Annotated in this window: 42 protein-coding genes and 6 pseudogenes (2 of these 48 only partly in view); 7 read left to right on the top strand and 41 right to left on the bottom strand. The window is 54.7% G+C overall.

The window, feature by feature from the left end; all coding sequences use genetic code 11:
* The 32 genes and pseudogenes from AC3ISI_RS07680 to mtnA all read right to left on the bottom strand — a co-directional run.
* A protein-coding gene (locus tag AC3ISI_RS07680) for a glycosyltransferase family 4 protein (protein WP_489337654.1) crosses the window boundary here: on the bottom strand, nucleotides 1–1,051 show its beginning. It extends 2,954 nt beyond the left edge of the window; only the first 1,051 of its 4,005 coding nucleotides appear in the window; its start codon is at nucleotides 1,049–1,051; its stop codon lies off the left edge, out of view.
* 87 nt (nucleotides 1,052–1,138) lie between these two features.
* Nucleotides 1,139–2,005, bottom strand: a pseudogene (locus AC3ISI_RS07675) (class I SAM-dependent methyltransferase); the annotation flags it as partial.
* Nucleotides 2,002–3,219, bottom strand: a complete 1,218-nt coding sequence (locus AC3ISI_RS07670; RefSeq protein ID WP_489336230.1) for an ABC transporter ATP-binding protein — start codon at nucleotides 3,217–3,219, stop codon at nucleotides 2,002–2,004. The pseudogene AC3ISI_RS07675 and the gene AC3ISI_RS07670, both read right to left, overlap by 4 nt.
* Nucleotides 3,216–4,010, bottom strand: a complete 795-nt coding sequence (locus tag AC3ISI_RS07665; RefSeq protein ID WP_489336228.1) for an ABC transporter permease — start codon at nucleotides 4,008–4,010, stop codon at nucleotides 3,216–3,218. The genes AC3ISI_RS07670 and AC3ISI_RS07665 overlap by 4 nt, the downstream gene beginning before the upstream one ends.
* A gap of 155 nt (nucleotides 4,011–4,165) precedes the next feature.
* Nucleotides 4,166–5,108, bottom strand: a pseudogene (locus AC3ISI_RS07660) (sugar phosphate nucleotidyltransferase); the annotation flags it as partial.
* A gap of 7 nt (nucleotides 5,109–5,115) precedes the next feature.
* Nucleotides 5,116–6,483, bottom strand: coding sequence for a phosphohexomutase domain-containing protein (locus AC3ISI_RS07655; protein ID WP_489337652.1), 1,368 nt, complete (start codon nucleotides 6,481–6,483; stop codon nucleotides 5,116–5,118).
* A 128-nt stretch (nucleotides 6,484–6,611) separates the two neighbouring features.
* Nucleotides 6,612–8,054 (bottom strand): mannose-1-phosphate guanylyltransferase/mannose-6-phosphate isomerase, encoded by a 1,443-nt coding sequence (locus tag AC3ISI_RS07650; protein ID WP_489336227.1) that lies wholly within the window; start codon nucleotides 8,052–8,054, stop codon nucleotides 6,612–6,614.
* Nucleotides 8,055–8,484: 430 nt separating this feature from the next.
* A pseudogene (locus AC3ISI_RS07645) lies at nucleotides 8,485–9,043 on the bottom strand (sugar nucleotidyltransferase); the annotation flags it as partial.
* Nucleotides 9,044–9,112: 69 nt separating this feature from the next.
* A pseudogene (locus AC3ISI_RS07640) lies at nucleotides 9,113–9,619 on the bottom strand (GDP-mannose 4,6-dehydratase); the annotation flags it as partial.
* 138 nt (nucleotides 9,620–9,757) lie between these two features.
* Nucleotides 9,758–9,997: a LapA family protein gene (locus tag AC3ISI_RS07635; RefSeq protein WP_489336226.1), complete on the bottom strand. Its 240-nt coding sequence runs from the start codon at nucleotides 9,995–9,997 to the stop codon at nucleotides 9,758–9,760.
* Nucleotides 9,998–10,024: 27 nt separating this feature from the next.
* Nucleotides 10,025–10,321, bottom strand: a complete 297-nt coding sequence (gene ihfB, locus AC3ISI_RS07630; protein ID WP_003369729.1) for an integration host factor subunit beta — start codon at nucleotides 10,319–10,321, stop codon at nucleotides 10,025–10,027.
* 342 nt (nucleotides 10,322–10,663) lie between these two features.
* A complete protein-coding gene (gene tnpC / locus AC3ISI_RS07625; protein WP_489332794.1) occupies nucleotides 10,664–12,217 on the bottom strand; it encodes an IS66 family transposase in 1,554 nt (517 codons plus the stop codon).
* Nucleotides 12,218–12,234: 17 nt separating this feature from the next.
* On the bottom strand, nucleotides 12,235–12,594 hold the full coding sequence (gene tnpB, locus AC3ISI_RS07620) for an IS66 family insertion sequence element accessory protein TnpB (RefSeq protein ID WP_489332793.1): 360 nt from the start codon (nucleotides 12,592–12,594) through the stop codon (nucleotides 12,235–12,237).
* Nucleotides 12,595–12,637: 43 nt separating this feature from the next.
* A complete protein-coding gene (locus AC3ISI_RS07615) occupies nucleotides 12,638–12,811 on the bottom strand; it encodes a hypothetical protein (RefSeq protein WP_489337650.1) in 174 nt (57 codons plus the stop codon).
* A gap of 332 nt (nucleotides 12,812–13,143) precedes the next feature.
* The gene (locus AC3ISI_RS07610; protein WP_489336225.1) at nucleotides 13,144–16,653 is read right to left on the bottom strand and encodes a glycosyltransferase; all 3,510 of its coding nucleotides are present in this window, start codon (nucleotides 16,651–16,653) and stop codon (nucleotides 13,144–13,146) included.
* Nucleotides 16,646–17,998, bottom strand: coding sequence for an ABC transporter ATP-binding protein (locus AC3ISI_RS07605; RefSeq protein ID WP_489336224.1), 1,353 nt, complete (start codon nucleotides 17,996–17,998; stop codon nucleotides 16,646–16,648). Before AC3ISI_RS07605 ends, AC3ISI_RS07610 begins: the two co-directional genes overlap by 8 nt.
* Complete coding sequence (locus AC3ISI_RS07600) at nucleotides 17,988–18,806, bottom strand: ABC transporter permease (RefSeq protein ID WP_489336222.1); 819 nt, start codon at nucleotides 18,804–18,806, stop codon at nucleotides 17,988–17,990. The genes AC3ISI_RS07605 and AC3ISI_RS07600 overlap by 11 nt, the downstream gene beginning before the upstream one ends.
* A 197-nt stretch (nucleotides 18,807–19,003) precedes the next feature.
* Complete coding sequence (locus AC3ISI_RS07595) at nucleotides 19,004–19,927, bottom strand: glycosyltransferase (RefSeq protein ID WP_489336221.1); 924 nt, start codon at nucleotides 19,925–19,927, stop codon at nucleotides 19,004–19,006.
* Between the two features lie 56 nt (nucleotides 19,928–19,983).
* A complete protein-coding gene (rfbA, locus tag AC3ISI_RS07590) occupies nucleotides 19,984–20,874 on the bottom strand; it encodes a glucose-1-phosphate thymidylyltransferase RfbA (RefSeq protein WP_489336220.1) in 891 nt (296 codons plus the stop codon).
* Nucleotides 20,871–21,764 (bottom strand): dTDP-4-dehydrorhamnose reductase, encoded by an 894-nt coding sequence (gene rfbD, locus AC3ISI_RS07585; RefSeq protein ID WP_489336218.1) that lies wholly within the window; start codon nucleotides 21,762–21,764, stop codon nucleotides 20,871–20,873. Before rfbD ends, rfbA begins: the two co-directional genes overlap by 4 nt.
* Nucleotides 21,761–22,837, bottom strand: coding sequence for a dTDP-glucose 4,6-dehydratase (rfbB, locus tag AC3ISI_RS07580; protein ID WP_489336217.1), 1,077 nt, complete (start codon nucleotides 22,835–22,837; stop codon nucleotides 21,761–21,763). The genes rfbD and rfbB overlap by 4 nt, the downstream gene beginning before the upstream one ends.
* 230 nt (nucleotides 22,838–23,067) lie before the next feature.
* Nucleotides 23,068–23,229 (bottom strand): annotated as a pseudogene (locus AC3ISI_RS07575) (DUF1049 domain-containing protein); the annotation flags it as partial.
* Nucleotides 23,228–23,403 (bottom strand): annotated as a pseudogene (locus AC3ISI_RS07570) (HU family DNA-binding protein); the annotation flags it as partial. The pseudogenes AC3ISI_RS07570 and AC3ISI_RS07575, both read right to left, overlap by 2 nt.
* Before the next feature lie 70 nt (nucleotides 23,404–23,473).
* A complete protein-coding gene (locus AC3ISI_RS07565) occupies nucleotides 23,474–23,755 on the bottom strand; it encodes a hypothetical protein (protein WP_489336216.1) in 282 nt (93 codons plus the stop codon).
* Nucleotides 23,756–23,973: 218 nt separating this feature from the next.
* Nucleotides 23,974–25,665 carry a 30S ribosomal protein S1 gene (gene rpsA, locus AC3ISI_RS07560; protein ID WP_046031753.1) on the bottom strand — a complete coding sequence of 564 codons (1,692 nt, stop codon included), beginning with the start codon at nucleotides 25,663–25,665 and terminating at the stop codon, nucleotides 23,974–23,976.
* A gap of 120 nt (nucleotides 25,666–25,785) precedes the next feature.
* On the bottom strand, nucleotides 25,786–26,475 hold the full coding sequence (gene cmk, locus AC3ISI_RS07555; protein WP_489336214.1) for a (d)CMP kinase: 690 nt from the start codon (nucleotides 26,473–26,475) through the stop codon (nucleotides 25,786–25,788).
* Nucleotides 26,472–28,679 (bottom strand): bifunctional prephenate dehydrogenase/3-phosphoshikimate 1-carboxyvinyltransferase, encoded by a 2,208-nt coding sequence (locus AC3ISI_RS07550; RefSeq protein ID WP_489337649.1) that lies wholly within the window; start codon nucleotides 28,677–28,679, stop codon nucleotides 26,472–26,474. The genes cmk and AC3ISI_RS07550 overlap by 4 nt, the downstream gene beginning before the upstream one ends.
* A 28-nt stretch (nucleotides 28,680–28,707) precedes the next feature.
* Nucleotides 28,708–29,820 carry a histidinol-phosphate transaminase gene (hisC, locus tag AC3ISI_RS07545; RefSeq protein WP_489336213.1) on the bottom strand — a complete coding sequence of 371 codons (1,113 nt, stop codon included), beginning with the start codon at nucleotides 29,818–29,820 and terminating at the stop codon, nucleotides 28,708–28,710.
* A 10-nt stretch (nucleotides 29,821–29,830) separates the two neighbouring features.
* Entirely contained in the window at nucleotides 29,831–30,925 is a 1,095-nt protein-coding gene (gene pheA / locus AC3ISI_RS07540; RefSeq protein ID WP_033055815.1) for a prephenate dehydratase, read from the bottom strand.
* Nucleotides 30,925–32,010, bottom strand: coding sequence for a 3-phosphoserine/phosphohydroxythreonine transaminase (gene serC / locus AC3ISI_RS07535; protein ID WP_489336212.1), 1,086 nt, complete (start codon nucleotides 32,008–32,010; stop codon nucleotides 30,925–30,927). The genes pheA and serC overlap by 1 nt, the downstream gene beginning before the upstream one ends.
* Nucleotides 32,011–32,262: 252 nt before the next feature.
* A complete protein-coding gene (gyrA, locus tag AC3ISI_RS07530; RefSeq protein ID WP_007945812.1) occupies nucleotides 32,263–34,917 on the bottom strand; it encodes a DNA gyrase subunit A in 2,655 nt (884 codons plus the stop codon).
* Nucleotides 34,918–35,376: 459 nt separating this feature from the next.
* A complete protein-coding gene (gene mtnA, locus AC3ISI_RS07525) occupies nucleotides 35,377–36,453 on the bottom strand; it encodes an S-methyl-5-thioribose-1-phosphate isomerase (RefSeq protein ID WP_489336211.1) in 1,077 nt (358 codons plus the stop codon).
* 108 nt (nucleotides 36,454–36,561) lie between these two features.
* On the opposite strand from mtnA, the gene AC3ISI_RS07520 reads away from it, so the two are divergent.
* The 5 genes from AC3ISI_RS07520 (at nucleotide 36,562) to AC3ISI_RS07500 (ending at nucleotide 41,474) form a co-directional block, all read left to right on the top strand.
* Complete coding sequence (locus AC3ISI_RS07520; RefSeq protein WP_489336210.1) at nucleotides 36,562–37,896, top strand: TRZ/ATZ family hydrolase; 1,335 nt, start codon at nucleotides 36,562–36,564, stop codon at nucleotides 37,894–37,896.
* A 58-nt stretch (nucleotides 37,897–37,954) separates the two neighbouring features.
* Nucleotides 37,955–38,653 carry a bifunctional 2-polyprenyl-6-hydroxyphenol methylase/3-demethylubiquinol 3-O-methyltransferase UbiG gene (gene ubiG / locus AC3ISI_RS07515; RefSeq protein WP_477792437.1) on the top strand — a complete coding sequence of 233 codons (699 nt, stop codon included), beginning with the start codon at nucleotides 37,955–37,957 and terminating at the stop codon, nucleotides 38,651–38,653.
* A gap of 4 nt (nucleotides 38,654–38,657) precedes the next feature.
* Nucleotides 38,658–39,329 (top strand): N-acetylmuramic acid 6-phosphate phosphatase MupP, encoded by a 672-nt coding sequence (mupP, locus tag AC3ISI_RS07510; RefSeq protein ID WP_489336209.1) that lies wholly within the window; start codon nucleotides 38,658–38,660, stop codon nucleotides 39,327–39,329.
* A gap of 151 nt (nucleotides 39,330–39,480) precedes the next feature.
* On the top strand, nucleotides 39,481–40,221 hold the full coding sequence (locus AC3ISI_RS07505; protein WP_489336208.1) for a YciK family oxidoreductase: 741 nt from the start codon (nucleotides 39,481–39,483) through the stop codon (nucleotides 40,219–40,221).
* A 326-nt stretch (nucleotides 40,222–40,547) separates the two neighbouring features.
* Entirely contained in the window at nucleotides 40,548–41,474 is a 927-nt protein-coding gene (locus AC3ISI_RS07500) for a GGDEF domain-containing protein (RefSeq protein WP_489336207.1), read from the top strand.
* A gap of 139 nt (nucleotides 41,475–41,613) precedes the next feature.
* Here the strand turns inward: AC3ISI_RS07500 and AC3ISI_RS07495 are convergent, their stop codons facing one another.
* A complete protein-coding gene (locus tag AC3ISI_RS07495) occupies nucleotides 41,614–42,375 on the bottom strand; it encodes an iron-containing redox enzyme family protein (protein WP_489336206.1) in 762 nt (253 codons plus the stop codon).
* A gap of 78 nt (nucleotides 42,376–42,453) precedes the next feature.
* Nucleotides 42,454–44,913 (bottom strand): EAL domain-containing protein, encoded by a 2,460-nt coding sequence (locus AC3ISI_RS07490; protein ID WP_489336204.1) that lies wholly within the window; start codon nucleotides 44,911–44,913, stop codon nucleotides 42,454–42,456.
* Nucleotides 44,914–45,092: 179 nt separating this feature from the next.
* Here AC3ISI_RS07490 and AC3ISI_RS07485 point away from each other — a divergent pair, with 179 nt between their 5' ends.
* Entirely contained in the window at nucleotides 45,093–49,784 is a 4,692-nt protein-coding gene (locus AC3ISI_RS07485; RefSeq protein WP_489336203.1) for a hypothetical protein, read from the top strand.
* Nucleotides 49,785–49,797: 13 nt separating this feature from the next.
* On the opposite strand, the gene AC3ISI_RS07480 is transcribed toward AC3ISI_RS07485, so the two are convergent.
* The 5 genes from AC3ISI_RS07480 to AC3ISI_RS07460 form a co-directional block, all read right to left on the bottom strand.
* Nucleotides 49,798–51,615: an ABC transporter ATP-binding protein gene (locus AC3ISI_RS07480; protein ID WP_489336202.1), complete on the bottom strand. Its 1,818-nt coding sequence runs from the start codon at nucleotides 51,613–51,615 to the stop codon at nucleotides 49,798–49,800.
* The gene (locus AC3ISI_RS07475) at nucleotides 51,608–52,246 is read right to left on the bottom strand and encodes a DsbA family protein (protein WP_489336201.1); all 639 of its coding nucleotides are present in this window, start codon (nucleotides 52,244–52,246) and stop codon (nucleotides 51,608–51,610) included. Before AC3ISI_RS07475 ends, AC3ISI_RS07480 begins: the two co-directional genes overlap by 8 nt.
* Nucleotides 52,247–52,249: 3 nt before the next feature.
* Nucleotides 52,250–53,191, bottom strand: a complete 942-nt coding sequence (gene trhO / locus AC3ISI_RS07470; RefSeq protein WP_489336200.1) for an oxygen-dependent tRNA uridine(34) hydroxylase TrhO — start codon at nucleotides 53,189–53,191, stop codon at nucleotides 52,250–52,252.
* 102 nt (nucleotides 53,192–53,293) lie between these two features.
* Nucleotides 53,294–53,593: a BolA family protein gene (locus AC3ISI_RS07465; RefSeq protein WP_489336199.1), complete on the bottom strand. Its 300-nt coding sequence runs from the start codon at nucleotides 53,591–53,593 to the stop codon at nucleotides 53,294–53,296.
* Between the two features lie 12 nt (nucleotides 53,594–53,605).
* Complete coding sequence (locus AC3ISI_RS07460; protein ID WP_489336197.1) at nucleotides 53,606–54,130, bottom strand: DUF2059 domain-containing protein; 525 nt, start codon at nucleotides 54,128–54,130, stop codon at nucleotides 53,606–53,608.
* A gap of 192 nt (nucleotides 54,131–54,322) precedes the next feature.
* On the opposite strand from AC3ISI_RS07460, the gene AC3ISI_RS07455 reads away from it, so the two are divergent.
* Nucleotides 54,323–55,717 carry a class II fumarate hydratase gene (locus AC3ISI_RS07455; RefSeq protein WP_489337648.1) on the top strand — a complete coding sequence of 465 codons (1,395 nt, stop codon included), beginning with the start codon at nucleotides 54,323–54,325 and terminating at the stop codon, nucleotides 55,715–55,717.
* A 112-nt stretch (nucleotides 55,718–55,829) separates the two neighbouring features.
* Here the strand turns inward: AC3ISI_RS07455 and AC3ISI_RS07450 are convergent, their stop codons facing one another.
* Together AC3ISI_RS07450 and AC3ISI_RS07445 are read right to left on the bottom strand one after the other, a co-directional pair.
* Nucleotides 55,830–56,789, bottom strand: coding sequence for a DMT family transporter (locus tag AC3ISI_RS07450; protein WP_489336196.1), 960 nt, complete (start codon nucleotides 56,787–56,789; stop codon nucleotides 55,830–55,832).
* A gap of 302 nt (nucleotides 56,790–57,091) precedes the next feature.
* Nucleotides 57,092–57,671: the 3' end of a thiolase family protein gene (locus AC3ISI_RS07445; protein WP_489336194.1), read on the bottom strand. Its footprint extends 605 nt past the window's final position; 580 of the gene's 1,185 nt are visible here — the last part of the coding sequence; its start codon lies beyond the right edge, outside the window — the gene reads right to left on this strand; the stop codon is at nucleotides 57,092–57,094.

Below are 57,671 nucleotides of genomic sequence, written 5' to 3'. Positions count from 1 at the left end.
TCCAATCGACTAAGCGCTTGGACACTTCCGTTCCGATCGAAAAGCGATGTTTGACACCTGAAAAGGCCCTGTCGTCCTCCTGATGAATCCAGCTTTGCTGCGCTTTGAGCTCATCATTTGCATCAGGGAAGACGTCATTAAACATGTCATAGAAGACCCTGACCGTATGGACAAGGTAAAGAACGTGGTTTGGGTGATTCACGGCATAAGACGGCGCCTTAGTGGAGATCACCAGATCAAACCCACTCAAATCCAGTTCAGCAAAGTCCTGATAACCTTGTTGAATGCCACCAAAGGTAGCCTCATCGACAGGCAGACAAACTAACTCTACGTCACAACCTTGATCTTGCAGCGCCTTGATTAATCCGGAATAAAAGCGCTCGGCGCCGCCAGCTACACCAGAACTGGACACTGGAGCCAAGACAGCTACCTTTTTCCCTGCATAGTATTTATCTGTATCGAATGAAGTTTGCGCGGATTGGTCTTGAGACTCACGAATCAGTGCTGTCGTAATCTGCGGCGACTGTTTTTTTGGTGCATGAAAAAGAGTGCTCGTTGCAGGCGCCATATTCGCCTGAATCAAACCGCGATGGCGAGCAAACTGCACAAGACGAGCGTGCAGTCTTGGATAGCGTTTCAGCCCCGCACTAATGGGGTTGCGCAACACTGGCATGGCCAGCAAACACCGAACCAACAATGCAGCCCCCCTACGGACAACCGCCTTTATCATGCGCACCGCGGGGATCACTATCCGCCGCAGGGCGCGCATGATCACGCGTATCGGCCATGTAATACGCCAAGACGTGCTGCTTAAAATGGCGTTAACTCTCGACTCATGAGCTTTTGCGTTCGTCCACCAGTGATGGGCGCTACCCAAGGCGTCATTCAAACGTGCATTAAGGTCATTAACTTGAGCACTCAAGTCTTGGGCATGGCTAACCGCTGTATTTCGCTCTGCTTCCAGTGCTTTGATATTATCTTCAGCTTGGCTGGCTTTAGAATTATCTGCGTCAAGGTGAGTTTCCAGCAGCTCGTGAATAGAATTGTGCAACTGACTGTTCTGCCGCTCAACCTCTTGAATCTTCTCAGCAATCGTACCTAAATCCTGACTAAGCTCATTCGTACGACTTTCAAGCTGCTCGTGAAAAGAAGCTTGCAGCTGACTATTCTGCCGCTCAACCTCTTGAACCTGCTCAGCAAACGTACCTAAATCCTGACTGAGCTCATTCAGTCGACTTTCAATCTGGCTATTACGAGATTGAGCCTCGGCGTCATATCGGTGAGCCAATACTTCAAGGGGCAGCCCATGGTCTTGTTCAAAGACAGGATCGAAAGACTGCAACTCTTCAGGCAATGCCTCTTTTTGCGCCACAATAGCGTAGTCTGGACTCACACCACCCAGCACACTCATTAGTGCCGTTGAGGATGCGCTCGCAAGCTCTGGAGATTCCTGCAAACGCAGCAGTTTCGATCGGGAGAAACCGCTGTATTCGGTCAGAAAGCTCAATAAAAGGTGAGGAATTGGGCGTTCATGAGTTGGGTCAAGATAGAAATTCTGCGTGCCGACCACAATATTTTCGGCGTTTGGAGTTTCCAGGATCAGCAGCCCGCCAGGCTTGAGGACTCGCAGCGCTTGTGCCACCAACTCTTTCAAATCATCAAAAGGAATATGTTCAGCTATATGAAATCCCGAGACGACAACTTGACTCTCATCCGGCAGGTTTTTAAGGACTTCAAGAGCATCACCCTGGATGGCAGGCAAATTTAGAGACTTGCATCCCTCAAGCATACCCTCATCCAAATCAACCCCCATAGGGGTAAAGCCGTTTTGCAAAAGCACTTGCAACCATTCTCCGCGCCCACACCCAAGGTCCAGCGCCGGACATTCACCGTAGAGCTGTTTCAGGGGGGCAATAAAAGGTAGATAGATATTCAAGCGATCAAGAATCAGCTCACGCGAACCACGATGACGATCTTCAAAAGCACGATAAAAAGGCACTATCATCTTGTGTACTCCACAACAGGGGGTATCCATGCCAATCCCACAAACTCTGATTTCGAAGTATTCACAACATTAAAGACCAATGCCAAATCAACCCATTCAAAGTTCTTCGAAAGGTGGGTTTCCGACGTGTGCAAAGCTACAGCTACGGAGTAGGAGCCCACTCCAAGATTGGCGGGAAAGGAAAAGCTATATTGAAGCTCTTCATTGGCCTGAAGATTTTCCAGCTTGCACCCAAGATAGTGAGTATTTGTACCAAAGACTGGCTGCCCCAGTCGGTCCTTGATGACATAACCAACCACCAATTCCGGAACTTGCGTGTTGATACGCACCTTGATGCGCAGCGAAACCGTGTCTGCTACCGGGACATATTCAATAGACTGTCCTGCAACATTATGTAGGCTGACCGACTCAATACTCGCTTCCCCGGTTCCAGAGCGCGTTTGGGTAGAACCACCTTTCAGCTCACGCACCTTAACCGTTTTGTTTTCTTTTTCTGCGATGAGGGCATTATAGAAATCCATGACTTCTTCAGGATTCCCGTCCTTTATCACCGTGCCGCTTTCCAAGAGTAGCGCACGACTGCATAGCGCCTGAATGGAGGCCCTGTCGTGTGAAACGATCAGCAGCGTGGTGCCCTGCTTTTGAAACTCTCGGATACGGTCGAAGCTTTTATGCTGAAAATAAGTGTCGCCTACAGACAGAGCTTCATCAACGATTAGAATCTCTGGACGAATAGCAGTTGCGACAGAAAACGCAACTCGCATTTGCATACCACTGGAATAGGTTCTGACAGGCTCGTCAAAATATTCGCCAACCTCTGCGAAGGCTTCGACATCTTCAATAACCTGATGCGTCTGCTCAGTAGTAAAACCCATCAATCCGGCTGCATGATAAACATTTTGCCTCCCTGTCAAATCAGGGTTGAATCCCATTCCCAATTCCAGAATGGCGGCAATCCGTCCATTGACCTGAACGCTGCCTTCCGTTGGCTGAAGCGTTCCGGTAATCATTTTAAGCAGAGTCGACTTACCGGCACCATTCTGGCCAACGATGCCAATAGCCTCTCCCGGCCGAATCGAAAAACTAACGTGTTTGATTACCCAGTGCTCTTCACTAGGCTTTGTCGGCAGACCAAACCAGCGACCTACTCGTTGTAACTCTGAAGGGTAAACTCTGTAAGCCTTACCTAAGTTACTTACGGTTAAAAGACTCATAAAACGTCCACCATCTCTGGAGCTGCTCGCCTGAACATAAATAGGCCTAACAGCATTAATGCAACCGCAGCGACTAAAGGTCCTACGAGGCTCTGAAGATCAGGCATCTGCCCGTATACCAAAACGTTATGGTATGCCGTTACAATTGGATACATGGGATTGAAAGCCAGGAGCCCCTTAAACTCTTCAGGAATAATGTTGGCTGGATAAGCGATAGGCGTGAACCAAAACCAAGCTTGAAGGACGATCGGTACCACTTGGCCGATATCACGGACAAAGACGTTCAACACCCCCAAGATCAGCCCCATACCCACGGCCAACGCGGCTACGATGAAGGTTAAAGGTATTACCCAAAGCATTTGCATACTTGGAAGCTGTCCAAGAAGTGCGAAGACGAAAAGTAATGCTCCAAAGAGCAAAACATAGTTGAGCAGGCAGGAGCCCAAAACAATCACGGGCAAGGTGATTCGGGGAAATCGCATTTTTTTCATCAGGTTTCCCTGATCGATAAATAGAGTAAGACAACGCCCGACCACTTCGGAAAACAGGCTCCAAGCCAAGATCCCCGCCATCAAATATAGTGAATAAGCATACTTATTATCAATACCCGACAACTTGGCCGCAAGCACATTGGACAGCACCAGCGCGTAAATCGCGACCTGTGCCAGCGGGTTAATAATCATCCATAGCCCACCCAGGCGACTACGGGAGAAACGGGCAATGAACTCATTACGAATGGACGACCAGACGAAGCCTCGGTACTCCAAAAGGCTTCTAAACAACCCCAACATCGCTGACTCCTGAAAAATGCAGGCTAATGCCTGGTGAAAAAATGCAGGCTAATGCCTGACTTATTGTAACACCTACTCTCGAACTCCAGCCCTTCATGCCAGCGCCTAGACGGTAAGAAGCGCGCCATTTACCTGTTTTGGAAGCGCTACATTACTCAGCCACTGGTCCTACCATAGATATCTTCGAACCGCACAATATCGTCTTCCCCCAGGTAGTCGCCCCCCCCTGCACCTCGATCAGTACCGAGTCGATAACACCCGGGTTTTCCACGCGGCGGGTGTGACCAGCAGGAATGAAGGTCGACTCGCTGGTATTCAGCAGGAGTTTGCGATCATTATCAACCACGCGCGCCGTACCGCTGAGCACGATCCAGTGTACGCTGCGGTGGTGATGCATTTGCAACGAGAGCGAGGCTTGGGGCTTTGGGCTTGACTACAATACGCTTGATCTTGAAGCGCAGGTCTTCCTCCAAGGTAGCATAGGCGCCCCAAGGACGACGTACAGTTGCATGGTCGAGGTGTGCGCCATGACCATTTTTCTTCAATTGAGCAATGATCGTCTTGGTGTCCTGCGCGTGCTCTCTGTGGGCGATCGACAGTGCATCTGGGTATCAACGATGATAAGATTTTCAACACCCACCACCAGACTACGCTGGTAGCGAATATAGTTATTGCTGGAGACATGAAGAATAGCTTCACCTTCGATACGGTTACCTTGTTCATCCGTCGGGAATAACTCGCTCATGGCATTCCAAGAGCCAATATCGCTCCAGCCAATATCGCAAGAAACAGTCGCCACTTTACTCGAACACGCCATCAAAGCGAAGTCGATGGAGATATCTGGGGCCATGGCAAAACTCTCTGATTTCAAGTGCAGGCTACGATGGCTGCGGCTTTTCATCAATCCGAAGCCTTCCAGACACAGATAAACTGTGCTGGAAACATCGGGTGTGCACAGAGCCATTTCTTTTAGTAGTGTGCTGGCCCGGAAGCAGAACATTCCTGAGCTCCAGAAATACTCACCGGACGCCAGTAGCCTTTGGCCGTTTCCAGATCTGGCTTCTCGACGAAAGACTTGACCTCGAAGCCGTTACCCAACGGCTGATCATTGAACAGCATCTATCAGCGTTTCAATCTCCTTCAGTCGCGCAAACATCAATTCACTATCACCTTTAGCTTCAACGTTCAGTCGTAACAAAGGTTCAGTATTGGAACCTCGCAAGTTGAACCGCCATTCGTCGAATGCAACGCTGATACCGTCAGTTAAGTCCAGGGCCGGTGACAGAGGTCTAAAATGAGCCAAGACATATTCAATCGTTTTGGCGACATCGACCACTTTGTAGTTAATCTCACCGGTACAGGGGAAGGAAGCAATACGTTCATCGACTTGCTCGGACAGTGGTTTTCCAGTACTCGAAACCAACGCTGCTACCAACAACCATGGAATCATCCCGCTGTCGCAATACGCAAAATCCCGGAAGTAGTGGTGAGCGCTCATCTCTCCGCCATACACCGCATCTTCCTCGCGCATGCGTTCTTTAATGAACGCGTGCCCAGTCTTGCTCTGAATGGCGATACCGCCCGCCTGCTCAACCTGTTCAATGGTATTCCAGGTCAGACGCGGGTCGTGGATGATCTTGCTGCCGGGGTGTTGTTTGAGCAGCATTTCGGCGAGCAGGCCGACGAGGTAATACCCTTCAATGAACCGCCCGTCGGCATCGAAGAAGAAGCAACGATCAAAGTCACCGTCCCAGGCCAGGCCGATATCGCACTGGTTGATCAGCAGCGCCTGGCGAGTCAGTTCGCGGTTTTCGGGCAGCAGTGGATTAGGTACGCCGTTCGGAAAGTGACCATCAGGCACTTCGTTGATGAATACCCATTGCAGCGGCAGACGCGCAGCCAACGCCTGCAGCACGGGGCCTGCAGCACCGCTGCCCGGGTCCGCTAGAATTTTGAGAGGTTTCAAGGCGCTGACGTCGACGTAAGTGAGCAAATGGTCGATGTAGGCAGTCTTGTCGAACTCTTGGCGAACCGCGCCTTTTTTTGCCGAGAAAGTGCCTAGGTCACCCTGATCGACACGCTGGCGAATGGCGTCGAGGCCAGTGTCGCCGCTGATAGGGCGAGACTCGGCCCTGACGAGTTTCATGCCGTTGTAGCCTTTGGGGTTGTGGCTGGCTGTGATCATCACTCCACCATCAACCTTGTAGTGACTGGTGGCGAAATAGACTTCTTCGGTGCCGCACAACCCAATGTCGATCACATCGGCACCCGCTTCGTTAATGCCCCGCATCAGCGCTGCCGCCAGGGGTGGGCTTTCGAGCCTCATGTCCTGGCCGACCACGAAGATTTTGCCTTGCAGCTCGGCAACGAGCGCACGGCCTATGCGGTAAGCGATTTCTTCGTTGAGTTGAGCGGGGACCTGACCACGAATGTCATAGGCCTTGAAGCATTGAGTCACGATAGGAGGATACATACTACTCACTAACTGATAAGTCCGATGCCGCCCTAAGGCGGCAACGGCAAAAATGGATCGCCAAGGCCTCATGCCCCAGGCGCGTTGCCTCCCTGCAAAGCACGGGGATCGCACCGGGTTCAGTGTAGTTACTTGTCGACGCGACCGTAGATGTCTTCGAAACGCACGATATCATCTTCACCCAGATAGTCACCGCTCTGAACTTCGATTAGCACCAGGTCGATAACACCCGGGTTCATCAAGCGGTGCTGATGACCAGCACGAATAAACGTAGACTCGTTAGTGTTCAACATCAGTTCTTTCTGGTCGTTCACCACAACTGCCATCCCACTGACAACAATCCAGTGCTCACTTCTGTGGTGATGCATTTGCAGGGACAGAGAAGCCTTGGGCTTCACCACGATGCGCTTGATCTTGAAGCGCTCGCCATTTTCCAGCGTTGTATAGGTGCCCCAAGGGCGATGCACTGTACGGTGGAGCAAATGAACAGTATGACTGCAGGCCTTGAGCTGACCGACGATATGTTTTACGTCTTGGGCGTGATCCTTGTGAGCAATCATCACCGCATCCGGGGTGTCGATCACCAGCAAGTTCTCGACTCCCACCAGAGCTGTGAGCCGACCTTCGCTGTTTACGTAGTTGTTGCGAGAGGCATGAGACAGTACCTCTCCTTCAAAGCGGTTACCGTTTTCATCAGGCTCGGTCAGCTCACTGACAGCATTCCATGATCCGATGTCACTCCAGCCGATGTCACATGGAACGGTCGCTACTTTCGAGGAGCGCTCCATCAAAGCGTAGTCGATAGAAATATCTGGCACCTCTGCGAATGCATCAGCATCGAGTGCAAGGCAACGGTAATTGGCAGATGAAGTAAGGCGCGATGCTTCAATCGTCCGGCTGACGGCTTCCACTACGTCTGGAACATGCTGACGAAGTTCTTCGAGGACAGTGCCCACCCGGAAGCAGAACATCCCCGAGTTCCAAAAGTAGTTGCCTGCGGCGACATAACTTTGCGCGGTGTCAAGATTGGGCTTTTCGACAAAGCGCGCCACTTTCAGCCCCCCCTTCAGCGGGGCATCTTTCTGCGCTTCGATGTAGCCAAACCCTGTTTCAGGGTACGTCGGCTGGATACCGAAGGTGACCAACCAGCCTTCGGCGGCAAGCGTCATGGCATTGGTTACGGCTGCGGCAAACGCTTTTTCATCGTTAATCAGATGGTCAGCAGCCAGCACCAGCATTTGGGCGTCGGGACCATGTGTGGTTTCCAGCTGAAGCGCGGCGGCAGCAACGGCTGCTGCGGTATTACGCCCAAAAGGCTCCAGGATAAAGCCCTGAGCGTGTTTAGCTGTATTGACTGCGCCGTATTCGTCTTCGGTCTTGAACAGGAGTTCACGGTTAGTCACCGTAAGAACCTCCACAACACCTTCCAGGCGCGAAGCACGAAGAAAGGTTTTCTGGATCAGATTCTGGCCATCTGGCAGCTCCATGAATGGCTTTGGATGGGCTTCTCGAGAAACGGGCCACAGCCGGCTGCCCACTCCGCCAGACAAAATTACGGGAATCAGTACCATGCGCTAAATCCTTAATCCCCTTCTGGTAGATACATCCAGAAAGTGGGGCTCAGTTATATTGTGGGTCATCCTTACATTGTCAGCGATGCAAATTCATTGCTCGAGGCGATTGCAAGGGTGAGAGCTCGACTTCGATCCAAACCCATCGGCTTTGTGCCTGACGCCTCTCTGATTGACCTGCTCAGATACCAGACTACCTTTTTTTTGGGGTGATATCGACATATGGGAATCGTCCCTGGAAGGGAAATAGGATCAGATGATAAGGCATGCGATGTTGAACGGGATCAGGCAACTCTGCCGGCAATTCTACAGGTAGTGCCGGGGAATTATTAACTCATTCGGAAGGTGGAAGGTAAAAAATCATTTAAAAACAAACGTGCGTTTCAAATGCGAGCTCAAAATAACATCAACCGCAAGCACCGATCAAATCTCAGCAACCAGGAGCTTCCAAGAGCTTCCAAGAGCTTTCCAGATAACGACCATAACCAGTTTTTCCAAGCCGCCCAGCTTGAGCTGGCAGCTCAGCCGCGGCGATCCACCCACCGATTTAGGTGATTTATTCGAGGCAGGCCACGTTCAAGCCTTGTCGCTTCTCGATTGTGTGTACGAAGTGGCTAGCGTCTAGCAGCGAGTCATGAGTGCCAGTGTCCAGCCATGCGAGTCACGGCGTGGTTGGACTTGGACTTCAGCGGTTTCTCTTCGATACTCAGCGCCCGACCAGTGGCATCAAATTCAACCACACCAAAACGCTCCGGATCAGACACGTGATAGCCGAATACGATAGCGCCATGCTGCTGAGCGCTGGCAGAACGTAGGTGCTCCGAGAAGCGCTGACCGTAGAAGATATTGTCGCCCGGGATCAGACAGCAAGAGGCCTTGCCAATGAACTCCTCACCGATAATGAAGGCTTGCGCCAAGCCATCCGGGCTAGACTGCTCGGCATAGTGCAACTTAATGCCGTAAAGACTCCCATCACCCAACAGCCAGCGGGATGGCGATCCTGCGCAATCAACTCACCCAACGGTGCAAGTGAGCGTTGCAACTCCCAACCAACTTGGGGCGCGGGCGTGATCTTCGACGCACAGCCAGTCACGGACCTGATTGCCTTTGCCATAGGCCGGCAGCGGCTTGCTTTCCAGGGCATTGAGGATGATCAACGAAATCAACTTCTCAGGGAAATGGCAAGGGCCATAGTTAGTCGAGCAGTTGGTCACCAAGGTTGGCAGGCCATAGGTACGGCTCCTGGCTCGAACCAGGTGATGGAACTGGCCTTACTGGCGGAGTAAGGCGAGCTTGGCTGATAAGGCGTGAACTCGGTGAGTCGTGAAGTGCATGAAGACATCTGGCTGGTGCTCACACATAAAGCGGCCGATCTGCTCACGATCGCAGATGTCGACGCGCTCAAACACGTAACGCGTGTTCTGGTTAACTTCAGCCAACGACCCAAGGTTACCGGCGTAAGTCAGCTTTTCGACCTTGATGACCAAGTCGGAGGTCTTGGAAATGATGTGACGGATAGCCGCCGAGCTGATAAATCCGGCGCCACTGGTTACTAGAGTTTTCAAACGACCTTTGGCTCGCAGTCAGCGTGACCCAAACCTCCAATACACCCCATTGCAATGAGATACAGTCTCATAACGATTCCACTAATGGATACCGACAGCATAGGTGCAAATTAGACGTATGCCGCGCCTTTAACAGAATCAGGCAAGGTGCTTGCGTGAAACTCTGGACGTACGCCCCAGAAACCATCCCAGAATCGGCCCGATCACCATCCCAATCAACAGCGCAACAACTATGACCAGCGATACTGGCAGTTGCGGTGCCGCCCAACCTAGAAACAGCAGGGAAACCGATTGCTGATTCTCGAGAACGAACGCCAGAATCACCAAAACCAGCAACAGGACGAACAAAGCGAGCAATATGCGCTTGAGATTACGCATGAGCAGCTCCTTGAACAACGGAGGCTGTCAAAGCCCTTCCTCCTCATCCTCGTTGACACGATCGCGCAATTCTTTGCCTGGCTTGAAATGCGGCACGAACTTGCCGTCGAGGCTGACAGACTGACCGGTTTTCGGATTACGCCCTACCCGCGGCGCACGATAGTGCAAGGAAAAGCTACCAAACCCACGGATCTCGATGCGATCACCGGTGGCTAGACATTGGGACATTTGTTCGAGCATGGTCTTGATGGCCAGCTCCACATCTTTGGATGAGAGCAGCCCTTGATGGGTGACAATTCGTTCGATCAACTCCGACTTCGTCATGTTTTTCCCTTCTTTTTCAAGCAGCTAGATCAGCGCTTTAAAGGTTTTAGCACGCCCGGATGAATTTGAACAGTCCGAGTTTTGACATACTCAACCGGCAGTGAGATGCCCGCGTCGAGAGCATCCAAATACTTATCGCGCACACTCATTTACAGATGACCAGCATGGTGTGCGTCAGGTATCGGCGCCTTTTCCAGCGGTCGCTCCCAACCACGCATTTTGAACGCAGCAGTACCGGATGGTTTGGAGCCTGCCCCTGCAAGCAGACTACGGTGACCCCACTCCCATATTTGATACGTATCCGATCCATGAACTACACCTACCGCCAGACTACCGCCTCGTTTACCGTGGCATCTCTGGCGAGCAGTTCCATGGCAATAGTGCTTCGTAGTCGGCCACCGACTGCGCATGCGGCAGTCGTTCCAGTACGTGGCGCAGCCACGTATAGGGCTCTTGGCCGTTGACCTTGGCGGTCTCGACCAGACTGTAGATCTGCGCGCTGGCAGTCGCGCCTTTGGGCGTGTCGCTGAACAGCCAAGCCTTGCGACCGATTACAAATGGTTTTATTGCACGCTCTGCCGGGTTGTTGTCGATGGGTAAAAACCCAGCCTCCACGTAGCGCTCCAGTCGGCTCCAGTTACTGGCAAGATAATTAACGGCCTTGCCCAAAACACTTTGCGGTGTCACCTGCGACTGCGTTTTATCCAGCCAGCTTTTCAACTGCGCCAGGATCGGCAGGCTCTTTTCCTGACGATTCATAAAGCGCTGTTCATCGCTGACGTCCTTGAGTTCACGCTCGATGCCATACAGCTTGTTGATCATCGTCAGCGCGATATCGGCACGTCCCGTCTTGCCCTTGGGCTGCACTTTTTGCGCGTCCACGAACTTGCGTCGCGCATGGGCCATGCACGCCAACCGCTCGACACCGGGCTGCAACGCCAATGCGTTGTAACCCGCGTAGTCGTCGGTCATCACGTAGCCGCGATAACTTTCCAGCAGGCGCAACGGTACTTCCTGCGCACGGCTGGAGGTGTAGTCGAACAGCACGACTTTTCGATCTGGCGGCCCACTGGCTTGCACCCACATCCAGGATTGACTGGTCGGGTCTCGACCTGGCTCTTTGAGTACCTGGACGCGGGTTTCATCGCAGTGGATGACCGGACTTTCCAGCAATCGATCACGCATCAGATTCAGCAACGGTTGCAAGTGCTCGCCGCATTGGATGATCCAGCGCGCCAAGGTTTGACGCGGGATATCGATACCGTGTCGGCTCAGCACCGTTTCAAAACGATGCAGCGGTAATCCGTCGACATACTTGGTGGTTAGCAGCATCGCCAAGACGCTCGGACTGGCCATGCTCTTTTCGATCAACTGGGCGGGTTTGTCAGCAGTGACCGGAGCGGTTTCACAACCACGGCAACCGTAGACTTTACGGATGTGTTTGATCACCCGAATCTGCATCGGCACGATATCCAGCTGCTCACTGGTTTCTTCGCTGATCACATGCTTGCGGCAACCGCAGGCACAGGTCAGTTCGTGCTCAGGCAATTCGTGGATGACTTCGATACGCGGCAGATCAGCAGATAGTGGCTTGCGTTTACCACGGCGTGGAGCTGGAGCAACGACTTCTTCATCGGCATCCTCGACGGCGGGCATCGGTTCACTTTCGGGCTCATTGAACAGCGCCAGTTGCGGCGTGTTGGATTCGACCGTTTGTTCGGACTTACAGCCAAATATACGGTCACGCAGCAACTTGATCTGCTCTTTCAGATCAACGATATGGGTCTGGTAAGCCTCTTTGACTTCCTGATCACGTGCACGCGCTTCGTACGTCTCAAGCAGCATCTGTTTGAGACGCACGGGGTCATCAGGAAGGTTGTCAGGCATGGAAATCATGCCGCGGATTATAACCTTTAGGCGACAAATCTTGGAGTCAAAACCTGATGGGGGCGGTTACGCCACAGATCAAAACCGTCGAGTAACCAGTTCAACTCCTGGACGCTTAACACGATGGCCTCGTCGGTGGCATCGGGCGATGTTTTGAAACGTTCCGACTCCAGGCGCTTGAGCCAAAGGCAGAAGCCGTTGCGCTCCCAGTACAACACTTTGACGCGGTTGCGGTGGCGATTTAGAAAGACGAAAAGCACGGGGTCGAACACCGCAACTTTGATGTCCAGTTCGACCAACGCAGCCAAGCCGTCGATGGACTTTCGAAAATCTACAGGCTTCGGGTAGAGGTACACTTTTTCGACGCTGGCATTTGGACGCATCATGGTGATGGGCTCCTGATGGAAATCGGGAGCACAGCATCAGCCGTCAACTATCAGCTTGGAATGTGGAGTTCATGGAGCGGATACTTTGATACAGCATCGCTAGCTCACTCCAGCGTTCGTGCCCCCCCCAACAAAGTATTTTTACCCGATTACGGTGGTGACTCAGAAAAACGAAAAGCACAGAGTCGAACACAGCGAATTTAATGCTAGCAACCAGGGCCGCCAGACAGTCGATGGATTTTCGGAAGTCAACGGGCCTGAGGTAGAGATAGACTTTTGGGATTTTTCATCGGGACGCATTAGGAGGTGCAGTCTCCGGAAAGGAATCGGGAGTACAGCATCGAGGATCAGGCGGTGATTTTTAATGCGGGGTTTATGGGGCTACAGATCACTCGGAGTCGTTACAATGAATTTAGGAGCGCTAAGCGGGAGAGATAGCAGGTAACACAGGAGCACGAAATAGAGCCCCCTCCCCCGCAAGCTGGCAACATAACAACATCCTCCATTGCGCATCTAACAGTTAGCCAGATGCGCCTTCAATGAAAAATGTTAGCCCTCCCCAAGATTACTGGCTTCTAAACCAATACGCTGTTTAGCGCTTTGAACAGCTATATCATACGCTTCATGCAGTAATGCATGCCGTTCGGCCCGCACATGTGAATCAGACGGTGTACGGAACAATGAGGTTGTTTTTTCGACGTAGCGAAACTTCCCGCCAGACCCATAGCACAACCACAAGTTCCAGTCCTCTAGCTGATCCAGTTCGAGATCAAATCCACCCCAGCGAAGGTACAACTCCTTCTTGAAAATTATAGACTGGATCGGTATGAAGTTATGGCGCTGCATCACCTCATAATCCCAAACCTGGCGAAAAATCGGAGGAGTATAGAACATCTCCTCAACATAAGATGTTTTATCTTCATTGACATGCGTAGTAACCTCAAACGCCAGGCTGTAAGCAGCATCAATGGACGTATCCGCATTCAAGCACTGCATCAACGTTTCCACATGATCAGAAAACAGTAAGTCATCATCATCCAAAAACATATAGTACTCGCCGGAAGCAACAGCCATTGCTGCGTTCCCGACGCCAGAGCGGCCAATTTTTTCATTTTCCAGGAATCGAACCCGGACATTAGACGGCGCAGATTTGGCTAGCGATTCGACCAACTCCGCTTGGGTATTACCACCGTCCTCGGCTACCAAGAGCTCAATATTTGGGTAAGTTTGATTGAAAACACTCGCCATCGCTTGTTTCAGGAACATCCCACGACCGCGGTAGGTTCTCGTAATTACCGTGACCATGGGCAAGAAATCTGGGCGGACGATTGCTTCCGCTTGAAAGAATGCGCCCTCCCTAATTAGTTCGTAGTCGTAACCGCGAAATGGAAATCTTGCAGGAACAGGTCCCTTCCCTTTCAAAAAGTGCGCTAGATTTTTCAAGAGCTTCGGCACATTACGAAGTAGCATTTTTTTCGAACCCGGAAACTGTGACGGGTACACAAAAAGAGCAGCATATAGCACAAAGGCCATAATACGATCGCTAAATGAACCGTAACGAAGACGAATATAGCTATTACCAAGAACACTACCGGCAAACTGAAGAGGTTTGATTTCTCCCGCTTCCTCGTAGGTGTAATGAAGCACTGGAGCGCTAGGCAAATATTTGAGCGAGTACCCGAACGAGCGCAGCCTATAAGAGAACTCGACATCTTCACCATACATGAAAATAGCATGGTCGTAGCCCCCACAGCGCTCGTAGGCTTCCCGCTTGAGCAGCACACAAGCGTGAGATGACCAATTTGTTTCTAGCGTAACGGGGTCATAGTACTTAGGGTGCTCATACGGTAGCTGCCGTAACTCCCAGCTTCCTACAGAGGAATCCTTATCGCTAATTGCTGTGCGAACAGCTGTAACGATGGAATCAGCGAGAAATTCAAGATCAAGGTTCACGATCAGACAGAATTCCGAATGGCCGGCTTTTAGGCCACGATCGTGCCCCGCACCAAAACCTAAATTTTTCTGCTGAATGACTTCCGCGCTGGCAAACTCACCTCCTCGCGCTTTCAGATACTCTTCGAACAGCGCCACCGTATTATCGGTAGAACCGTTATCAACCACTTTAAAATGAATTTTCGACAGCGGGTAATTTTGAACCGCCAAAGACGCAAAAAAATTATTCACCCAACGAGAGCTATTATAGGAAACAGCTGAAATATCAATCTCTGGAAGTTCACTCACTGGCAAATCTACTTGAGCGACAACGGTTTTAGAGAATCGGTTATCAGACAAAGAATTCAAGGAATGAATATTCTCACTTGAGAACGTCTTGTCTTGAATAACCCGCGCCAAACTCATTTTTTTTTGCTGATAAAACGACCAAGCAAATTTCAAAAACGGCACCCTGAGGTATACAGCGCGCGCAAAACTTCTCAGTACCATTTTGTCACCACGAACCAATGCGCGAGAAACATCAAACAATTTAGAGGAAACACGTCGAAACACACGTAAGGGCCGTGTTAATGTCCATGACTTACTTCTAAGAATATCGTCCAGCTGAGTCCGTAGCGTATCCACTTGTGTCTGTAAGGTATCAACCTGAATGTTGAGCGTAGGATTATGCGATTCGAAGCTACTATTTTGCGCGGACAGACTCTGAAGTTTCAAAGAAATTACATCTGCCCAAATTTCGGATCGAACAACATAAGTACGCAGGACACGATCATTGAGGATCATAGACAACGCCGCAAGCGAATCAAGTGGTGAGGCCACATCAGACTGCTCAATATTAAACTCAACATGCAAGCGAGTTACACCGCATGCAAGCGCTGCTCGCCTAACAAAATCATGCCATGATCCATTATTGCCTGCAAAATACGGATCATTAAATTCGCGCACATAACCGGCAGGAATCAGGAGGCGCCAAGAAGCATTTGTCGCCACCGAAGAAAACAATTCGAATTGATTCGGCATATCGCCAGAACTCACGCCCTCTGCGAGTTCAACAACTGAATTTCCACGCGCGCAATCCAATTGCGCAATCAGCGCATCCAATGCGCAACCACACACCTCCTTAGGTATAGTGACAAATGACCAATGGCTAGTGCGCAATGAAGTCTTCACAACGGTCTCAAGAGTTGCCTCACTGTAACGTAAAACACTCCATGAATCCTCGAAATCCCCCTCAATGCGCCCAGGGAGCACCAGATCGATTTGGTCACGGCACTCAAGTGTTGCAAGCCTGGATATCAAACTTGAGACTTGATGCGCAGTGGTCGTTTCCGAAAACACAAGCGAAACGGAAACACCCGTTCGCTGAGGCTGCTGTTTTTTGATTACATCGCCAGGCACATATGCTCGTACAAACTGGTAGACGCTTGCATTCGGATCCAACACCCCCTTTAGCGCCCTGAAATCCTGGCCAATCCCTGTATCCCGATTCAATACCAGGGAAGGACGCTCAAAAAACTGCTCACTGAACTCGAGGTGATAATCATTGACTGCGACTTGTCTCCAACCGTTTTTTTGAGTAACTTCGAGCAAGTTGCTTTCGGTGTACACAACGGTATGGGTTTTATCTAAAATCCCTGTATCGAGATAATCATACGCACCCGCAAGCAGTTTAAGCGCTACATCGGTGTGTGACGAGTTTGGAACAGACAAGATAAGTGCAAGCTGTTGCTCACTAGAGAATGATTCCTTAATTCGACTCAACACACCGCAGTCGTAGTCAAGATGTTCAATGACATCCAACATCGATATCGTAACAACTGGATACCCCTCACACAGCGACTTCAGTTGCGAGATCACTACCGACTCTTGGGTCAGGTCTAGCTCATAGGCTTCGATGCCGTTGATCTTCAAGGCTTCGACGCTTTCACGATTCGCATCGAAGCCGATGTACCTAGCACCACCTTTCTCAATCTGACGAGCGATGGCTGCATAGCCACACCCCAGATCTACGTGTATAGCCCCAGCGCCGGAATACTTCCGTATCAGATCAACGGCGCAGGCATATACACTGACCGGTTCATAAGAGAAATTATATTTTTTATCCATTAGATTGCAACTCGATATCAATCATAGGAATCCCGACCAAACCTGTAGACACACTACTACTATGGGATTTGAAAGCTATTGCGTCGTGCACCCAGCTATGGATAACATGATTATCTTGGGTGCCATTTGCGATCGCGACACCTATTGTATAGTCGCCAGCGGGCATCATTGGCATTCTGAATTTAAACCTCGCGGTAAAATTATTACCACTGTTTATTTTTACCGCTTCATCGACATAGGTAAGGTAAGTATTGTCACCAAACAGGTGCTGACCATTCCTATCTTTAACCAGAAAGCCAACAATAGGCTGATCCAACTGAACTTCGGTGTGGATTTTTACAACCAGCGCGACCAATTCCCCCCCGACAAACCAGGATATCGGCGCACCCGACTCACTCCCCAGATACACGTCGAGAACATGCGCTTTACTCAGACCAAACTTTTCTCCTTCATTAGAAAACCTAAAGACTTCCAAATCATTTCTAATGACAGAAGAGTTAATAAAATCCTGCCGCACATCTCGAAAGTCTTCTACCGCTCGCGCCAACTCTATTTTTGGCTCAGGTACTACCTGAGTCGAGCCAGATGAGGCGTAGTACTCGGCTAGATAAGACTGACAAACCGTTTTCGAGTCGCCGTAAGCTTTTCGATCTCCGGACTGAAGCCAAACGGCACGCTCACAAAGACTCATAACACTATTAGTGTCATGAGTTACAAAAAGGATAGTTCCACGCTTCTTGAATTCCGCCAGAAATCGCATACATTTTTGAGTGAAAAATATATCGCCAACAGCTAGGGCCTCATCAATGACTAATATATCAGCATCAACATTGGCAATGACTGCAAAAGCAAGACGGACATACATACCGCTAGAGTACGTTTTTACCGGCTGCTCGATGAATTCTCCAATTTCGGCAAATTCTAAAATCGCATCATAGCGTGCATCGATCTCGTTTTTACTCAAGCCAAGAATACCGGCATTCATATAGACATTTTCACGACCACTAAACTCAGGATTGAATCCAGAACCCAGTTCCAGCAGTGCTGCGATACGCCCAATAGTTGTCACACTTCCGCTCGTAGGTTGAAGTGTTCCGCAGATCATTTGCAGGAGAGTTGATTTTCCGCTGCCATTGCGGCCAATTATGCCAACAGTTTCACCTTTTCTCACCTCAAATGAAACGTCTTTGAGCGCCCAAAACTCTCGAAAATATTGTTTTGCAGATTGTCCTATAGCTCGCTGAAACGGCGGCATTACAAACTGTTTGAGACGATCACGAGGCTGCTCATATATTTGATAGCACTTGCTAAGATTTTCGACTTTAATAGATATTTCAGAGGACATCAGCAAACCCCTTTCGAGTCTTCTGGAACCAGGCAAAGCCTAACCACGCAACGAACATAGTAACAACCAAGTAAAGCCCGACCATAGCAAAGTCCGGTGCCTTTCCCCAATACAGCACATCCCGCGTCTGCTCGATAACAGGCGTCATCGGATTTAAATACAGTAGACCGCGATATCGTTCAGGTATCGCTGTCACAGGATAGAAAATTGGAGAAAGGAACATTAGGGTGCTGGTAACAATGCCGACAAATTGAGCCGCATCACGCAAGTACACCCCTAACGATGCCAACGCCCAACTCAATCCCATTATAAAAAAAATCAGCGGAAGAAGAATCACAGGCAGATAGAGTGCGGTGAGATGCGGCACACCAAAAAAGACAATATAGGCCAGCATCCATACGAAAAGACTGATGGCCCCATGAAAAAGTGCAGAACCCAGATTCACCCAAGGTAAAATTTCCAGAGGAAAAACTACCTTTTTTACATAATTTGGATTACCCAGAATCAATCCTGGAGCTCGGTTTATACATTCTGCGAACAGACTAAAAACCATTAACCCAGCGAAGAGGATGAGGGCAAACTCGGTTTTTGAGTCCCCCCCCGTCCCCCAACGAGCTTTAAAAATAACACTAAATACAAATGTATATACCACAAGCATAAACAGAGGATTCAGGAAGGACCATAGAATCCCCATAAATGAGCCGCGATATCGACCGAGCACATCCCGTTGCACAAACGACTTTATCAAACTCCGGTGCCGCCAAAGACTTGCAACTAGTTCCCTGGGGGTCGCTGAAAAATTCTGCATCAAGCAAACACCTTAGAAAAAAATATTGCTGAGCAATTCATAAACACTCTCCTTTCGTCATGACTTTCACGCAGCATACCCGAGCAGGCGTGTTGCACCGCGCGCCGCCGCGAAAAATATCTTGCCCTATAACAATCTGAAAATAATTGCCTTACCATTAAATCCACTTGCCCCTGTCACCAGTACTAGCAGCCCGCTCATGAAGCTTCATTTCCTAGCAATGCGGTGGCCCAGCAAATGCAAAAGAAGAACACCTTGTCGCGAATCCGACGCCGACACTTCCAGGCGCTGAATGACAATTTCATTAACTGTCGACGCTGTAATTGCAGCCACATTTTCACGAACGGATCATCGTCCTGCCCCACCAACAACGCAATCATTCGCACTTGGTTGAACCACCATCCATCATGGATTGTCTTGTATCGATTAACCAACGAGCTTAATCCTTTGTTAGCCCCAACCTGATTGCTCTCATGCTGACGATATTCCATGGTTGGCATTGGATCGATATACCAACGATATCCATGGCTACGAGCAAATGCATAGAAGTACCAATCATGCAGACTAACCTTCTGCAGCTGCTGCCAATTGTTGAGCATCGATTTTTTTAGAGACAACGCGAAGCGTTTTCCAAAAACATATGTACAACCTGGCCCCGCTGCCTCGAACAAAAAATCCCATGCAACTTGAGGCTGTGCCTTGTCCAGCAAGTGACTTCTGCCATCAGCCCAAAAGGCCATTACGTTGCTGGAATACGCATCAACCTGCTGGGAGTCAATCGTAGAAGTTGCGCGTAGGAGCTTATCAACACGCCAAATATCATCTTGATCGGAAAAGGCTATGAAGTCGTAGGCTTCAAAATCTACGTCACGAATCAACCGAAAGAAATTGCGCGCTGCACCACCAAATTTTCCTGCATCCGGGAGGACTATGACACGTGGATGCTCAGCCGCGTAAGCTGCGCACCATGCCTGCGTGCCGTCAGTAGAACGGTCGACGCTGATATAAACCATTACGTCGACGTCGCATTGGCAAAGGATCGAGTCGAGCTGTTCCTCGATCCAATGCATTCCGTTGTAGGCAGCCAGCAAAACTGCAACCTTGGGTAAACTAACTGGCATGCCATTCCTGCCTGCACATTTGGAACGTTGATGATTAAAAAAGACAACGTCCGGGTTTAGCGAGCGCTCGATTCCAAGAGTTTTTGCAGATACTGACCATAACCTGTCTTTTTCAAGGCATTGGCCTGGGCACCCAACTGGTCAGCAGTGATCCAACCGTTGTTGTAGGCAATTTCTTCTAGACAAGCCACTTTCAAGCCTTGGCGCTTCTCGATTGTGTGTACGAAGTGGCTAGCCTCTAGCAGCGAGTCATGAGTACCAGTGTCCAGCCATGCGAAACCGCGACCGAGCATTTCAACATTGAGCGTATTCTGCTGAAGATAAGCGCGGTTAACGTCGGTAATTTCCAGCTCGCCACGTTCGGACGGCTTGATACTCTTGGCAATATCAACGACCTGATTGTCGTAGAAGTACAAACCGGTCACGGCGTAATTGGACTTGGGCTTCAGCGGTTTCTCTTCAATGCTCAGCGCCCGACCAGTGGCATCAAATTCAACCACACCAAAACGCTCCGGATCGGACACGTGATAGCCGAATACGGTAGCGCCATGCTGCTGAGCGGTGGCAGAACGCAGGTGTTCCGAGAAGCGCTGACCGTAGAAGATATTGTCGCCCAGGATCAGACAGCAAGGGTCCTTGTCAATGAACTCCTCGCCGATAATGAAGGCTTGCGCCAAGCCATCCGGGCTAGGCTGCTCGGCATAGGTCAACTTGATGCCGTAAAGACTCCCATCACCCAATAGCTTACGAAAACAAGGCAAGTCTTCAGGCGTAGAGATAATCAGAATTTCACGCATGCCCGCGAGCATCAGCACCGACAACGGATAAAAAATCATCGGTTTGTCGTAGATCGGCAACATCTGTTTGGACACACCGAGGGTCAACGGATGCAAGCGCGTGCCCGAGCCGCCAGCGAGGATGATGCCTTTACGATTGGTCACGATCATTTGTTCAGAACTTCCCTAAGCATTCGGGTTACGCCACTTTGCCAATCCGGCAAGTGTAGAGAAAAATTGTCACGCAGCTTTTGAGTATTCAATCGAGAATTCAAAGGGCGGCGAGCAGGTGTGGGGTAGGCGGTCGTTTCAATCGGGCTGATTGTCGTGACTACGAGCTGCTCGCCATTGGCCTGAGCAAAACCGATCACGTGGCTGGCATACCCGTGCCAGGACACTTCGCCACTGGCGGCCAAATGATACAGGCCTGCAAGCTCCGGGCGCTGCATGACTTGCTGGATGGCCAGCGCGGTCACATCAGCGATCAGATCTGCACCTGTCGGCGCACCGATCTGGTCCGCAATCACGCTTAGCGTCTCGCGATCCTTGGCCAGACGCAGCATGGTCTTGGCAAAATTGTTACCCCGAGCGCCGTAGACCCAGCTGGTACGGAAGATCAAGTGCTTGCAACCTGACACTGAAATCGCCTGTTCGCCGGCCAACTTACTGGCACCGTAGTGATTCACTGGGGCGACTGCATCGGTCTCTTGCCATGGCTGCGAACCTTGACCGCTGAAAACGTAGTCGGTCGAATAATGGATCAGCCAGCCGCCTAAAGCAGCAACCTCCTCAGCCATGACCTGACTGGCCAGACCGTTAACACGGTCGGCCAGCTCGGTCTCGGACTCAGCCTTGTCGACGGCAGTATAGGCCGCTGCATTGACGATGACGTCAGGCTTAACCTGGCGGATCGTGGCGCGCAATGCCTCCAGATCGGACAGATCGCCACATAGTCCATCAACGGTATGACGATCCAGTGCAATCAACTCACCCAACGGCGCAAGTGAGCGTTGCAACTCCCAGCCGACTTGGCCGTTTTTTCCCAGCAGGAGGATTTTCATGCCTTGCTCGAACGATCCGCATAGTTCTGGTCGATCCACTGTTGGTAGCTGCCGCTCTTCACGTGAGCCACCCATTCAGTGTTGTTCAGATACCACTCGACCGTTTTGCGGATACCGGTTTCGAACGTTTCTTCCGGAGTCCAACCCAACTCACGCTGAATTTTGCTGGCATCGATCGCGTAGCGCTGGTCATGGCCTGGGCGATCCTGAACGTAAGTGATCAGGCTGGCGTGCGGGCGATGAGCGGAGTCCGGACGCAGTTCATCGAGCAGTGCACAAAGGGTGTGTACAACTTCGATGTTTTGCTTTTCGTTATGACCGCCGATGTTGTATGTCTCACCGATAACACCTTCGGTGACGACTTTGTACAACGCACGGGCGTGATCTTCGACGTACAGCCAGTCACGGACCTGATTGCCTTTGCCATAGACCGGCAGCGGCTTGCCTTCCAGCGCATTGAGGATGATCAGCGGGATCAACTTCTCAGGGAAATGGCATGGGCCATAGTTGTTCGAGCAGTTGGTCACCAGAGTTGGCAGGCCATAGGTACGGCTCCAGGCGCGAACCAGGTGATCGGAACTGGCCTTACTGGCGGAGTAAGGCGAGCTTGGCTGATAAGGCGTGGTCTCGGTGAAGAGGTCTTCCGGACCTTCGAGGTCTCCGTAAACTTCGTCAGTCGAGATGTGATGGAAGCGGAAATTGGCTTTCCGCACCTCATCCAGAGCCGCCCAATAGTGGCGCGCAGCTTCCAGCAAGGTGTAAGTGCCGATGATGTTGGTCTGAATGAATTCAGATGGGCCAGAAATCGAGCGATCGACGTGGGACTCTGCCGCCAGGTGCATGACGGCATCTGGCTGGTGTTCACGCAGCACTCGGTCGATCTGATCGCGATCACAGATGTCGACGCGCTCGAACACGTAACGCGAGTTCTGGCTAACTTCGGCCAATGACTCAAGGTTACCAGCGTAAGTAAGCTTATCGACGTTGATGACCGAGTCGGTGGTGTTGGAAATGATGTGACGGATGACCGCCGAGCCGATAAATCCGGCGCCGCCGGTTACTAGAATTTTCACGCGAAACAATACCCTTGAGTAACTGACAAGGCCGCCAATTGAGCGCTGTCTAATCCATAAATGCAAAAGCCACCAAACGTGCTGAGGCTTCTGACAGAGTCAGCCTGAACCGATGCAGGCATATGCCACTTATCGGATACGTGCAACATTTTACAGCTTAACGAAGGTTTTACTAATGGAGATAGACAAGCTGCGAGACAAATTCGACGTGCATCTCGGGCTTATTGCAATCAGACAGCGTGCTTGCGCGAAGATCTGAACGCACGTCCCAAGACCCAACTCAGAATCGGTCCGATTGCCATGCTGATCAATAGCGCCAAGACCGAGAGCAACGAAACTGGTAGCCGTGACCCAAAGAGCAACAGAGAAATCGATTGCTGATTTTCTAGGATCGTCGTCATTCATCCGACCTATAAGCTCTTTTGCCGGCTTGAAATGCGGGACGAACTTACCATCGAGACTGACGGACTGACCGGTTTTTGGATTACGACCTACGAACGTTGCGCGATAGTGCAGAGAGAAGCTGCCAAACCAAGGGCCTCGATGCGATCACCGGTGACCAGGCATGGAATTTGAACAGCCTGAGTTTTGCCCCCCCCGAACAAGCCAACCAATCTCAAAGAACCTCAACACAGATCAACCTCGACAGACCACCAGCATGGTCCGCGTGAAGTAGCCCGCAGGATTGAAGCCAAAAGGGAATACATCCTCATCCTTGGCATCATCAGACCTTACCAAGACCCTATAGCCCGCCGCCTTACATTCCTTTTCCGCACGTTTGAGGCACTTCTCCCACCCGGAACCCAGCCCCGAACAGTCGATTTCGATACCACTGACCCCATGCACAACATGGGTTTTGGCATTAGTGGCACAACCCGCCAATGTCAGTACTGCCATTACGACAATGAGCTTGTTCATTCACTTCCTTATGCCGGCCGCCCTGCCCGACTGTCATTCACGTCAAACTATAGGTTAGCCGCAAATAAACGATTGATCCGATTAAAGAAAGAGACAGCTTATCCAGCATGTTGGTTGCACAAGCAACCATTGCAGCCGCAAGCATCAGCGACACCCATCAAATCGCAGGCATGAAAAAGGGCGACCGAAGCCGCCCTTTTTCTATGGTCTGACAGAACTTAGTTCTGTTTTTCCATTTGTGCACGCAACAGGTCGCCCAGAGTGGTAGGACCAGCAGCGACGTCAGCAGCAGGCTTGTCTTTCAAGCTCTGGATTGCTTCTTTCTCGTCTTCAACGTCTTTCGACTTGATCGACAGCTGGATTACGCGGCTCTTACGGTCAACGCTGATGATCTTGGCTTCTACTTCTTCGCCTTCTTTCAGAACGTTGCGCGCGTCTTCAACGCGGTCACGGCTGATTTCGGAGGCTTTCAGAGTCGCTTCGATATCGTCGGCCAGAGTGATGATGGCGCCTTTAGCGTCAACTTCTTTCACGATGCCTTTAACGATTGCGCCTTTATCGTTCTCTTGAACGTACTCGGAGAACGGATCGCTTTCCAGTTGCTTGATACCCAGGGAGATGCGCTCGCGCTCTGGGTCAACCGACAGGATAACGGTGTCCAGCTCGTCGCCCTTCTTGAAGCGGCGAACGGCTTCTTCGCCCACTTCGTTCCAGGAGATGTCGGACAGGTGAACCAGACCGTCGATGCCGCCGTCCAGACCAATGAAGATACCGAAATCGGTGATCGACTTGATGGTGCCGGAGATTTTATCGCCCTTGTTGAACTGGCCAGAGAAATCTTCCCATGGGTTAGATTTGCACTGTTTGATGCCGAGGGAGATACGACGACGCTCTTCGTCGATGTCCAGAACCATAACTTCCACTTCGTCGCCGACTTGTACGACTTTCGAAGGGTGGATGTTCTTGTTGGTCCAGTCCATTTCGGAAACGTGTACCAGACCTTCAACGCCTTCTTCCAGCTCAGCGAAGCAGCCGTAGTCGGTCAGGTTGGTTACACGAGCGGTAACGCGAGTGCTTTCTGGGTAACGGGCTTTGATAGCAACCCATGGATCTTCGCCCAGTTGCTTGAGGCCCAGGGAAACACGATTGCGTTCGCGATCGTACTTCAGAACCTTGACATCAATCTCGTCGCCAACGTTGACGATTTCGGAAGGATGCTTGATACGCTTCCAAGCCATGTCGGTAATGTGCAGCAGGCCATCGACACCACCCAGATCGACGAATGCGCCGTAATCGGTGAGGTTTTTGACGATACCTTTGACTTGCTGACCTTCCTGCAGGGATTCCAGCAGAGCTTCACGCTCGGCGGAGTTCTCGGCTTCGAGGACGCTGCGACGGGAAACGACAACGTTGTTGCGTTTCTGGTCGAGTTTGATGACCTTGAATTCCAGCTCTTTGCCTTCCAGGTGCGTAGTATCGCGCACAGGACGGACGTCAACCAGAGAACCTGGCAGGAACGCACGGATGCCGTTAACGTCGACAGTGAAGCCGCCTTTAACCTTACCGTTGATAACGCCCTTGACCACTTCTTCGGCTGCGAAGGCTGCTTCCAGAACAATCCAGCATTCAGCGCGCTTGGCTTTTTCACGGGACAGCTTGGTTTCACCAAAGCCGTCTTCAACCGAGTCCAGAGCAACGTGAACTTCATCACCGACGTTGATGTTCAGTTCGCCAGCGTCGTTGTAGAACTGCTCAAGCGGGATGAGTGCTTCAGACTTCAGGCCAGCGTGAACGGTTACCCAGCGAGCCTGGTAATCGATATCAACGATAACACCGGTGATGATGGAGCCTGCCTGAAGGTTCAGGGTTTTTAGGCTTTCTTCAAAGAGTTCCGCAAAGCTTTCGCTCATTTTAATTCCTGTTGATGAGGGCGAAGACTACGCCCATCTCCACACCCCAGACGGTATGGGTTAGTTTCATTTAAAAGAAGCCACCGCAGGACTATGACTGGTCCCCTGCGGCCTTCTTGGTCACCCGGCGATATCGCGAATGGCGATCTCGCTCATGATGCGTTCCAGCACCTGATCGATGGATAATTCCGTGGAATCCAGCTGTATGGCGTCAGCCGCCGGTTTGAGCGGGGCTACCGCTCGCTGGGTGTCGCGCTCATCGCGGACACGTATCTCATCTAGCAGACTCGACAGACTAACACCATCGACTTTGCCCTTCAACTGCAAGTATCGACGGCGCGCACGCTCCTCGGCACTGGCAGTGAGGAAAATCTTCAAGGGCGCGTCCGGAAATACAACGGTGCCCATATCGCGGCCATCGGCTACCAGCCCCGGCGCTTCCTGAAAAGCACGCTGGCGTTGCAGCAGCGCCTCGCGTACGGCGGGCAATGCAGCGACTTGGGACGCGCCGGCACCGACACTTTCCGTACGAATCACATCGCTGACTTCGTCGCCCTCGAGAATGATTCGCTGCAGCTGACCGTCCGTCGCAGCAATGAATTGCACATCCAGATGAGCGGCCAATTTCTTCAGCAACTCTTCATTGGTCAGATCAACACCATGATTGTGCGCAGCGAACGCCAGCAGACGGTACAGCGCACCGGAATCCAGAAGATTCCAGCCCAGACGCTTCGCCAGTATCCCGGCGATCGTGCCTTTACCGGAACCGCTCGGGCCATCAATGGTAATGACTGGCGACTTGTTGATCACGACTGAGCCTCTTCAGCAACCCGGATACCGACCTGCGCGCACAGTGCGAGGAAGTTCGGGAACGATGTCGCAACGTTCGCGCAGTCATGGATGCGGATCGGTGCAGTCGCGCGCAACGATGCAACGCTGAATGCCATGGCAATCCGGTGGTCGCCGTGACCATGCACTTCGCCGCCGCCGATCTGGCCGCCGTCGATGATGATGCCGTCCGGGGTCGGTTCGCATTTGACGCCCAGCGCCAGCAAGCCATCGGCCATGACCTGAATCCGGTCCGACTCCTTGACTCGCAACTCTTCAGCACCACGCAGGACAGTACGCCCTTCGGCGCAGGCCGCAGCCACGAACAGCACCGGGAATTCGTCGATAGCCAGTGGAACCAGCGCCTCGGGAATCTCGATACCTTTGAGTTTAGCTGCACGTACGCGCAAGTCCGCGACGGGCTCGCCGCCGACTTCACGCTGGTTTTCCAGGGTGATATCGCCGCCCATCAGACGCAGGATGTCGATCACGCCGGTACGGGTCGGGTTGATGCCGACGTGTTCCAGCACCAGCTCCGAACCTTCGGCGATCGACGCCGCCACGAGGAAAAACGCGGAGGACGAGATATCGCCCGGCACTTCAATGTGGGTCGCCGTCAGCTTGTGGCCGGATTCAACCGAAGCGGTTGCGCCATTTACGCTAACCGGGTAGCCAAAGCCTTGCAGCATGCGTTCGGTATGGTCACGGGTCGGTGCAGGCTCAGTGACAGTGGTCTTGCCTTCGGCATACAGACCCGCCAGCAGCAAGCAGGATTTCACCTGAGCACTGGCCATCGGCATGGTGTAGGTCAGGCCTTTGAGCGTGTTGCCGCCACGAATGGTCATTGGCGGACGACCTTCAGCAGCGGTCTCGATCACGGCGCCCATTTCACGCAGTGGATTGGCCACACGATTCATCGGACGCTTGGACAGCGAAGCGTCGCCGGTCAGGGTGCTGTCGAAGTTCTGCGCAGCCAACAGCCCGGACAGCAGACGCATCGAGGTACCGGAGTTGCCCAGATAGATCGGGCCTGGTGCAGGCTTCAGGCCATGCAAGCCAACGCCGTGAATGGTCACACGACCATGGTGCGGACCTTCGATCACAACGCCCATGTCGCGGAAGGCTTGCAGGGTCGCCAGGGCGTCTTCGCCCTCGAGGAAGCCTTCGACTTCGGTAACGCCTTCGGCCAGGGAGCCGAGCATGATCGAACGGTGGGAAATCGATTTATCGCCCGGTACACGAATCCGCCCAGTCAGGCGGCCACCAGGTTGTGCCAGGAAAATCAGGTCGTTGGAATTCATAGCGTCCACATAGGCCCGGCGGGCCAGGATTTTACTGAAATGCTCGCGGGCAACCCGGGCGCGCGTGAACACGCCCAACAATTGGTGCCCATCCCCTGCATCGACCGCGTCGCGCAAGGCGTCGAGGTCGCTGCGAAATGTATCGAGTGTGCGCAGGACAGCTTCGCGGTTGGCGAGGAAGATGTCGTGCCACATGACCGGGTCGCTTCCCGCAATTCTTGTGAAATCGCGGAAACCACCGGCAGCGTAACGGAAGATCTCAAGGTTTTCATTGCGCTTGGCCAACGAATCGACCAAACCGAACGCCAGCAGGTGCGGCAAATGGCTGGTCGCCGCCAACACTTCATCGTGGCGCTCGACCTGCATGTGCTCGACATCGGCGCCCAATTCGCGCCACAACCGGTCGACCACTGCCAACGCGGCCGGATCGGTTTGATCCAGCGGTGTCAGAATCACTTTATGACGACGGAACAGCTCGGCGTTGGAGGCTTCCACCCCGCTCTGCTCGGAACCGGCAATCGGATGCCCCGGCACAAAACGCGACGGCATACCGCCAAACGCTTCAGTCGCCGCACGGACGACATTGCCCTTGGCGCTACCGACGTCGGTCAGAATGGCCGACCCCAGATCCATTGCAGCCAGGCGCGCCAGCATTTTTTCCATGGCAAGGATCGGGATGGCCAGTTGAATCACGTCAGCGCCCTGACAGGCAGCAGCCAGGTCTTCTTCACAGCGATCCACCACGCCCAACTCAACCGCCAGCTTGCGCGATTGCGGGTCGAGATCGACCCCGACCACTTCGCGACACAGACCGCTTTCACGCATGCCCTTGGCGAACGAACCACCGATCAATCCCAGACCGACCACCACCAGGCGACCGATCATAGGTGCAGCAGATTGCAGTGCAGTGACATCAACCACGAGCCAGAACCTTGGTCAGCGCCTCTAGGAAGCGGCTGTTTTCCGCCGGCAAACCGATGGTGATGCGCAGGTGGTTCGGCATGCCGTAGTTGGCCACCGGACGCACAATCACGCCTTCGCGCAACAAGCCCTGAAACACCGGCGCAGCAACGCGACCGAGGTCGACGCAAATGAAGTTGCCTTTGGACGGAATCCAGCTCAACCCCAACTCACGGAAACCGGCTTCCAGTTGCAGCATGCCGGACTCGTTCAGGCGACGGCTTTCAGCCAGGTATTCGCTGTCTTTCAGCGCAGCGCAGGCAGCAGCCAGTGCCAGACTGTTAACGTTGAACGGCTGACGCACGCGGTTCAGCACGTCCGCGACCACGGCGGTGGACAAGCCATAGCCGACTCGCAACGCCGCCAGGCCGTAAGCCTTGGAGAACGTGCGCGAAACCAGCAGGTTCGGATAAGCCGCCAGATAGTCCAGACCGTCCGGCAAGTCGCTGCCCTCGGCGTATTCGATGTAGGCCTCGTCCAGCACCACCAGCACATGCGCCGGAACATCCTGGAGGAATTCGTCCAGGGCTTCGGCATCAAACCAGGTGCCGGTCGGGTTGTTCGGGTTGGCGATGAAGACCACGCGAGTGTCAGCATCGATCGCTGCCAGCATGGCCGACAGGTCATGCCCCCAGTCTTTGGCCGGAATCACTTTGGCCTGGGCACCTACGGCTTGGGTCACAATCGGATAGACCGCAAACGCGTGCTCGCTGAACACGGCGTTGAGGCCCGGCGCCAGATAGGCGCGCGCGACCAGCTCCAGAATGTCGTTGGAGCCATTGCCCAGCGTCACTTGATTCAGTTCGACACGGCACTGCTCGGCCAACAGGGTCTTGAGTGCAAAGCCGTTGCCGTCCGGGTACCGGGTCAGTTCAGCCAGCGCATTCTGAATCGCCGTCAGAGCCTTGGGACTCGGGCCCAACGGGTTTTCATTACTGGCCAGTTTGACGATGCTTGCCGGATCGAGATCCAGCTCGCGCGCCAGCTCGTCCACAGGCTTGCCCGGGACGTACGGCGAAAGTTGTTGCACGCCCGGCTGTGCCAGAGCGAGGAAGTCACCACTCATTTGCTACCCCTTAGAGAACTGCTTTCGGGTAGGAACCCAGCACTTTGAGTGCCACTGCTTCCTGACTGATCTTTTCCAGCACACCTTTGATCAATGGATCGCGATGGTGGCCGACGAAGTCGATGAAGAACACGTAGGTCCATTTACCGCTGCGCGACGGACGCGTCTCGATGCGCGTCAAGTCGATACCGTTGTCATGGAACGGCACCAGCAATTCGTGAAGCGCACCCGGTTTGTTGCTCATGGAGACGATGATCGATGTTTTGTCGTCGCCCGTCGGCGGCACTTCCTGGCTGCCGATCATCAGGAATCGTGTGGAGTTATCCGGACGATCCTCGATTTTTTCGGCCAGTCGGGTCAGCCCGTACAGGCCTGCAGCCATGTCGCCGGCAATGGCCGCCGAGTTCCACTCACCTTTAACCCGCTTGGCCGCTTCGGCGTTGCTGGACACTGCCACGCGCTCGACATTCGGGTAATGGGCGTCCAGCCACTTGCGGCACTGAGCCAGCGACTGAGCGTGGGAATAGATGCGGCTGATGCTGTCAGTCTTGGTGTTTTCTCCGACCAACAGGTGGTGGTGAATCCGCAACTCGACTTCACCACAGATGACCATGTCGTGTTCTAGGAAGCTGTCGAGGGTATGGTTGACCGCGCCCTCGGTGGAGTTTTCCACCGGAACCACGCCAAAATTCACCGCACCGGCCGCCACTTCGCGGAACACTTCGTCGATCGCCGCCATCGGCTTGCTGATCACAGCGTGGCCGAAGTGTTTCATGGCCGCTGCCTGCGTGAACGTGCCTTCAGGACCGAGGTAAGCCACTTTCAGCGGCTGCTCGAGCGCCAGACACGAGGACATGATTTCGCGAAACAACCGCGCCATCTCTTCGTTACCCAGCGGCCCTTTATTACGCTCCATCACACGCTTGAGCACCTGAGCTTCGCGCTCAGGACGATAGAACACCGGCACTTCGCCTTCGGCCAGCGAGGCCATCTTTACTCGCGCAACTTCCTGGGCGCAGCGTGCGCGCTCACTGATCAACTCCAGGACTTTCTCGTCCAGGGCATCAATGCGCAGGCGCAGTGCCTTGAGTTCTTGCTCAGACATTAGCCGTGTTCCTTCTCGAACTCTGCCATGTACGAAATCAAAGCGTTGACCGCAACGATGTCGACGGCGTTATAGATGGAGGCGCGCATGCCGCCCACGGAACGGTGACCCTTGAGGTTCAACAGGCCTCGCTCGTCGGCACCGACCAAAAATGGCTTGTCCAGACGGTCGTCAGCGAGACGGAATGGCACGTTCATCCACGAGCGGTCGGATTTGTTGATCGGGTTGCTGTACAAGCCGCTGGCGTCGATGAAGTCGTACAGCGTGCGCTGCTTCACTTCGTTGAGCTTGCCGATGGCTTCAACACCACCCTGCTCTTTCAGCCACTCGAACACCAGACCGGACAAGTACCAGGCCAAGGTTGGCGGGGTGTTGTACATCGAGCCGTTATCGGCCGCGACCTTGTAGTTGAGCATGGTCGGGCACAGGGAACGAGCGTGCCCCAGCAGGTCTTCGCGAACGATGTTGACCACGATACCGCTCGGGCCGATGTTTTTCTGGGCGCCGGCGTAGATCATGCCAAAGCGCGAAACATCGATCGGGCGCGAGAGAATGTCCGAAGACATGTCGGCCACCAGCGGAACATCACCGGTTTCAGGAGTCCACTGGAACTCCAGACCGCCGATGGTTTCGTTCGGCGCGTAATGAACGTAGGCCGCGTCTTTCGACAGGTTCCATTCGTTCTGACCGGGAATAGCGAAATAGTCGTAAGGCTTGGCGGTCCCGGCGACATTTACATTGCCGTAGCGCGAAGCTTCTTCGATGGCTTTCTGCGACCAGATACCGGTATCGATATAGTCGGCAGTGCCGTTTTCCGGCAACAGGTTCAGCGGGATCTGAGCAAATTGCTGGCTGGCGCCGCCTTGCAGAAACAGCACTTTATAGTTCGAGGGAATATTCAGCAGATCACGCAGATCCTGCTCGGCCTTGGTGGCAATGGACACGAACTCATCACTGCGATGGCTCATTTCCATGACCGACAGGCCCTTGCCGTGCCAATCAAGGAGTTCACCCTGGGCGCGCTGCAGGACAGCTTCGGGAAGTGCCGCAGGACCGGCACAGAAGTTATAGGCTCTCTTGCTCACATCCAATCTCGCTCTGATTTGGTGGTAATCACGCAATAAATCACAACATCAATCGACACAGAGTCTCTGCCAAAGCAGAAAACCTGTGGGAGCGAGCCTGCTCGCGAATGCATCACCGCGGTGTCTCAGAGGTACCGCAGCGCCTGCATCGCGAGCAGGCTCGCTCCCACAAGGGATCTCCACTGATATCGAAATTTTCCGTACGGACAAACAACAAGGGGGCGAATTCTCATCCGCCCCCTATGTGTTCGCTTACTCTTGTGGCTCTTCGTCAGCGGCGGCATCGAGTTGCTGATCGTCAACAACGTCGTCGATCACGACTTCGCCAACGAACTCTGCACCCTCTTCACCTTCCAGCTCTTCACCTTCGACTTCCGACGGCTCCTGAACCCGCTCCAGACCGACCAGTGTTTCATCGCTGGCCAACTTGATCAGGGTCACGCCCTGGGTGTTACGACCCAGGCTGGACACTTCGTCGACACGGGTACGAACCAAGGTGCCCTGGTCGGAAATCAGCATGATTTCCTCACCATCGAGCACCTGGACCGCGCCGACCAGACGGCCGTTACGGTCGTTGCTGACCATGGCGATAACGCCCTGACCGCCACGCTTGTACTCAGGGAACTCGGTGATCGCCGTACGCTTGCCGAAACCGCGGGCCGAAGCCGTGAGGATCTGGCTGCCTTCTTCCGGGATCAGCATGGAAATCAGCTTCTGGCCTTCCGGCAGACGCATGCCGCGCACACCGCGAGCGGTACGGCCCATGGCGCGAACGTCGGTTTCCTTGAAACGGGTAACCTTGCCGCCGTCGGAGAACAGCATGACTTCGCGCTCGCCATCGGTAATGGCGGCAGAAATCAGTACGTCACCTTCGTCCAGCTCCAGCGCGATCAGACCGACGCTGCGTTGACGGCTGAAGGATTCCAGCGGGGTCTTCTTCACGGTGCCTTTGGCGGTCGCCATGAAGATGAAATGACCTTCGGTGTATTCCTCGACCGGCAGCATGGTGGTGATGTACTCATCACTGTCCAGCGGCAGCAGGTTGACCAGCGGACGACCACGGGCTGCGCGGGACGCTTCTGGAATTTCGTAGGTTTTCAGCCAGTACACTTTGCCTTTGCTGGAGAACAGCAGCAGCGTCGTGTGGCTGTTGGCGACCAGCAGGTGAGCGATGTAATCCTCATCTTTCACGCCGGTAGCCGATTTGCCTTTACCGCCACGACGCTGTGCCTGGTACGCAGCCAATGGCTGGGTCTTGGCATAGCCACCGTGGGAAATGGTCACGACGCGCTCTTCTTCCGGGATCATGTCACCCAGGGTCAGGTCGAGACGGGCATCGAGGATCTCGGTGCGACGCACATCGCCGTACTCGGCGCGGATCACTTCCAGCTCTTCGCGGATCACTTCCATCAGGCGCGTGGCGCTGCTGAGGATGCGGATCAGTTCGCCGATCTGGTTGAGGATCTCTTGATACTCGGCCAGCAGCTTTTCGTGTTCCAGACCGGTCAGACGGTGCAGACGCAGTTCCAGAATGGCTTGCGCCTGTTCCGGCGACAGGAAGTACTTGCCGTCGCGCAGGCCGTATTGCGGATCCAGGGTCTCTGGACGGCAAGAATCGGCACCAGCACGCTCAACCATGGCCACCACGGCGGAGGATTCCCAGGCCGTGCTGATCAACGCTTCCTTGGCTTCCGATGGCGTTGGCGAGGCCTTGATCAGGGCGATGACCGGGTCGATGTTCGACAGGGCAACCGCTTGACCTTCGAGAATGTGACCACGTTCGCGAGCTTTACGCAGTTCGAACACGGTACGGCGGGTAACAACTTCGCGACGGTGACGAACGAAAGCTTCCAGCAGGTCCTTGAGGTTCAGGATCCGTGGACGGCCGTCGATCAGCGCAACGATGTTGATACCGAACACCGCTTGCAACTGGGTCTGGGCGTAGAGGTTGTTGAGAATCACCTCAGGCACTTCGCCGCGACGCAATTCGATCACAACGCGCATACCGTCTTTGTCGGACTCGTCGCGCAGCTCGGTGATGCCTTCTAGCTTCTTCTCTTTAACCAGCTCGGCGATCTTCTCGATCAGACGAGCCTTGTTGAGCTGGTAAGGGAGCTCGGTAATGACGATCTGCTGACGGCCACCGACCTTATCGATGTCTTCGATTGTCGAGCGGGCGCGCATGTAAATGCGCCCGCGACCGGTGCGGTAGGCTTCGATGATGCCGGCGCGACCGTTGATGATCGCGGCGGTCGGGAAGTCCGGACCGGGGATGTATTGCATCAGCTCATCGATGGTCAACTCTGGGTTGTCGATGAGGGCCAGGCAACCGTCGATGACTTCACCGAGGTTGTGCGGCGGAATGTTAGTCGCCATGCCCACGGCGATACCGCTGGAGCCGTTGACGAGCAGGTTGGGGATACGGGTCGGCATGACCGCCGGGATCATTTCGGTGCCGTCGTAGTTCGGCACCCAGTCCACGGTTTCTTTGTGCAGGTCAGCCAGCAACTCGTGCGCCAGCTTGGTCATGCGCACTTCGGTGTATCGCATGGCCGCGGCGTTATCGCCGTCCACCGAACCGAAGTTGCCTTGACCATCTACCAGCAGGTAACGCAGCGAGAACGGCTGCGCCATGCGGACGATGGTGTCGTACACCGCGGTATCACCGTGCGGGTGATACTTACCGATGACGTCACCGACAACACGGGCAGATTTCTTGTACGGCTTGTTGAAGTCGTTGCCCAGCTCGCTCATCGCGAACAGCACACGCCGGTGCACGGGCTTCAAGCCATCGCGCGCATCCGGCAGGGCCCGCCCGACAATTACGCTCATTGCGTAGTCGAGGTAGGACTGCTTCAGCTCGTCTTCGATATTGACCGGGAGGATTTCTTTGGCCAGTTCGCCCATGAGAAGCTCGATTCCTTTTTCTGGTGAAACTTCGTCACATCCATATGGGACGAACGAAGCTCGCCGCTGCAGGCTGAGTGCCATACACCGACTTACGACAAATCAACAAATGAACCATGGATTTGCGCAGTAAAGACAACCCCGGGGGGCTGCCTCGGAAAACGCCGGATGTTATCACAAGAGCCGCCACGCACCTATCCCCCAGACGCGCATGGAGCATAGTAAGTTGACCGGTGACAGGCTTGAGGGAGACGAGAGGGGCTTAGAGCAGCGCCGAATCAAAAAATCATGCCTGATTCACGCTGATTCATTGACTTTGATGGCCTCTTCGCGGGCAAGCCCGCTCCTACAGGGGTCACTGCAAGCCCGATACTTCCCGAACGACGCAGAACCTTGTGGGAGCGGCGGTGCGGCGATCCGACTTGCCCGCGAAAGCGATCTTTCAGGCCCTGGAAATTATTAATGCAAACGTTTACGGCACATCAACTGCGCCATTTTCGCGGTGTCCGGCCGCTCGACGATGCCTTTTTCGGTGACGATCACGTCGATCAGGTCCGCAGGCGTCACATCGAACACCGGGTTGAACGCATCGACATCCGCCCCGACCCGCTTGCCGCCGATCTCTAGCAACTCACGGCCGTCACGCTCTTCGATTGGAATATCGTCGCCACTGGCCATGTTCAAGTCGATGGTCGAGCTCGGCGCCACCACCATGAAGCGCACGCCATGGTGCATGGCGTTGACCGCCAGTTGATAGGTGCCGATTTTGTTCGCCACATCGCCATTGGCGGTGATGCGGTCCGCTCCGACGACCACCCAGGTCACGCCTTTGGTTTTCATGATGTGCGCGGCGGCGGAGTCGGCATTCACGGTCACAGGAATGCCTTCATTGGCCAGCTCCCATGCGGTCAAACGCGAACCCTGCAGCCACGGCCGGGTTTCGTTGGCGTAAACGCGCTCGACCATGCCTTCGATAAAGGCTCCACGAATAACGCCCAGCGCCGTGCCAAAGCCACCGGTGGCCAGCGCGCCGGTGTTGCAGTGGGTCAGGATCGTCTGGGCGTTTCCCTGGTGCTTGCGGATCAGGTCCACACCCAGTTGGGCCATGGTCAGGTTGGCTTCGCGATCACTTTCATGAATGGCGATGGCTTCTGCCTCCAGCGCCACCAGAGGGTCTGCGTCTTCCTTGAGACGGTCCAGGCGGTCACGCATGCGACTCAAGGCCCAGAACAGATTCACCGCTGTTGGACGGGAATCGGCCAATAACGCGTAATCCTCTTCCCACGCTGCCTGCCAGTCACCGCCCTCGGCAATTCGCGCGCGAGCTGACAGCACCATGGCATACGCCGCACTGATGCCAATCGCTGGCGCACCGCGTACCACCATCGAACGGATGGCCTCGGCCACACCGGCTGCACTGGTATAGGCGATCCAGGTTTCTTCGAAAGGCAAAATACGCTGATCCAGCAGGTACAGGGCGCCATCACGCCAATCGATGGCCTTCACTTTCTCTGCAGCCAACAGTCGATCGCGCATCCCTCACCCCGCACTCAAGCACAAAAGCCGCCGATTATAGCGATCCCCCCGCGAAGACGCTCGGGTATACTTCGCCATCCTTTACAAAAGCACTGGAACCGATTCTCGATGCCGAACACTGCCGCTGCGCTCGACTTGTTGTTGCTGCCGACCTGGCTGGTACCCGTCGAACCCGCTGGCGTTGTCCTCAAAGAGCATGGCTTGGGCATCCGTGACGGACGCATCGTTTTTATCGGCCCACGTTCGGCTGCACTGAAGTTTAATGCAACCGAAGTCCGTGAGTTGCCGGATATGCTGCTCACCCCTGGCCTGATCAATGCCCATGGGCACGCCGCCATGACGCTGTTTCGAGGCCTGGCCGATGACTTGCCACTGATGAGCTGGCTGGAAAACCACATCTGGCCAGCAGAAGCCAAGTGGGTCGATGAAGAGTTCGTACGAGATGGCACGGACCTGGCCATCGCCGAACAGATCAAAGGTGGCATCACCTGCTTCTCAGACATGTATTTCTTCCCAAAGGTTGCCAGCGAGCGCGTACATAACAGCGGTATTCGCGCACAAATTGCGATTCCAATCCTCGACTTCCCTATCCCGGGCGCCAGCACGGCGGACGACGCTATTCGTCAGGGCGTGGAATTGTTTGGCGACCTCAAGCACCACGAGCGCATCAAAATCACCTTCGGGCCCCATGCCCCCTATACCGTGGGCGACGAAAACCTGGAGAAAGTCCGCGTAATCGCCGAAGAGCTTGACGCTTCGATCCACATGCACGTCCATGAAACCGCCTTCGAAGTGCAGCAATCGATCGAGCAGAGCGGTGAACGCCCGCTGGCTCGCCTCGGCCGCCTGGGTTTGCTCGGACCAAGGTTCCAGGCCGTTCACATGACACAAATCAGCGATGAAGACTTGGTGATGCTGGTAGAAACCAATACCAATGTGATTCATTGCCCGGAATCCAACCTCAAGCTGGCCAGCGGTTTTTGCCCGGTCGAGCGGTTGTGGCAGGCGGGCGTCAATGTGGCCGTCGGCACCGATGGCGCGGCCAGCAACAACGACCTCGACCTGCTAGGCGAAATCCGCACCGCTGCGCTGCTGGCCAAAGCCGTCGCTGGCTCGGCCACCGCACTGGATGCTCATCGCGCCTTGCGCATGGCCACGCTCAATGGCGCCCGCGCCTTGGGGATCGAAGCTGAAACGGGCTCGCTGGAAGTCGGCAAGGCGGCCGATATGGTGGCGTTTGACCTCTCAGGCCTGGCGCAGCAACCGGTCTATGACCCGGTTTCTCAACTGATCTACGCCACCGGCAGGGACTGCGTGAAACACCTATGGGTGGCCGGCAAGCAACTGCTTGACGACCGGCGCCTGACCCGCCTCGATGAAGAACAGTTATGCGCCACCGCCAAGGCCTGGGGCCAGCGCATCAGTGGCCGCACCGAATCGTAAGATCCCCGGAGCAAAAAACCGGGGCAACAGGATTTTTCAAGTTTTAGAGGACTGAACCATGAGCAACGTCGACTACGCCGAAATCGCCAAATTCGAAGCCCTGGCCCATCGCTGGTGGGACCGTGAAAGCGAGTTCAAGCCGCTTCACGACATCAACCCGCTGCGGGTCAACTGGATTGACGAACGCGTCAAGCTGGCCGGCAAGAAGGTGCTGGACGTCGGTTGCGGCGGCGGGATTCTCAGCGAGGCCATGGCCCAGCGCGGCGCCACTGTCATGGGCATCGACATGGGTGAAGCGCCGCTTGCGGTCGCGCAATTGCATCAACTGGAATCCGGTGTGAACGTCGAATACCGACAGATCACCGCCGAAGGCCTCGCCGAAGAAATGCCCGAGCAATTCGACGTCGTCACGTGCCTGGAAATGCTCGAGCACGTACCGGATCCATCTTCGGTCATCCGTGCCTGCTTCCGCATGGTCAAGCCCGGCGGCCAAGTGTTCTTCTCCACCATCAACCGCAACCCGAAGGCGTACCTGTTCGCCATCGTCGGCGCTGAATACATCATGAAACTGCTGCCGCGCGGCACTCACGACTTCAAGAAGTTCATCCGCCCTTCCGAGCTTGGCGCCTGGAGTCGCATGGCAGGCCTGACCGTCAAAGACATCATAGGCCTGACCTACAACCCGTTGACCAAGCACTACAAACTGGCGGCCGACGTTGACGTCAACTACATGATCCAGACCCTGCGCGAGGAGTAAGCCGATGCGTATCAGAGCAGTCCTTTTTGACATGGACGGCACGCTGCTCGACACCGCGCCGGACTTTATCGCCATCTGTCAGGCGATGCGCGCCGATCGTGGCTTGCCACCTATCAATGACAAGCACATTCGTGACGAGATCTCCGGCGGCGCCAAGGCAATGGTCGCCGTAACCTTTTCGATGGACCCGGAGTCGCCGGGCTTTGAAGAGCTGCGACTCGAATTTCTGGAGCGCTATCTGGCCGGGTGTGCGGTTCACAGCAAGCTCTTCGACGGCATGGGCGAATTGCTGGCCGACATCGAGAAGTCCAACCTGATCTGGGGCGTGGTCACCAATAAGCCGCTGCGTTTCGCCGAACCGATCATGCAGCAACTGGGGCTGGCCGAGCGTTCCGCGCTGCTGATCTGTCCCGATCATGTGAAGAACAGCAAGCCTGACCCGGAGCCGCTGATTCTGGCGTGCAAGATGCTCGACCTGGACCCGGCCAGCGTGTTGTTTGTGGGCGATGATCTGCGCGATATCGAATCCGGCCGCGATGCCGGCACCAAGACGGCTGCGGTGACCTACGGCTACATACATCCCGACGACAACCCGCGGCACTGGGGTGCGGATGTGGTGGTGGATCATCCACTGGAATTGCGCAAGGTTTTAGATAGCGCTCTCTGTAGCTGCTAAGGATTCAGAGCCCTACCAATGTGGGAGCGAGCCTGCTCGCGATGGCGGTATTACATTCAACATCCATGTTGACTGAGCCGACGCCATCGCGAGCAGGCTCACTCCTACAGGGGATAGCGTTTGACCTGAAGAATTTTTGTAGAGGTACTTTATGTTTGATTATTCCGCTCGCCCTGAACTGCTCAAGGACCGGGTCATTCTGGTCACCGGTGCCGGCCGTGGCATCGGCGCGGCCGCTGCGAAAACCTATGCAGCCCATGGCGCCACCGTATTGCTGCTGGGCAAAACCGAAGCCAACCTGACCCGGGTTTATGACGAAATCGAAGCAGCCGGGCATCCACAGCCGGCGGTGATTCCGTTCAACCTGGAAACCGCCCTGCCCCACCAGTACGACGAACTGGCCGCCATGATCGAAACCGAATTCGGCCATCTCGACGGCTTGCTGCATAACGCCTCGATCATCGGTCCGCGTACGCCGATCGAACAGCTATCGGGCGAAAATTTCATGCGTGTCATGCACGTCAACGTCAACGCCATGTTCATGCTCACCAGCACCCTGCTGCCTCTGCTAAAGCTGTCGCAAGACGCCTCGGTGGTATTTACCTCCAGCAGCGTCGGCCGCAAGGGGCGTGCCTATTGGGGCGCGTATGGCGTGTCCAAGTTTGCCACTGAAGGCCTGATGCAAACCCTGGCCGACGAAGTGGACACCGTGGCGCCAGTACGTTCCAACAGTATCAACCCGGGCGCGACGCGCACCAGCATGCGGGCCCAGGCTTACCCAGGGGAAAATCCGCTCAACAACCCTACCCCGGAAGAGATCATGCCGGTCTATCTCTACCTGATGGGCCCGGACAGCACCGGCATCAATGGCCAGGCGTTCAACGCCCAGTAACACGGTGCGTCGCTTTCGTGCCGCGCCGATTTCCCGGCGCGGCACTCAAGGAGCATCTTAACTACACCCTTTCCTAGTCAAACAACTGTCACCCATTTCGCCATCAGACCTCAGCATCAATCTCAACATACTGATTTTTATCGGTTTTTATCAAAGTGAACCGAATGGCACGACTTTCGCTCTAAAGTTGCTCAGACATGCAGTGTGAAAGCGGACTAGACTTGCTCCAACTGTCCTTCGGGACTGATGGACCAGTATGACGCGCAGCCCAAAGCCGCTCTCACCCAGCCTGTAAGACAGCATTACAGCTTAGGGGCCCACGCCATATGAAATCGCCTTCCCAGACCAACGCAATTGACTTTGACAGTGCCAAATTGCAACGCCTGGGATTTGGTCAGCAACCTCCCCTCCTGGCACGACCCGTCAGTCTTGCGCAATTACGCCAGCAACTGGGTCAGCAGCTGCAAACCAGTCTTGAGCCACAACGAATTCTTGGACTTTTCTTCCGCGAAGTTCAGCGCCTGGTGCCGCTGGATGCCTTGAGCTATCGGCATCAGGGCAGTGATTTGCGCCTGGAGTTTGGCCATCGTGGCCATCACTCGGTCAGTTACAGCCTTAGCCATGAAGGTGAACAGCTCGGTGAACTGGTGTTCCGCCGCAATCAGCGATTCAGTGAGCCTGATCAAGGCCATCTGGAGTCGTTGCTGTCCGCCCTCCTCTTCCCGATGCGCAACGCCCTTCTTTACCGCGCCGCCACTCTAAGTGCATTGCGCGACCCTTTGACCGATACCGGTAACCGCATTGCCATGGATCAGACCCTGGAACGCGAAATCGAAATGTCGCGACGCCACTTGATGCCTTTGTCGTTGTTGATGCTGGACATCGATCACTTCAAAAACGTCAACGACAGTTACGGCCACAGTGCGGGCGATGATGTACTCAAGACTGTGGCCACGGTGATCAAAAACCAGTTGCGCAATGTCGACATGGTGTTCCGGTTTGGTGGCGAAGAGTTCCTGATCCTGCTGTCCAACACCACCCGGGAAGCTGCAGCCATTGTTGGCGAGCGGCTGCGGATTGCGGCTCAGGCCCAGGAATATCAGGCCGATGGCAATGCCATAGAGCTGACCGTCAGCCTCGGATGCTCAACCCTGCTGCCTGGCGAATCTGCCGACAGCTTGTTACGTCGGGCCGACAGCGCGCTGTATGTCGCCAAGCGTGAAGGACGTAACCGGCTGACGATGGCGGGTTGAGTCCTAAGCAACACTATAAATCAATGTGGGAGCGAGCCTGCTCGCGAGAGCAGACTGACAGTCAACGATGATGTTGACTGATAATCCGCAATCGCGAGCAGGCTCGCTCCCACATTTTTTGGCGTGTGTTGCCTATGGATCAGCTTTCAGCCAGCGCCAGGCGCTCACGCGTCACCGACGCCTTTTCCGAGTGCTCCAATTGCATGCAGCGCTCCAGAAACAGGTGCATGTAGTCGTAGCTCTTGCACACTGCCTGTCGCAGTTCCACTTGCAGGGATTTGCTCGGGTTCATGCCCGCCAGGGTACAGATGATCTCCAGGGCTTCCCATGGATGGGCATCGTCGTATTGCGCGTGCATCTTTAACCACTTCATGGCCCGCTTGCGATCTTCTTCCGGGAATGCCGCGGCGTAGACGCCACTGGAGCAGACCAGGGCCGACCACTCTCCAGTCGCGCCTTCAATGGCATAGTTGGTCGCCGCGATGGCCACGATCAACGAATCGGCCGAACTGGTGTGCCAACACCAATGGCTCAAGGCGTGAAGTTCGGGGGCAACCTGTTGCGCTTGCAGATCTTCCAGGCTGACCCCATGAGCCCGACTCCAGTGCACCCAATAATCGGCATGGTTCAGCTCCACACGAATATTGCGCATCAGCCAACGACGCGCCATGTCTTCCCCGGGATGACGGGCAAAGCGGGTCTTGGTCAGGTTTTGTGCCATGTACAACGCGAACTGTTCAACAACCGGCCAGCCACCAATAAGGTACTGGCGCATGGTCTTGGCGCTGAGTTTGTTGTCTCGCATGCGCTGATACAGTTCGTGTTCAACAACCCGGCGCTTACTCTCGCTGCAATCCTTGATGAGCTGTTGAGCCCAGGCAGGATAACTTGCGGCTTCCATGAGTGGTCCGGTTCGGTTGAATGTGTCGATCACTGTCGAGCTCCTTTTGATTGTGATTGTTTGGATCAGCAAGAGATTTCAACGGAACGTGCCAGGGGCCTTGAACAACAAAGGCTGAGGCCTGGCAGGACGACTTTGCAAACTATCGCAGGTAAACGGATTCGGGCGTTCAATCACATACCCTTGAGCGAAATCGACCCCGATTTCCAGCAATGCCTGCTCAATCTGGGGGGACTCTACAAACTCGGCAATCGTCCGCTTACCCATGACATGCCCGATGTGGTTAATCACTTCGACCATGGCTCGGTTAATCGGGTCGTCCAACATATCCTTTACGAAACTCCCGTCGATCTTCAGGAAGTCTACAGGCAAATGTTTCAAGTAAGCGAACGAGGACATTCCGGCGCAAAAATCATCTAACGAAAAATGACAACCTAAGCCCTTGAGTTCATTGATAAATCTAATTGCACTGCCCAAATTGGAAATTGCACTGGTTTCTGTGATTTCAAAACAAATCATTTCAGGTGGAATTGAATAGTTAACAAATTGTTCACGCAGGAAGTCCAGAAACGCCTCATCTCCGATAGTTGTGCCTGACAGATTAATCGCACACATGGCTAATGGACCTTTGCGCTGTTCAGCCCTGCATTGGGCGATGACCTTGAAGACGTTCTCGACCACCCAGCGATCAATTGCTGTCATCAACCCATAACGCTCGGCGGCCGGAATAAAACTGTCCGGCAAGATCATGCGGCCGGATTCATCATGCAGACGCAACAGGATTTCGATATGCCCCCCCCCACGCTCGGTATGCCCCAACGGCGCGATTTGCTGGGAGTACAGGCAAAAGCGATTCTCTTCCAGCGCTATGTGCAGGCGCTGCACCCAGGCCATCTCGCCAAAACGCAATGTCAGTTCCGAATCATCGGCGTGATAGACCTGAACCCGATTTCGCCCCTTTTCCTTGGCCATGTAACACGCCATATCAGCGGCGCGCAGTGATGCTTCCAGCGTCGTGGGAGGCTGCGCGACGTGCACCAGCCCAATGCTTACCGTGGTGACAAAGGGTCGACCTTTCCAGACAAAGTGCAGGTTTTGTACGGTCAGGCGCAAACTTTCGGCAATCTTCTCGGCGGTGTCCGGTACACAGTTTTCCAGCAAGATGCCGAACTCATCGCCACCCAACCGAGCCAAGGTGTCACCTTCGCGCAACCCCGATTGCAACAACGCACAGATATGCCGCAGCAGCTCATCACCCGCCGCATGACCGCACGTGTCATTGACCAGTTTGAATTGATCCAGATCGAGAAACATCAGGGCATGGCGTCCGGTATGACGCGTCAAGTTGTGCAGTGCCTGCTCCAGTCGAAATTCGAACTCGCGGCGGTTGGCAAGCCCGGTCAAGGCGTCATGAGTCGCCTGCCAGGACAGATTGGCAATGTATTGGCGCTCCTGCGTCATGTCATGCAACACCAGTACGGTGCCACTGACCTTGCCCACATTTCGAATCGGCGACCCCACCAACGTCACCGACACCGTGCTGCCATCCAGACGCTGAATCAGTTTGGAATGTTCGCTGCCACCGCTGAGTTGACCGCTCAGAATATGTTCGATCAACGTGAACCCGTCAGCCTGAGCGTTTTCATCCAGCAAGTTGAACAGCGCCGCCAGCGGCAAACCCGTCGCCTGTTCGGCTTTCCAGTGGGTTAGCGCCTCGGCGGCGGGATTCATGTAGGTGATAGCGCCTTCGACATCCGTGGTGATCACGCCGTCGCCAATGGATTGCAACGTGATCTGCGCCCGGTCTTTCTCCAGTTGCAACGCTTCGGCGAATTCATGGCGCTGCTTGAGCAACTTGTGGGTGCGCAGCAACGCAAGCGCAATCAAGCCCAGCGCCGTGGCGAGGTTGGTCACCAGCAACAACTGGAGGATCAAGCGCGAGCCCTCACCCAATGCATCACTGAACGCTTTGGCGGCGGGTGTCACGGCGTCGTTGATGGCGAGTATCTGGTCTTTCCAGCGCCAGAGATCTGCGGGCGAGACCTGTTTGTCGGCAACGCGCTTGTGCATCTGCTGCGCAACATCATCGAGTTGCAGCAGGTACGCGTCACCCACCGTCCAGCGGTCGATGGCTTTTTCAAGGTAAGAGAAATGCCGGAAGTTGAGGTACAGCCAGATCAGACTGGAAACGTCGTCAGGGTGGTTGCCCCCCTTGAGGATTGCCACTCTCGCGGCTTCGATTTCAGGTGGCTGGTGATCCAGCGCCAGCCGCAACTCGTGCCCCCCCTGAGGTATGGCAATGGCGTTCTGGTATTTGAGGAAAATCGCCTCGTCGCGACTGTCCGCGTAGAGGTTGAGGTAGTAGATGGCGTCTTTTTGCCCCTTCGACCACAAGCTTTCACCGGCAACATAGCCGCGCACGGCCGACAGCACGTACAGGCTGACGCCCCCCAACAGGGCCTGAAACAGCACGACGGCAATAAATGGCCAGACAATGCCCAATAACCGTGGCGTTCCGAGAGTCCGGGTTTGATTCATGTGGTCCCTTGTTTTAGCACTGCCAGATCATCATCCCAACGTGATCGCTATAGCTAGACTAGGGTGCGTTCTCGATCCCGGCAAGCAAACCGTCAACACCGCCAATACATATGTACCGCATTGACTGCCCTTGAAACGCCGAAACTGAGCGTCCACTTTTCAGGCACAGACTCTTTTTTATGTCGACCACCATTCCCCCGACAACAACCTCGCAGCAACAACATACCGCGCAACTGGCTGAATATGACGCGTTGATAATATCTCTGCGCGATGCCAAGACCAACACCCTTGCTCCGCCCGAGATCTTTCTTTCCCCCCAGCCCCATTCTCCCCTTGCCCAAGAGCATGATATTGGCCAGGCCCACCTGCAAAAACTGCTCGAAACGCCGGACTACCTCGACCTGCGGCGTTCGAAGGGAGCAAGCACCCACTTCAACTTACTGTCAGTCGCGTTCAGGGACGGCCGTGCGGTCTATGAAACGGCTGATGCGGACGGGAAAAGCATCACCCTGCCGTTAAACGATCAAATATCATTACACAGCCTCGCAGAAAAAATCGAGAAAGCCGCCCTGAACGTCGGCGGAAAATTACGCTCCGATCGCCTGCTCAGTCTTCCTCAGATCCTGTGGTACTACGGCCTGCAGCCGGAGCAGCCTCAAAATGCTGACTCGCTAAGCACAATGATCCTGGAGCTGGAGGAAAGGCGGGCCAATCATCTGCTCGATCTTGAAAACGGCCTGGATCTGGGCAGTCTCATCCGCCAAAGCGACCACAGCCCCCTACTTGCCGCCGTCAGCCTGATCCTTGAAGACGATGAGACATCTGTCCTCGAAAGCCTGGGTAAAGAAGCGCTTGCCAATATCACCACAGAACAGTTGCGCGCTAGCCCTGCGGTCTATCTGCACAAGTTGCTCAACGGTAGCAAAGCGCAGGGGCTGGCAAAGCGGCTGCTCGACGTGCTGGACTGGTACGGCGCACATCCTGGGGAAGAGACCGCCCTTCACATTCAGACCAGACTGGTCGCTGAGGCCATCCGTCGCTGGTACAGCCTCACAGGCAGCGAACCGGATGAAACAATTGCACGCTTTCGACTTGAACAACCTTCGAACTGGGGCAAGAGCTATCAAACCCTGCGCAGCGAATTTGAAACCTATCTGATTGATTCTGACCATGTGACCACGCCAAGCGAAGCTATCTTGCTCGCACGCCTGCTTCTGCCCCAGCTACCCACCGAATTTCAGGTACGTGACATACCGCAGGACCTGCCCTATAGAAGCTCAGTCGTGTGGGTCAACTTTGTCCATGGTGTAACGCTCGCAGAAGCCATGGTGCCTGACTCGCTCCATCGCATGAGCTTCCAGCAACTGGTGGACTTTCCAATTCAGCAGTCGATGCACGCCAACGAAAAAGAGCGGGAGCTCGTCGCATTGTGCAGGCTGCCTCCAACTCTGGAATGGGCTATTACCGCCGGTATTATTGCGCAAAGGACCGACTCGGATTACTCCACAGAGGAAATAGCGCAATCTGTTAAAGCACTCGATGAACATACCGACGCCTTGAAACAAGCAATCATTCAAATGGATGTCAACTATCCAGAAAGATCGGCTATTGCCGAGAGGGAAATAAAAACGTATTTCAAGGACGCCTTGCGCATGGGGCACGATGGAGCGCCAAAAAAAGTGTGGGGCAATCGACACGCTTTCTTCGCGTTCATTTCCGATGGAAGAAAACTGATTGAAGACTACGGAAATACTAAAGGCGGTGGGATTTTACAGACGCCTCAACTAAAAGACAAAATCTACACCTTTAAAGATGTTTATATTTCGGGTGCCCTGAACGAAAACAGAAGCTGGCTAATTACATCAACGGACGGAATACGTAAAAGCCGTTACCGAATCGGTATTAACGCAGACCGCACAATAAAAACCGATGCGCCCTGGCTTCCTGCAACGCTGACTCAAACGCCCCTACCCGATGTAGGAAAGTTATTTGAGTCGGCGTTCAACAATTACATTGAACTGAGTAAAGGCGCGTATCAAACACTGCTGAAAAGCCAGCTTACTTCGCTTCCCTACGAGGATCGCCAAGCCATTGAACTGGGGGAGGTAAAGATCCATACCTTGAGAAAATCCACCGACGAGATAGAACTGGAAGACGAGACGCCGGAAATCACTTTACCGCTTCGGCTTCGAATGGGCTTTATTTTGCAGATCTCGTATAACACCAGGGTTTCCTATTACGAATGTTTACCACGTTCCGGGATTATTCGAAGGCGTGATGATTTTTCATTAGACATGCTCAACGGAAAAGAGCAAGCCCAGCAAATCACAGGGTCAATCCTCGGAAACACTGACGTAATTAAAGTGCGACGTGGAAAAAGCGTTCCATTTGACTGGGCCGCTCATGAAACCGGTAGTTTCCCGAAAAAAAATGTGCGGTGTAACGCAATCATTGAACAACTGGGTAATACATTTACCGCCCCTACCCTTCGCATCGAGAGCGAGCAATTTACGCATTCGACCGTTACGACTTCCCGCGCCATGGAACTTGCCAACTACATTGCCAGAAACTTCTTCTACTATGACGAAAAACTGCTTCGCGCCGAAGCCAGGGGCGAAACAGAGATAGAACGCATCGCGGCTCGCCCTCACTGGTTGGACTCAGTAAAAGGGTTTATACCGTTTTGGGGCGGCATCAGCGACCTGCTTTCAGGCGACCCTAATAAAAAGGGATGGGCCATTTTTGGCCTGATTGTGGATGTGGTTTCGTTTGCGTTTCCCTTGGGGAAGTTTGTTTCGGGCTCAGTGAAGCTGGTCTCCGTAGCTGTCCGATCAGGCGTACGCGTCGCACTTCCGCGATTTGGCGCACTGACTGAAAAGCTGCTGGTTTCAACCGCACAAAACGTAATCCCTTTCTATGGCCTCCCGACGTTAGCGCTAAGGCTCTCGGGTGGAGCACTGCGAGGTTTGTATGCAGGCGTTAAATTCGCGGTCAAAAAGTCGTATAACAGTTTGAAGCCCGCACTCGGCAGAGCAGGCAAGTACAGTTTCATCGAGGGCTTGCCTCAGGCAACGGCTCCGGGGCACTGGAAGCCCCTTGCACAGGGGGACCAATTGGGATCGGTCGACGGTATCGCAGACATAGCGCTTCGCCGGACCAGCTCTGGCAGCACGTCACCCTATCATCTGATAGACCCCCTATCGGGCAAGCCCTATGGTCCACGATTGGCCGCAGATGTCGGAGAGGTGTCGATCGGCAGATCCGGATACTCCCATATAGATGAAGCTGAAGATCAGATCATCTTCGATATTCCTGAAAATGCTCGAGTGCATCAGATTCAGGAAGTGGACGGTCGAACGACACTGCTGATTGATGAAGTCCCCTACAGACTGGATCAAGGGGCATTACGTCGCGTAGACACTATTGATGCCAGCAAAACCCTGCAGGCCAAACCCTGTCGAGTACGCCGCGGTGTAGACGAGGTTTGCCTGAACAGCTTCGTTTATCGCAAGGCAGCACCCACACCCGAGCCTGGTAGCTTTGATCCGGTAGAAGACTTTTGCCCGTGGTTCGGCGACCGAATTTACACACCCGCTCCGGTGAAACCGGGTCGTTCTGAACCCGTTCTGGCGCTGGACGGCCAACTCTATACAGGGTCTGGTGGAACCTTGAAGCTGTTCGAGGGCAAGAAATCCGCTTTGGGACTTCCCAAACGCATGCCCCCCAAGGCGCGTGTCGAGGGAACCATCGAGTTTCAAAAAGGAATATATGGGCGGATCAAGGTCAAAGGCGCTCAAGAAGGCCTGGACGATGATATGCGACAAGTCAGTACGCTGATCATTGAGTCAAAACTCGATGCAAAAAAAGAGTATCTCTTCACTCAGCTAAATGCCAACGACTACTACTTCGCTGAAATTGCCAAAGGAAAAAGCCTCGCGGGGCCGCATAGATTGCAACGTATCCCAGACTCTGCCTTACAAAGCGATCCCTTGTACAAGGAACTCTTCACGGTATTTACCGGGTCGATGCAAGCGAACAATATCGCTGCCATCTACGGAGTGGGGAAAGTGAAAGAGGCCGTTCGCACCATGGATGAAATCGCCGTGCCACTGGGCGGCCTGGCGAATCCTCCGGCATCTCTAACCAGAGTGAAGGTTGCCACGACACCGGGTGAAGCGGTCCTGTTTGACCATCAAACCCGCATGATCGTCTGCAAGTACCCTGCAACAACGAAAACCTGGACTCGGAGCAAAGAAGCACCCGAGTCATTGCGTACAAGAACCGCACTAATCTTCAACGCACTGTTTGACAAACCCCTCTACAAAATGAATGAACCAGGGGCCATGCAGATTTCCAATACGATGAAAGAACTTCAAACCATTGTTAAGAAGCACAAAAACATGGATCGACCCCGAAACATCGCTTATGCGGAAATTACGCCTGTCAACGGCAACACCGAAGTGTATGTAAGCGTCTCCGGTAGCGGGGGTGATACCGGTTTTCTACCACTTTTTGCAAAGCATCCCCATGCAAAAGAGGTGAAAATCGGAACTACCACTTACATCAATATCGATCACAAAACACAGTTCCCGAGAACATCCCTCAGCACGACAGCTGAGGGGCAGTTTCAAGCCATCCCTCGCACCATCGACAACATTGCGACCTACACGCCTGAACTGACCCTGCGACCTACCTCGCTGGATAGCGAAAGCAAGCTGATCAGGGCCATACGAGAAAAGTACCCGGACGATGCCACTCGCAGCCCGGTTACCGTCGCGACCACGATGGCACCGTGCGATTCCTGCTCAGTGGTGATGCAGCAGTTTGCTCACAACGGTGGCAAAGACGCGCTGAAAGTTATCTGGGACTGAACCGCTTCCGGCCTTATAGCTGCTGCAAATGCCCATAAAGTTTGGCGTACAACCCACCATCAGCAATCAACTGCTGATGGTCGCCGTCCTCGGCAATCTGCCCGCCATCGAACACCAGCACGCGGTCGGCCTGCTTCACCGCTGACAACCGGTGCGCAATGATCAGCGTGGTGCGGTGGCTTAAGAACCGAGCCAGGGCCTGATGCAGGTTGTATTCGGTGGCGGCGTCCAGCGCCGAGGTTGCCTCGTCGAGGATCACCACTTTAGGTTCGGCCAGAACCATCCGCGCTATTGCCAGGCGTTGGCGCTGGCCGCCGGACAAACGCACACCGGAGCGTCCGACGATGCTGTCGAGGCCGTCAGGCAGTTCTCGAACCGTGTGCTGCAGTTGCGCGATTTCCAGCGCTTGCCAGCAGGCTTCGTCGCTGCGCTCACGCCCCATTGTCAGGTTGGCGCGAATGGTGTCGTTGAACAGCGCAGGGTGTTGCAGCACTACGGCGACGTTTTCGCGCACGGTTTCCAGGCCGATCTCCTGCTGGGTCGAGCCACCGAAGCGGATGGTCCCGGCCAGCGGCGTATATAAGCCCAACAACAGTTGCACCAGCGTGCTCTTGCCGCCGCCACTGGCACCGACAATCGCGACTTTTTCGCCGGGGGCGATGGACAGGTCCATCTTGTTCAACACCAACTCGTCGCCGTAACCGAAACTCAGGCCCTGGACTTCAATACCCACGGTGTCACGCCCTTGAAACGGATCGACACCACCCGGGTATTGCGGCTCATCGGCCCGGGACAGCAGCTCGTTGATCCGCGACAGCGCACCGCCGGCGGCGTAATAGGCGTACTGCAAATTCAGCAGTTGTTCCACCGGGCCGATCATGAACCACAGGTAACTGAACACCGCCAGCATCTCGCCGATGGACAGGTCGGAAAACAGCACGGTGAGCATGGCCGCGGCGCGGAAAATATCGATGCCGAACTGGAACAACAAGCCGCTGGCGCGGTTCGAGGCATCGGTTTTCCACTGTGAGTTCACTGCATAGTCGCGAACTTCCCTGGCTCGCAGGCCAAGACGCCCCAGGAAGAATCCCTGGCGGTTACCGGCGCGTACTTCCTGGATCGAATCGAGGGTTTCGGTCAGTGCCTGGGTGAACCGCGAGGTGCTGTCGTTCTCGAGCTTTTTCAGGTGTTTGACGCGTTTACCCAGCTGCACCGTGGCGTAAATCACCAACGGATTGAACAGCATGATCAACAGCGCCAGCTTCCAGTGCATCCAGATCAGAATGCTCGCGGTGCCCACCAGAGTCAGCATCGCCACGAGGAAACGACTGAGGGTTTCGCCGACGAATTTGTCCAGCGTGTCCAGGTCGGTGACCAGGTGGGTGGTCACTGTGCCGCTGCCCAGGCTTTCGTATTCACCCAGGGAAATACGCTTGAGCCGCTCAATCAGCCGGGTGCGAATGCGATAGACAATGTCTTTGGCCAGCGCCGCAAACAACTTTGCCTGCACCACGTTGAACAACAAAGCGCCGCAACGCAACAACAAGGTCACGAGCAACATCAGGCCAATGTAGCCCGCCGCTTTCTGCCAGCCTTCGGGCAGGGCGTGATTCATCACCTTCAGCGCGGCGTCACCGTGCCCCAACAACACTTCATCCACCAGCAACGGCAGCAGCAACGGAATCGGCACGCTGCACAAGGTCGCCAGCACGGCGACGCCGTTGGCGATCCACAGGGATTTTTTATGGTGCAGGGCCAGTCGGCGGATTTCGGCCCAGCTCAGCCGATCGACACGCGTGGGAGCCGGGACGTTATCTTGGACATCATGCACAGGCAGCGCGCTCCAGCCAGCGGCCGAGCAACGGGGACAGTTCAGTCAGGGGTTGATAGCCATTGGTCAGCAACGCCAATTGACCATTACGCTCAGCCAGCAAGGTGGGGAAACCGGCAATGCCCAGGTCCTGGACCCAGGTGAAATCGGCCGCCGTGGCGGCGTGCATATCGGCACGGTCGAACGCGGCAGCGAATTCAATGCGCGGCAGATCGGCCTGCTCGGCCAGCTCCACCAGCACGCTGGCGTGGGTGACATCGCGACCTTCGACGTAGAACGCGTGCTGAATCAGGCCCAGCAGTTTCCACGCGCAATCCGGCGCCAGGCTGCGCGCGGTCACCAACGCCCGACAGGCGGGTTCAGTGTCATACACAAAGCCATCAGGCAACGCGCCTTCGGTTTTGAACGGTTGGCCGGTGGCCTCGGTGACCGCTTGCCAATGCTCAAGAATGTAGCGTCGGGTGGTCGGCTCCAGCGCTGAACCACTGCCAGTGCGCAAACCACCGACGATTAAATGCACCTCTACGCCCGCCTCGCGCGCCTGCTCGACCAAGGCGTTAGCCACTGGCGCAAAGCCCCAGCACCAGGAACACATCGGATCCATCACATAGAGCAGGCGGCGTGCAGACATGGTTCAAGCCTCGGAAGGGGTTTGCTTGTAGTTGTAGCCGATCGGGTGAGGCAAGTTGCGCGCCTTGGCCAGTTCGATCTGCTTCTGCCGATCAATGGCACTGCGGCGAGTCTTCTCGCTCAGCGTATCCCAGCAATGCGGGCAGCTGATGCCGGCCATGTAATGCTCGGAGGCGCGGTCTTCGACGCTTATCGGCGTACGGCAGGCATGACATTGATCGTAGTCGCCTTCACTGAGGTCATGACGCACGGTCACTCGGTTGTCGAACACAAAGCAGTCGCCCTGCCATTTGGTTTCTTCCTGCGGCACCTCTTCGAGGTACTTCAGAATGCCACCTTTAAGGTGATAGACCTCATCGAAGCCTTCGCTGAGCATGAAGCTCGACGCCTTCTCGCAGCGAATGCCGCCGGTGCAGAACATCGCGACTTTCTTGTGCACGGCCGGGTCGAAGTTGGCTTTGATGTAGTCGGGAAATTCGCGAAAACTGGTGGTTTTCGGGTCGATGGCGCCTTCGAAGGTGCCGATCGAGACCTCGTAATCGTTACGGGTGTCGATCAACAACACTTCCGGATCGCTGATCAGCGCATTCCAGTCCTGTGGATCAACGTAGGTGCCGACCTTTTTGTTCGGGTCCACACCTTCAACGCCGAGGGTGACGATTTCTTTCTTGAGTTTGACCTTGGTGCGATAGAACGGCTGATCATCGCAGTACGACTCTTTGTGATCGATGTCGTCCATACGTGGGTCGTTCTTGAGCCAGGCCATCAGCCCGTCAATGCCTTCGCGACTGCCGGACACAGTGCCGTTGATGCCTTCTTCGGCGATCAGCAGCGTGCCTTTGATGCCGTTCTCGACCATTGCTTGCAGCAGTGGCTCGCGCAAGGCGACGTAATCTTCCAGGGTGACGAACTTATACAGTGCCGCCACGACAATCTGTTGTGTCATGGGTGATTCTCCAGGTGGCTACCCTCGTAAAGGGTGAACCGGATGCGAAAAAAAACGCGCCGGGGGAGCGGCGCGTTGCGGATTCTAGCAAAAAACGGGGGTTTAATGCTTGCTGCCGCCAGCACAGGTCGGTGAGGCCGGGGCCGCGTCGATCTGTGCCCATTCCTCAGGCGTGTAGGTATGCAGCGCCAACGCGTGAAACTCGCCCATCAGCTCGCCAAGCGTTCCGTAGACTTTTTGATGACGCTTGACCCGGTTCAGCCCTTCGAACTGCTGGCTGACCACCACGGCCTTGAAGTGGGTCTGCAACCCACGGCTGTGCATGTGGCTTTCATCCTGCACTTGCAGATGCTGTGGTTGTAACAGGCCCAGCGTCGATTCAATGCGTTGTTGCATGGTCATACCGAACTCCGCTTAAGGCTTTTTCTTGGCTGGAGCGGCGGCGCCTTTAGGCTCCAGCTCGGCCGTCATGTCAGCCAGCAGCTTGTTGACCACAGGCACCGCGCTTTCCAGCTTGGCTTGAGTCATCTGGGCCGATTGCTGAGTCAGCTGCGGCATTTTTTCCAGGACTTTCTTGCCCAGTGGCGACTGGTAGAACGCAACCAGGTCTTTAAGCTCGGATTCGCTGAAGTTGGTGGTGTAGAGCTTGACCATGTCCGGCTTCAGCTTGTTCCAGCCAATGGCTTGGTCCAGCGCGGCGTTGGCTTTGGCCTGATACGTTTCCAGCACGGCTTTTTTCGATTCAGGGGCTTTGGTCTGTGCAAAGCGCTGAGCGAACATTTGCTGCACTTGCATGTACACCGGAGTGCCTAATTTGTCAGCGTGCGCCAGGGTCAGGAAAGCTTCGGCACTGGCGTTGTGGCTGGCGGTATCGGCAAAAACTGGGCCGCTGGCGCAGACCAGTGCAACCGCGGTACAGATGGCACGAAGACGAGTCATCGAGTTTCCTTTTCTAGCAGGCGAGGTAAAACCCCAAGGGCGTCTATTCTGCGCCTAAAAAAGTGTGTCGCTCAACCCCAAGCCTTGTCGGGCTTGAATTAGAGGGCTTGAATCGGCAAAAACCGGTCAGATGGAACCACTACCGCCGATCACAGCCTAAACTGCGCTATCAGACCTACAGGAGTGTGCATGATGAGCCGTATCGAAACCGACAGCCTTGGCCAGGTAGAAGTCCCGGATGAAGCTTACTGGGGCGCTCAGACGCAACGCTCGCTGATTAACTTCGCCATCGGCAGCGAGAAAATGCCACTTGCGGTACTGCATGCCCTGGCGCTCATCAAGAAAGCCGCGGCGCGGGTCAATGACCGTAACGGCGACGTACCCGCCGATGTCGCCCGGCTGATCGAACAGGCCGCCGACGAAGTACTCGATGGCGACCACGACGACCAGTTCCCGCTGGTGGTCTGGCAGACCGGCAGCGGCACCCAAAGCAACATGAACGTCAACGAAGTGATTGCCGGTCGCGCCAACGAACTGGCTGGCAACCCGCGCGGCGGCAAGTCGCCGGTGCACCCTAACGATCATGTCAACCGCTCGCAAAGCTCCAACGACTGCTTCCCCACCGCCATGCACATCGCGGCGGTCCAAGCGGTGCAGCATCATTTGCTGCCGGCCATCAGTGAACTGTCTGGCGGGTTGGCCGAGCTGGCGGCGGGACACATGAAACTGGTCAAGACCGGTCGAACACACATGATGGACGCCACGCCGATTACCTTCGGCCAGGAAATTTCGGCGTTCATCGCACAACTGGATTACGCCGAACGGGCGATCCGCAGCGCGCTACCTGCCGTGTGTGAACTGGCCCAGGGTGGCACTGCTGTCGGTACGGGCCTGAATTCACCGCACGGTTTTGGCGAAGCGATTGCTGCCGAACTGGCCGCCCTCTCCGGCCTGCCCTTCATCACCGCGCCGAACAAATTCGCCGCGCTGGCCGGTCATGAACCGCTGACGACCCTGTCGGGGGCGCTGAAGACATTGGCGGTGACCCTGATGAAAATCGCCAACGACCTGCGCCTGCTGGGCTCCGGTCCTCGGGCCGGTTTCGCCGAGGTGAAATTGCCCGCCAACGAACCGGGCAGCTCGATCATGCCTGGCAAGGTCAATCCGACGCAGTGCGAGGCGCTGTCGATGCTGGCGTGTCAGGTCCTGGGCAATGACGTTGCCATCGGCTTTGCGGCGAGCCAGGGCCATCTGCAATTGAATGTGTTCAAACCGGTGATCATCCACAACCTGCTGCAATCGATCCGACTGCTGGGGGATGGCTGCAGCAACTTCCAGCAGCATTGCATTGCCGGACTTGAGCCGGATGCAGAAAAAATGGCTGAGCATTTGGAGCGGGGGTTGATGCTGGTAACGGCGTTGAATCCGCACATTGGCTATGACAAATCGGCGGAAATTGCCAAGAAGGCTTACGCCGAAGGGCTGACATTGCGGGAGGCGGCGTTGCAGCTGGGGTATCTGACGGATGAAGAGTTTGATGCGTGGGTAAGACCGGAGAATATGCTGGAGGCCGGGGCCAAGGGCTGAGATGTGTAGCGTCAGTTAGATTGTCATCGCCGGCAAGCCGGTCTCGCTCCCACAGGGAATCGCATTTTCCTGTGGGAGCGAGCCTGCTCGCGATTGGCAGCGATGCAGATGTTCAGCCTAGCGCTATTTTAGTTTTTCGCGCCTTGAGTCCTGCAATGAGCGAAGGCCCCAACGCCACCAACGCCGACCCCAACACCACCAGCACCGCACCGCCATACCCCAAACCGTTGATCGTTTCGGCCTGTACGAAGTCAGGCCACAACCACGCGGCCACGGCCACCGCGACAAACGTCACCAACGGCGTGATCGCCAGCGTCGCACTCACCCGCGACGCTTCCCAATGGGCCAGCGCTTCGGCAAACGCGCCATAGGCGATCAGCGTATTCATGCAGCACGCCAGCAGCAGCCAGCCTTGCAGCGGGCTCAATTGCAGCGCTTCCAGTGGATGTACCCACGGCGTCAACAACAGCGCGCAGAACAGGTAGATCACCATCATCACCTGCAGCGAATTCCACACCGTCAGCAATTGCTTCTGCCCCAAGGCGTAAAAGGTCCAGACCGTGGACGCCAACAACACCAACAGCACGCCGGTGGTGTATTCGGTCAACGAAGTGAGCAGCTCGGCCAGGCGCTGATTGAAAAACAGGGCGAAACCGATCAGCAGCACCAACAGACCAATCCCCTGACCCACGCTGAAACGTTCCTTGAACACAAACAGACTGGCGATCAGCAACATGATCGGGCCCATCTGCACCACCAATTGCGCAGTGCCGGCGCTGAGCAGGTTCAGCCCCATCAAGTACAGCACGTAGTTACCGACCAGACCGAGCACCGCCATCAACACCAGCCAGCCACCCCGTGGGCCGAGGACTTTACGAGTCGGCAAACGCTTGGTCGCCGCCAGATAAATAAACAGGCACCCACCGGACACGATCAGGCGAAACCAGGTGACGGTCACCGGGTCCATCACCAACAACACTTGCTTGAGTTTGATCGGCAGGATTCCCCACAACAGCGCAGTCAACAAGGCCAGAAACAGACCGTAGACCCAGCGACCGGATGAAATGTGCATGCGAACCCCAACTGCCAGATGGCGAGAATCGTCATTCTAGGCGCAGAGGCGTCTGGCACACAGGGACAGTTGGCGAGCAGGCGCGAATGAAACTGTGCAGGTCGCCGGGAGATTCAAGCGTATATCGAGCGGATGCTGAATTTGAGTGCCCGCCGCTAGACCGAGGCGCTGCCTTCGCGAGCAGGCTCACTCCCACAGTTGATCGCATTTCTCCAGGAAGAACTCGGTCAACTAGGAGCGGCGGTGCGACGATTCGACTTGCCCGCGAAGGCGGCCTGACAATCACCACAAACTCTTGAGGCTTAACGCACCGCCTCAAACAACCCGGTCGCGCCCATCCCGCCACCCACGCACATGGTGACGATGCCGTAACGCAATTTGCGCCGCTGCAATTCCCGCACGAGATGCCCGACCTGACGCGAACCGGTCATGCCGAACGGGTGGCCAATGGAAATCGACCCGCCATTGACGTTGTACTTCTCGTTATCGATCTCCAGCCGATTGCGGCTGTACAGGCACTGCGAGGCGAACGCTTCGTTGAGTTCCCACAGATCAATGTCGGCCATTTGCAACCCCTTGGCCTTGAGCAACTTGGGCACCGAGAACACCGGGCCAATGCCCATCTCATCCGGCTCGCACCCGGCGACCGTGAAACCCCGGAAGAACGCTTTGGGCTTCAAACCCAGCTCCAGCGCTTTTTCCAGGCTCATCACCAGCGTCATCGACGCCCCGTCGGACAGTTGCGAGGAGTTGCCCGCCGTGACCGAACCGTCTTCGGCAAATACCGGTTTCAAGCCCGCCAGACTTTCCAGCGTGGTGTCCGGGCGGTTGCAGTCGTCACGATCGACGATGCCATCGAGGATTTGAATTTCACCTGTGTTT

Source organism: Pseudomonas sp. GL_139_B (assembly GCF_057834475.1).
This window is presented reverse-complemented; position numbering and strand designations above follow the sequence as displayed.

Coding starts and splice junctions, on each gene's coding strand:
- rpsA (WP_046031753.1), bottom strand. CDS start 25,665: ATGAGCGAAAGCTTTGCGGAACTCTTTGAAGAAAGCCTAAAAACCCTG.
- mupP (WP_489336209.1), top strand. CDS start 38,658: ATGCGTATCAGAGCAGTCCTTTTTGACATGGACGGCACGCTGCTCGAC.
- hisC (WP_489336213.1), bottom strand. CDS start 29,820: ATGAGTGGTGACTTCCTCGCTCTGGCACAGCCGGGCGTGCAACAACTT.
- ihfB (WP_003369729.1), bottom strand. CDS start 10,321: ATGACGAAGTCGGAGTTGATCGAACGAATTGTCACCCATCAAGGGCTG.
- AC3ISI_RS07655 (WP_489337652.1), bottom strand. CDS start 6,483: ATGTATCCTCCTATCGTGACTCAATGCTTCAAGGCCTATGACATTCGT.
- AC3ISI_RS07485 (WP_489336203.1), top strand. CDS start 45,093: ATGTCGACCACCATTCCCCCGACAACAACCTCGCAGCAACAACATACC.
- AC3ISI_RS07460 (WP_489336197.1), bottom strand. CDS start 54,130: ATGACTCGTCTTCGTGCCATCTGTACCGCGGTTGCACTGGTCTGCGCC.
- tnpB (WP_489332793.1), bottom strand. CDS start 12,594: ATGATGCGTCCAAATGCCAGCGTCGAAAAAGTGTACCTCTACCCGAAG.
- AC3ISI_RS07650 (WP_489336227.1), bottom strand. CDS start 8,054: ATGGTACTGATTCCCGTAATTTTGTCTGGCGGAGTGGGCAGCCGGCTG.
- AC3ISI_RS07495 (WP_489336206.1), bottom strand. CDS start 42,375: ATGGAAGCCGCAAGTTATCCTGCCTGGGCTCAACAGCTCATCAAGGAT.
- AC3ISI_RS07610 (WP_489336225.1), bottom strand. CDS start 16,653: ATGGATAAAAAATATAATTTCTCTTATGAACCGGTCAGTGTATATGCC.
- mtnA (WP_489336211.1), bottom strand. CDS start 36,453: ATGCGCGATCGACTGTTGGCTGCAGAGAAAGTGAAGGCCATCGATTGG.
- AC3ISI_RS07665 (WP_489336228.1), bottom strand. CDS start 4,010: ATGTTGGGGTTGTTTAGAAGCCTTTTGGAGTACCGAGGCTTCGTCTGG.
- AC3ISI_RS07550 (WP_489337649.1), bottom strand. CDS start 28,679: ATGATCGGTCGCCTGGTGGTGGTCGGTCTGGGATTGATCGGTGGTTCG.
- rfbD (WP_489336218.1), bottom strand. CDS start 21,764: ATGAAAATCCTCCTGCTGGGAAAAAACGGCCAAGTCGGCTGGGAGTTG.
- AC3ISI_RS07595 (WP_489336221.1), bottom strand. CDS start 19,927: ATGCCAGTTAGTTTACCCAAGGTTGCAGTTTTGCTGGCTGCCTACAAC.
- AC3ISI_RS07455 (WP_489337648.1), top strand. CDS start 54,323: ATGAGCCGTATCGAAACCGACAGCCTTGGCCAGGTAGAAGTCCCGGAT.
- gyrA (WP_007945812.1), bottom strand. CDS start 34,917: ATGGGCGAACTGGCCAAAGAAATCCTCCCGGTCAATATCGAAGACGAG.
- AC3ISI_RS07605 (WP_489336224.1), bottom strand. CDS start 17,998: ATGTCCTCTGAAATATCTATTAAAGTCGAAAATCTTAGCAAGTGCTAT.
- AC3ISI_RS07505 (WP_489336208.1), top strand. CDS start 39,481: ATGTTTGATTATTCCGCTCGCCCTGAACTGCTCAAGGACCGGGTCATT.
- rfbA (WP_489336220.1), bottom strand. CDS start 20,874: ATGATCGTGACCAATCGTAAAGGCATCATCCTCGCTGGCGGCTCGGGC.
- AC3ISI_RS07520 (WP_489336210.1), top strand. CDS start 36,562: ATGCCGAACACTGCCGCTGCGCTCGACTTGTTGTTGCTGCCGACCTGG.
- AC3ISI_RS07465 (WP_489336199.1), bottom strand. CDS start 53,593: ATGACCATGCAACAACGCATTGAATCGACGCTGGGCCTGTTACAACCA.
- pheA (WP_033055815.1), bottom strand. CDS start 30,925: ATGTCTGAGCAAGAACTCAAGGCACTGCGCCTGCGCATTGATGCCCTG.
- AC3ISI_RS07600 (WP_489336222.1), bottom strand. CDS start 18,806: ATGCAGAATTTTTCAGCGACCCCCAGGGAACTAGTTGCAAGTCTTTGG.
- trhO (WP_489336200.1), bottom strand. CDS start 53,191: ATGACACAACAGATTGTCGTGGCGGCACTGTATAAGTTCGTCACCCTG.
- AC3ISI_RS07635 (WP_489336226.1), bottom strand. CDS start 9,997: ATGCGTAATCTCAAGCGCATATTGCTCGCTTTGTTCGTCCTGTTGCTG.
- AC3ISI_RS07490 (WP_489336204.1), bottom strand. CDS start 44,913: ATGAATCAAACCCGGACTCTCGGAACGCCACGGTTATTGGGCATTGTC.
- AC3ISI_RS07475 (WP_489336201.1), bottom strand. CDS start 52,246: ATGTCTGCACGCCGCCTGCTCTATGTGATGGATCCGATGTGTTCCTGG.
- AC3ISI_RS07565 (WP_489336216.1), bottom strand. CDS start 23,755: ATGAACAAGCTCATTGTCGTAATGGCAGTACTGACATTGGCGGGTTGT.
- ubiG (WP_477792437.1), top strand. CDS start 37,955: ATGAGCAACGTCGACTACGCCGAAATCGCCAAATTCGAAGCCCTGGCC.
- AC3ISI_RS07670 (WP_489336230.1), bottom strand. CDS start 3,219: ATGAGTCTTTTAACCGTAAGTAACTTAGGTAAGGCTTACAGAGTTTAC.
- tnpC (WP_489332794.1), bottom strand. CDS start 12,217: ATGATTTCCATGCCTGACAACCTTCCTGATGACCCCGTGCGTCTCAAA.
- AC3ISI_RS07450 (WP_489336196.1), bottom strand. CDS start 56,789: ATGCACATTTCATCCGGTCGCTGGGTCTACGGTCTGTTTCTGGCCTTG.
- AC3ISI_RS07500 (WP_489336207.1), top strand. CDS start 40,548: ATGAAATCGCCTTCCCAGACCAACGCAATTGACTTTGACAGTGCCAAA.